General features: G+C 69.3%; 56 protein-coding genes and 1 pseudogene. 23 read left to right on the top strand and 34 right to left on the bottom strand.

The window, feature by feature from the left end:
• Nucleotides 1-111 precede the first annotated feature (111 nt).
• The 4 genes from AC3AP7_RS20815 (at nt 112) to AC3AP7_RS20800 (ending at nt 4,458) form a co-directional block, all read left to right on the top strand.
• The gene (locus AC3AP7_RS20815) at nt 112-1,332 is read left to right on the top strand and encodes an amino acid aminotransferase (protein ID WP_487364451.1); all 1,221 of its coding nucleotides are present in this window, start codon (nt 112-114) and stop codon (nt 1,330-1,332) included.
• A gap of 13 nt (nt 1,333-1,345) precedes the next feature.
• Nucleotides 1,346-1,738: a RidA family protein gene (locus AC3AP7_RS20810; protein WP_487364450.1), complete on the top strand. Its 393-nt coding sequence runs from the start codon at nt 1,346-1,348 to the stop codon at nt 1,736-1,738.
• Nucleotides 1,739-1,870: 132 nt separating this feature from the next.
• Nucleotides 1,871-2,953, top strand: coding sequence for a porin (locus AC3AP7_RS20805; protein WP_487364957.1), 1,083 nt, complete (start codon nt 1,871-1,873; stop codon nt 2,951-2,953).
• Between the two features lie 50 nt (nt 2,954-3,003).
• Nucleotides 3,004-4,458, top strand: coding sequence for an amino acid permease (locus tag AC3AP7_RS20800; protein WP_487364449.1), 1,455 nt, complete (start codon nt 3,004-3,006; stop codon nt 4,456-4,458).
• 171 nt (nt 4,459-4,629) lie between these two features.
• On the opposite strand, the gene AC3AP7_RS20795 is transcribed toward AC3AP7_RS20800, so the two are convergent.
• A complete protein-coding gene (locus tag AC3AP7_RS20795; protein ID WP_487364448.1) occupies nt 4,630-4,902 on the bottom strand; it encodes a hypothetical protein in 273 nt (90 codons plus the stop codon).
• A 390-nt stretch (nt 4,903-5,292) separates the two neighbouring features.
• Nucleotides 5,293-6,333, bottom strand: a complete 1,041-nt coding sequence (locus tag AC3AP7_RS20790) for a zinc-dependent alcohol dehydrogenase family protein (RefSeq protein ID WP_487364447.1) — start codon at nt 6,331-6,333, stop codon at nt 5,293-5,295.
• A 222-nt stretch (nt 6,334-6,555) separates the two neighbouring features.
• Here AC3AP7_RS20790 and AC3AP7_RS20785 point away from each other — a divergent pair, with 222 nt between their 5' ends.
• Nucleotides 6,556-8,124 carry a tetratricopeptide repeat protein gene (locus AC3AP7_RS20785; RefSeq protein ID WP_487364446.1) on the top strand — a complete coding sequence of 523 codons (1,569 nt, stop codon included), beginning with the start codon at nt 6,556-6,558 and terminating at the stop codon, nt 8,122-8,124.
• A 158-nt stretch (nt 8,125-8,282) separates the two neighbouring features.
• On the opposite strand, the gene AC3AP7_RS20780 is transcribed toward AC3AP7_RS20785, so the two are convergent.
• On the bottom strand, nt 8,283-10,178 hold the full coding sequence (locus AC3AP7_RS20780; protein WP_487364445.1) for a methyl-accepting chemotaxis protein: 1,896 nt from the start codon (nt 10,176-10,178) through the stop codon (nt 8,283-8,285).
• Between the two features lie 605 nt (nt 10,179-10,783).
• Between AC3AP7_RS20780 and AC3AP7_RS20775 the strand changes: the two genes are divergently transcribed.
• Nucleotides 10,784-11,530 (top strand): glucose 1-dehydrogenase, encoded by a 747-nt coding sequence (locus tag AC3AP7_RS20775; protein ID WP_487364444.1) that lies wholly within the window; start codon nt 10,784-10,786, stop codon nt 11,528-11,530.
• Nucleotides 11,531-11,573: 43 nt separating this feature from the next.
• Here AC3AP7_RS20775 and pstS read toward each other — a convergent pair whose 3' ends face one another.
• Together pstS and AC3AP7_RS20765 are read right to left on the bottom strand one after the other, a co-directional pair.
• Nucleotides 11,574-12,638 carry a phosphate ABC transporter substrate-binding protein PstS gene (gene pstS / locus AC3AP7_RS20770; protein ID WP_487364443.1) on the bottom strand — a complete coding sequence of 355 codons (1,065 nt, stop codon included), beginning with the start codon at nt 12,636-12,638 and terminating at the stop codon, nt 11,574-11,576.
• A 65-nt stretch (nt 12,639-12,703) separates the two neighbouring features.
• Nucleotides 12,704-14,191 (bottom strand): MFS transporter, encoded by a 1,488-nt coding sequence (locus AC3AP7_RS20765; RefSeq protein ID WP_487364442.1) that lies wholly within the window; start codon nt 14,189-14,191, stop codon nt 12,704-12,706.
• 428 nt (nt 14,192-14,619) lie between these two features.
• Here AC3AP7_RS20765 and AC3AP7_RS20760 point away from each other — a divergent pair, with 428 nt between their 5' ends.
• The 7 genes and pseudogenes from AC3AP7_RS20760 (at nt 14,620) to AC3AP7_RS20730 (ending at nt 18,603) form a co-directional block, all read left to right on the top strand.
• The gene (locus AC3AP7_RS20760) at nt 14,620-15,096 is read left to right on the top strand and encodes an Hcp family type VI secretion system effector (RefSeq protein ID WP_487364441.1); all 477 of its coding nucleotides are present in this window, start codon (nt 14,620-14,622) and stop codon (nt 15,094-15,096) included.
• An 8-nt stretch (nt 15,097-15,104) separates the two neighbouring features.
• Nucleotides 15,105-15,539, top strand: coding sequence for an STM2901 family protein (locus AC3AP7_RS20755; protein ID WP_487364440.1), 435 nt, complete (start codon nt 15,105-15,107; stop codon nt 15,537-15,539).
• Entirely contained in the window at nt 15,529-15,975 is a 447-nt protein-coding gene (locus AC3AP7_RS20750; RefSeq protein WP_487364439.1) for a DUF1493 family protein, read from the top strand. The genes AC3AP7_RS20755 and AC3AP7_RS20750 overlap by 11 nt, the downstream gene beginning before the upstream one ends.
• 103 nt (nt 15,976-16,078) lie before the next feature.
• On the top strand, nt 16,079-16,936 hold the full coding sequence (locus tag AC3AP7_RS20745; protein WP_487364438.1) for an oxidoreductase: 858 nt from the start codon (nt 16,079-16,081) through the stop codon (nt 16,934-16,936).
• A 67-nt stretch (nt 16,937-17,003) separates the two neighbouring features.
• Nucleotides 17,004-17,147 (top strand): annotated as a pseudogene (locus AC3AP7_RS20740) (AMP-binding enzyme); the annotation flags it as partial.
• The gene (locus tag AC3AP7_RS20735) at nt 17,144-18,040 is read left to right on the top strand and encodes an alpha/beta fold hydrolase (protein ID WP_487364437.1); all 897 of its coding nucleotides are present in this window, start codon (nt 17,144-17,146) and stop codon (nt 18,038-18,040) included. The pseudogene AC3AP7_RS20740 and the gene AC3AP7_RS20735, both read left to right, overlap by 4 nt.
• Nucleotides 18,037-18,603 (top strand): hypothetical protein, encoded by a 567-nt coding sequence (locus tag AC3AP7_RS20730; protein ID WP_487364436.1) that lies wholly within the window; start codon nt 18,037-18,039, stop codon nt 18,601-18,603. Before AC3AP7_RS20735 ends, AC3AP7_RS20730 begins: the two co-directional genes overlap by 4 nt.
• A gap of 16 nt (nt 18,604-18,619) precedes the next feature.
• On the opposite strand, the gene AC3AP7_RS20725 is transcribed toward AC3AP7_RS20730, so the two are convergent.
• On the bottom strand, nt 18,620-19,576 hold the full coding sequence (locus tag AC3AP7_RS20725) for a helix-turn-helix domain-containing protein (RefSeq protein WP_487364435.1): 957 nt from the start codon (nt 19,574-19,576) through the stop codon (nt 18,620-18,622).
• A gap of 121 nt (nt 19,577-19,697) precedes the next feature.
• On the opposite strand from AC3AP7_RS20725, the gene AC3AP7_RS20720 reads away from it, so the two are divergent.
• The gene (locus tag AC3AP7_RS20720; protein ID WP_487364434.1) at nt 19,698-20,216 is read left to right on the top strand and encodes an isochorismatase family protein; all 519 of its coding nucleotides are present in this window, start codon (nt 19,698-19,700) and stop codon (nt 20,214-20,216) included.
• Between the two features lie 667 nt (nt 20,217-20,883).
• Here AC3AP7_RS20720 and AC3AP7_RS20715 read toward each other — a convergent pair.
• Nucleotides 20,884-21,207 (bottom strand): DUF1488 family protein, encoded by a 324-nt coding sequence (locus AC3AP7_RS20715; RefSeq protein ID WP_487364956.1) that lies wholly within the window; start codon nt 21,205-21,207, stop codon nt 20,884-20,886.
• A 236-nt stretch (nt 21,208-21,443) separates the two neighbouring features.
• Between AC3AP7_RS20715 and AC3AP7_RS20710 the strand changes: the two genes are divergently transcribed.
• From AC3AP7_RS20710 to AC3AP7_RS20700, 3 genes are all read left to right on the top strand, one after another.
• Nucleotides 21,444-21,884 (top strand): hypothetical protein, encoded by a 441-nt coding sequence (locus AC3AP7_RS20710; protein WP_487364433.1) that lies wholly within the window; start codon nt 21,444-21,446, stop codon nt 21,882-21,884.
• 221 nt (nt 21,885-22,105) lie between these two features.
• Nucleotides 22,106-22,468 carry a hypothetical protein gene (locus AC3AP7_RS20705; RefSeq protein WP_487364432.1) on the top strand — a complete coding sequence of 121 codons (363 nt, stop codon included), beginning with the start codon at nt 22,106-22,108 and terminating at the stop codon, nt 22,466-22,468.
• Between the two features lie 157 nt (nt 22,469-22,625).
• Nucleotides 22,626-23,135, top strand: coding sequence for a universal stress protein (locus AC3AP7_RS20700; RefSeq protein ID WP_487364431.1), 510 nt, complete (start codon nt 22,626-22,628; stop codon nt 23,133-23,135).
• 216 nt (nt 23,136-23,351) lie between these two features.
• Here AC3AP7_RS20700 and AC3AP7_RS20695 read toward each other — a convergent pair whose 3' ends face one another.
• The 4 genes from AC3AP7_RS20695 to AC3AP7_RS20680 form a co-directional block, all read right to left on the bottom strand.
• Nucleotides 23,352-23,723 carry a DUF3564 family protein gene (locus AC3AP7_RS20695; protein WP_487364430.1) on the bottom strand — a complete coding sequence of 124 codons (372 nt, stop codon included), beginning with the start codon at nt 23,721-23,723 and terminating at the stop codon, nt 23,352-23,354.
• A gap of 19 nt (nt 23,724-23,742) precedes the next feature.
• Nucleotides 23,743-24,348 (bottom strand): flavodoxin family protein, encoded by a 606-nt coding sequence (locus AC3AP7_RS20690; RefSeq protein WP_487364429.1) that lies wholly within the window; start codon nt 24,346-24,348, stop codon nt 23,743-23,745.
• Between the two features lie 135 nt (nt 24,349-24,483).
• A complete protein-coding gene (locus AC3AP7_RS20685) occupies nt 24,484-25,194 on the bottom strand; it encodes a phosphoribosyltransferase (protein WP_487364428.1) in 711 nt (236 codons plus the stop codon).
• Between the two features lie 62 nt (nt 25,195-25,256).
• Nucleotides 25,257-26,255, bottom strand: coding sequence for an acetyltransferase (locus AC3AP7_RS20680; protein WP_487364427.1), 999 nt, complete (start codon nt 26,253-26,255; stop codon nt 25,257-25,259).
• Between the two features lie 370 nt (nt 26,256-26,625).
• On the opposite strand from AC3AP7_RS20680, the gene AC3AP7_RS20675 reads away from it, so the two are divergent.
• Nucleotides 26,626-27,366, top strand: a complete 741-nt coding sequence (locus AC3AP7_RS20675; RefSeq protein WP_487364426.1) for a polysaccharide deacetylase family protein — start codon at nt 26,626-26,628, stop codon at nt 27,364-27,366.
• Nucleotides 27,367-27,566: 200 nt separating this feature from the next.
• Here the strand turns inward: AC3AP7_RS20675 and AC3AP7_RS20670 are convergent, their stop codons facing one another.
• From AC3AP7_RS20670 to AC3AP7_RS20625, 10 genes are all read right to left on the bottom strand, one after another.
• Nucleotides 27,567-28,463, bottom strand: a complete 897-nt coding sequence (locus AC3AP7_RS20670) for a F0F1 ATP synthase subunit gamma (RefSeq protein WP_487364425.1) — start codon at nt 28,461-28,463, stop codon at nt 27,567-27,569.
• Nucleotides 28,460-30,169 (bottom strand): F0F1 ATP synthase subunit alpha, encoded by a 1,710-nt coding sequence (locus AC3AP7_RS20665; protein WP_487364424.1) that lies wholly within the window; start codon nt 30,167-30,169, stop codon nt 28,460-28,462. The genes AC3AP7_RS20670 and AC3AP7_RS20665 overlap by 4 nt, the downstream gene beginning before the upstream one ends.
• Complete coding sequence (locus AC3AP7_RS20660) at nt 30,153-30,911, bottom strand: F0F1 ATP synthase subunit B (protein ID WP_487364423.1); 759 nt, start codon at nt 30,909-30,911, stop codon at nt 30,153-30,155. The genes AC3AP7_RS20665 and AC3AP7_RS20660 overlap by 17 nt, the downstream gene beginning before the upstream one ends.
• Before the next feature lie 8 nt (nt 30,912-30,919).
• Nucleotides 30,920-31,165: a F0F1 ATP synthase subunit C gene (locus AC3AP7_RS20655; protein WP_487364422.1), complete on the bottom strand. Its 246-nt coding sequence runs from the start codon at nt 31,163-31,165 to the stop codon at nt 30,920-30,922.
• A complete protein-coding gene (locus tag AC3AP7_RS20650; protein WP_487364421.1) occupies nt 31,162-31,863 on the bottom strand; it encodes a F0F1 ATP synthase subunit A in 702 nt (233 codons plus the stop codon). Before AC3AP7_RS20650 ends, AC3AP7_RS20655 begins: the two co-directional genes overlap by 4 nt.
• The gene (locus AC3AP7_RS20645; protein WP_487364420.1) at nt 31,860-32,156 is read right to left on the bottom strand and encodes an N-ATPase subunit AtpR; all 297 of its coding nucleotides are present in this window, start codon (nt 32,154-32,156) and stop codon (nt 31,860-31,862) included. Before AC3AP7_RS20645 ends, AC3AP7_RS20650 begins: the two co-directional genes overlap by 4 nt.
• Entirely contained in the window at nt 32,149-32,604 is a 456-nt protein-coding gene (locus AC3AP7_RS20640) for an AtpZ/AtpI family protein (protein WP_487364419.1), read from the bottom strand. The genes AC3AP7_RS20645 and AC3AP7_RS20640 overlap by 8 nt, the downstream gene beginning before the upstream one ends.
• Nucleotides 32,601-33,062 (bottom strand): F0F1 ATP synthase subunit epsilon, encoded by a 462-nt coding sequence (locus tag AC3AP7_RS20635; RefSeq protein ID WP_487364418.1) that lies wholly within the window; start codon nt 33,060-33,062, stop codon nt 32,601-32,603. Before AC3AP7_RS20635 ends, AC3AP7_RS20640 begins: the two co-directional genes overlap by 4 nt.
• Nucleotides 33,063-33,077: 15 nt before the next feature.
• Entirely contained in the window at nt 33,078-34,538 is a 1,461-nt protein-coding gene (gene atpD, locus AC3AP7_RS20630) for a F0F1 ATP synthase subunit beta (protein ID WP_487364417.1), read from the bottom strand.
• A 142-nt stretch (nt 34,539-34,680) separates the two neighbouring features.
• Complete coding sequence (locus tag AC3AP7_RS20625; RefSeq protein WP_487364416.1) at nt 34,681-35,139, bottom strand: hypothetical protein; 459 nt, start codon at nt 35,137-35,139, stop codon at nt 34,681-34,683.
• Nucleotides 35,140-35,403: 264 nt separating this feature from the next.
• Here AC3AP7_RS20625 and AC3AP7_RS20620 point away from each other — a divergent pair, with 264 nt between their 5' ends.
• Nucleotides 35,404-36,522, top strand: coding sequence for a PAS domain-containing sensor histidine kinase (locus AC3AP7_RS20620; protein ID WP_487364415.1), 1,119 nt, complete (start codon nt 35,404-35,406; stop codon nt 36,520-36,522).
• Between the two features lie 13 nt (nt 36,523-36,535).
• Here the strand turns inward: AC3AP7_RS20620 and AC3AP7_RS20615 are convergent, their stop codons facing one another.
• From AC3AP7_RS20615 to AC3AP7_RS20570, 10 genes are all read right to left on the bottom strand, one after another.
• The gene (locus AC3AP7_RS20615) at nt 36,536-38,371 is read right to left on the bottom strand and encodes a PHA/PHB synthase family protein (RefSeq protein ID WP_487364414.1); all 1,836 of its coding nucleotides are present in this window, start codon (nt 38,369-38,371) and stop codon (nt 36,536-36,538) included.
• Between the two features lie 58 nt (nt 38,372-38,429).
• Entirely contained in the window at nt 38,430-38,897 is a 468-nt protein-coding gene (locus AC3AP7_RS20610) for a universal stress protein (protein WP_487364413.1), read from the bottom strand.
• Between the two features lie 100 nt (nt 38,898-38,997).
• Entirely contained in the window at nt 38,998-40,659 is a 1,662-nt protein-coding gene (locus tag AC3AP7_RS20605) for a glycosyltransferase family 9 protein (RefSeq protein ID WP_487364412.1), read from the bottom strand.
• A gap of 90 nt (nt 40,660-40,749) precedes the next feature.
• Nucleotides 40,750-40,998: a hypothetical protein gene (locus AC3AP7_RS20600; RefSeq protein WP_487364411.1), complete on the bottom strand. Its 249-nt coding sequence runs from the start codon at nt 40,996-40,998 to the stop codon at nt 40,750-40,752.
• Nucleotides 40,999-41,176: 178 nt separating this feature from the next.
• A complete protein-coding gene (locus tag AC3AP7_RS20595) occupies nt 41,177-43,531 on the bottom strand; it encodes a putative bifunctional diguanylate cyclase/phosphodiesterase (RefSeq protein WP_487364410.1) in 2,355 nt (784 codons plus the stop codon).
• A 271-nt stretch (nt 43,532-43,802) separates the two neighbouring features.
• Nucleotides 43,803-44,729 carry a zinc-binding dehydrogenase gene (locus tag AC3AP7_RS20590; protein ID WP_488324861.1) on the bottom strand — a complete coding sequence of 309 codons (927 nt, stop codon included), beginning with the start codon at nt 44,727-44,729 and terminating at the stop codon, nt 43,803-43,805.
• Between the two features lie 93 nt (nt 44,730-44,822).
• A complete protein-coding gene (locus tag AC3AP7_RS20585; protein WP_487364408.1) occupies nt 44,823-45,509 on the bottom strand; it encodes a type 1 glutamine amidotransferase domain-containing protein in 687 nt (228 codons plus the stop codon).
• Nucleotides 45,510-45,572: 63 nt separating this feature from the next.
• Complete coding sequence (locus AC3AP7_RS20580) at nt 45,573-46,163, bottom strand: TetR/AcrR family transcriptional regulator (protein ID WP_487364407.1); 591 nt, start codon at nt 46,161-46,163, stop codon at nt 45,573-45,575.
• 287 nt (nt 46,164-46,450) lie between these two features.
• A complete protein-coding gene (locus tag AC3AP7_RS20575) occupies nt 46,451-46,711 on the bottom strand; it encodes a DUF6723 family protein (RefSeq protein ID WP_487364406.1) in 261 nt (86 codons plus the stop codon).
• 93 nt (nt 46,712-46,804) lie between these two features.
• On the bottom strand, nt 46,805-47,515 hold the full coding sequence (locus AC3AP7_RS20570) for a lysophospholipid acyltransferase family protein (RefSeq protein WP_487364405.1): 711 nt from the start codon (nt 47,513-47,515) through the stop codon (nt 46,805-46,807).
• Between the two features lie 553 nt (nt 47,516-48,068).
• Between AC3AP7_RS20570 and AC3AP7_RS20565 the strand changes: the two genes are divergently transcribed.
• Together AC3AP7_RS20565 and AC3AP7_RS20560 are read left to right on the top strand one after the other, a co-directional pair.
• Nucleotides 48,069-48,335 carry a DUF4148 domain-containing protein gene (locus tag AC3AP7_RS20565; RefSeq protein WP_487364404.1) on the top strand — a complete coding sequence of 89 codons (267 nt, stop codon included), beginning with the start codon at nt 48,069-48,071 and terminating at the stop codon, nt 48,333-48,335.
• Nucleotides 48,336-48,417: 82 nt separating this feature from the next.
• Nucleotides 48,418-48,585, top strand: a complete 168-nt coding sequence (locus AC3AP7_RS20560) for a hypothetical protein (protein ID WP_487364403.1) — start codon at nt 48,418-48,420, stop codon at nt 48,583-48,585.
• Between the two features lie 40 nt (nt 48,586-48,625).
• Here the strand turns inward: AC3AP7_RS20560 and AC3AP7_RS20555 are convergent, their stop codons facing one another.
• From AC3AP7_RS20555 to AC3AP7_RS20545, 3 genes are all read right to left on the bottom strand, one after another.
• The gene (locus AC3AP7_RS20555; protein ID WP_487364402.1) at nt 48,626-49,309 is read right to left on the bottom strand and encodes a response regulator transcription factor; all 684 of its coding nucleotides are present in this window, start codon (nt 49,307-49,309) and stop codon (nt 48,626-48,628) included.
• 15 nt (nt 49,310-49,324) lie between these two features.
• Nucleotides 49,325-50,722 carry a sensor histidine kinase gene (locus AC3AP7_RS20550; RefSeq protein ID WP_487364955.1) on the bottom strand — a complete coding sequence of 466 codons (1,398 nt, stop codon included), beginning with the start codon at nt 50,720-50,722 and terminating at the stop codon, nt 49,325-49,327.
• A gap of 576 nt (nt 50,723-51,298) precedes the next feature.
• On the bottom strand, nt 51,299-51,613 hold the full coding sequence (locus tag AC3AP7_RS20545) for a hypothetical protein (protein WP_487364401.1): 315 nt from the start codon (nt 51,611-51,613) through the stop codon (nt 51,299-51,301).
• 238 nt (nt 51,614-51,851) lie between these two features.
• On the opposite strand from AC3AP7_RS20545, the gene AC3AP7_RS20540 reads away from it, so the two are divergent.
• Together AC3AP7_RS20540 and AC3AP7_RS20535 are read left to right on the top strand one after the other, a co-directional pair.
• The gene (locus AC3AP7_RS20540; protein WP_487364400.1) at nt 51,852-53,861 is read left to right on the top strand and encodes a bifunctional DedA family/phosphatase PAP2 family protein; all 2,010 of its coding nucleotides are present in this window, start codon (nt 51,852-51,854) and stop codon (nt 53,859-53,861) included.
• Nucleotides 53,862-53,909: 48 nt separating this feature from the next.
• Nucleotides 53,910-54,938, top strand: a complete 1,029-nt coding sequence (locus AC3AP7_RS20535; protein WP_487364399.1) for a VTT domain-containing protein — start codon at nt 53,910-53,912, stop codon at nt 54,936-54,938.
• Nucleotides 54,939-55,083 lie beyond the last annotated feature (145 nt).

Here is a 55,083-nt window from a genome sequence, read left to right as displayed (position 1 = left end):
CAGAATAGAATTTCGCAGACTCTACCAGAGATCATCCATAGTGCACACGAAAACGAAGCAAATTCGACGCCATTGCCGATAACATGCAAACCCATGTTTACCGGAGGCATCATGTTCCAGCACGTCGCGCCCTATCCGGGCGACCCGATCCTGTCGCTCTTTCAGGATTTCCAGCGCGACCCGCGCGCCGGCAAGGTCAACCTGAGCATCGGCCTGTACTACGACGGGCACGGCGCGATTCCCGTGCCCGCCAGCGTGCGCGCCGCGGCCGCGCGCGTCGCGCAACAGGGCGGCCCGTACACCTACCTGCCGATGGAAGGCACCGCGGCGCTGCGCGACGCAACCCAGCGGCTGGTGTTCGGCGACGACTGCGCCGCGCGGCGCGCGCAGCGCATCGCGACGCTCCAGACGCTCGGCGGCTCGGGCGCGCTGCGCCTCGGCGCGGAGTTCATCCGGCGCTATTTCCCGGACAGCGCGATCTGGCTTGGCGACCCGACGTGGGACAACCACCGGGTGCTGTTCAGCGGCGCGGGACTCGACGTGCACATGTACCCGTACTACGACCCCGCCACCCACGGGCTGCGCTTCGACGCAATGCTCGCCACGCTCGACGCGCTGCCGCCGCGCAGCGTCGTGCTGCTGCAGCCGAGCTGCCACAACCCCACCGGCATCGATCCGAGCCGCGCGCAATGGCAGGCGCTGATCGCCGTGCTCGCGCAGCGCGAACTGATTCCGTTCGTCGATATCGCGTACCAGGGTTTCGGCGACGGCGTCGCCAAGGACGCGTGGCCGATCCGCGCGATGTGCGAAGCGGGGTTGCCGCTGCTCGTCAGCAACTCGTACTCGAAGAATTTCGCGCTGTATGGCGAACGCTGCGGCGCGCTGTCGTTCGTCTGCCAGCATGCGGACGAAGCCGCGCGCGTGCTGAGCCAGTTGCAGGCGGGCGTGCGGCGGACCTATTCGAGCCCGCCGCTGCACGGCGCCCGGCTGGTCTCGACGATCCTCGGCGATCCGGCGCTCGCCGCGCAGTGGCACGACGACGTCGCCGCGATGCGCGAGCGCATCCGGCGGATGCGCGCGGGCCTGCGCGAGCGGCTTGCCGCCGCGCTGCCGGCGCACCGCTTCGACGCGCTCGTCGCGCAACGCGGGATGTTCAGCTACACCGGCCTCCAGCCCGACGAAGTCGATGCGCTGCGCACCCGCCACGGCGTCTATCTGCTGCGCTCCGGCCGCCTGTGCGTCGCGGGGCTCAACGAGACGAACCTCGACCCGGTCGCCGACGCGATCGCGCGCGTGCTGGCCGCCCGCCGCGCCGCGCCGGCGCACGCCTGAAGGAGCGCGCACGATGCCCGATCCGATCCCGACCGGTCTGCCCGAACCGGCGCAGCCGTTTTCCTGGGCCACCCGCGCAGGCGGCCTGATGTTCACCGCGCACGGCCCCGTCGACGAAACCGGCGCGATCGCCGGCGACGACATCGCCGGGCAGGCGCGCCTCACCTTCGCGAACCTCGCGACCGCCGTCGCTGCCGCCGGCGCCCGGCTCGACGACGTCGCCCAGGTGCTGCTGTACATGGCGGATGCCGCCGACATGCCGGCCATCGACGCCGAGTACCGCAAGGTGTTCCGCGCGCCCTATCCGAACCGCACGAGCGTCGCGGTGGCCGGCTTCGCACATCCGCGCATGCGCATCGAGCTCGCGGCCTACGTCGCGCTGCCGGCGCCCGCGGCGCGCGCCTGAGCGGCGCGCCCGGCGCCGCCCTCCGCTCATCCGAAAAAGAGGCCACGGGCCGCCGCGAAACGCATCGCGCTGCGCGGCGGGACCGGGCCCGCCTCCGCATGCGTGCGCCGGCAGGCGCCGCATGCCCCACCTCTGGAGACACCCTTGAAGCAATCCGTCCGTTTCACCCTGCCGGCCGCCGTCGGGCTCGCACTCGCTGCCGGCGCACATGCACAAAGCTCGGTCACGCTGTATGGCATCGTCGATCAGAGCATTCGCTACACGACGCACGCGGATGCCGCGGGCGACGGCAGCGTGCAACTCGCGAACGGCGCCATCACGAACAGCCGCTGGGGGCTGCGCGGCACCGAGGATCTCGGCGGCGGCCTCAGCGCGATCTTCCGGCTCGAAAACGGCTTCGAGCCGCAGAACGGCGCGATGGATCAGGGGCTGCTGTTCGGCCGCTATGCCTACGTCGGCCTGCGCGGCGGCTTCGGCACGCTGAAGCTCGGCCGCCAGTCGACCGAGGGCTTCAACCTGTTCGGCGATCTCGACCCGCTGACGGTCGGCAACTACACCGCCAACATGTGGCCGTATTTCCTCACCCAGGCGCGCGCGAACAACGTCGTCAGCTATGAGGGCAGCGCGTCGGGCTTCACGCTCGGCGCAAGCTACGGCTTCGGCGGACAGCCCGGCGACCTGAGCGCCGATTCGTACTGGGGCGTGCGGACCTCGTACGCGCGCGGCCCGCTCGAAGTGGGCGGCGTCTATCAGAACACGCGCGACAGCAACGGCCGCGCGCAGCAGATGTGGGGCGCGGCCGGCCGCTACGCGATCGGCCCGGCCACGCTGTTCGCCGGCTATCTCGGCGGCAGCGACGCCACCGGCATCGTCGACGAGGACTTCCTGAACGACATCAGCCGCAGCGTCACCTATGGCTCGTTCGCCGCGCATCCGCGCAAGGACGCGATCGGTTTCACCGGTGCAACGTGGCAGGTCGACCCCGCCGTCAGCGTGACCGGCGCGCTCTACTACGACAGCATCCGCAACGTGAACGGCGTCGGCGGCAACAGCGGCAAACGCTACACGGGTGTCGTCGAGGCGGAGTATGCGCTGTCGAAGGCCACGCAGCTGTACGGCACCGTCGATTACAACGCGGTGTCCGGCGGCGCGATCACCGAGTTGCCGGGCAGCAACCAGACCGGTGTCGCCGTGGGCCTGCGCCACATTTTCTAGTCCGCCGCGCGCGGGTCGCAGGGCGCGTAGAACAATCAGGAGAACATGAGATGAGACACAACGATCCCTTTGAAAAAATCGTCCACCGCGAACAGGGGCTGCGCCGCAGCCTGAGCGCCGCGCAAATGTCGATGATCGCCATCGGCGGCGCGATCGGCACCGGCCTCTTTCTCGGCAGCGCGTTCGCGATCGGCTTTGCCGGCCCGAGCGTGCTGATCAGCTACGCGATCGGCGCGCTGATTTCGCTGCTGCTGATGGGCTGCCTCGCGGAGATGACCGTCGCGCACCCGACCGCGGGATCGTTCGGCGCGTACGCCGAGCATTATGTGAGCCCGTGGGCCGGCTTTCTGGTCCGCTATGCGTACTGGGCGTGCATCGTCCTCGCGGTCGGCACCGAGGTGACGGCGATCGCGCTCTACATGAAGTACTGGTTCCCGGCCGTGCCGGGCTGGCTGTGGATCGTCGGCTTCTCGGCCGCGCTCGTGCTGGTCAATGCGCGCAGCGTGCATGTCTTCGGCTCGGTCGAATATGTGTTCTCGGTGATCAAGATCGCGGCCATCGTCGCGTTCATCGCGCTCGGCGCCTACGTCGTGTTCGTCGATCCGACGCTCGTCGGCAGCGCGCGTCCCGGCGCGGCGGCGACGCCCGCCGGCTTCCATCACTACGTCGCCGACGGCGGCTTCTTCCCGAAAGGATGGTGGGGCACGTGGGTGGCCGTGATCGTCGCGATCTTCAGCTATCTGAGCATCGAGATGATCGCGGTGGCCGCGGGCGAAGCGCAGGACCCGGAGCAGGCGATCGGCCGCGCATTCCGCTCGACGGTCGTGCGCCTCGTGCTGTTCTATCTGGTCACGCTCGCGCTGATGCTCGCGATCGTCCCGTGGCGCGAAGCGGGCCGCAACGGCAGCCCGTTCGTCGAAGTGATGAAGGCGCTGCACATTCCGGGGGCCGCCGGCGTGATCAACTTCGTGGTGCTCGTCGCCGCGCTGTCCGCGATGAACAGCCAGCTCTACATCACGACGCGCATGATGTTCAGCCTGTCGCGCGCCGGCCATGCGCCGCGCTGGCTCGGCAGCGTGGACCGGCGCGGCGTGCCGCTCGGCGCGCTGCTGCTGTCGACCAGCGGCGTCGCGCTCGCGACCGCGTTGAGCGTGCTGTGCCCGGACACGTCGTTCACGATCATGATGGCCATTTCGATGTTCGGCGCGCTCTTCACGTGGACGATGATCTTCGTCACCCACTACTTTTTCCGCCGCCGCTGGGACGCGAGCGGCAGGCCCGCGCCGCGCTTCAGGATGCGCGGCTTTCCGCTGCTCACGCTGCTCGGCGCGAGCCTCACGTTCGCCGTGACGGTGACGACGCTGTTCACGCCCGCGTTCCGTATGACGCTGATCTTCGGGCTGCCGTTCCTCGGCATCCTGAGCTCGGTCTACTTCGTGGCTTACCGGGGACGCCAGCCGGACGGGGTGGCGGCGCAGGCGGCGGAAGCCACGCCGGGCGGCTAGACGCGCGGGCGGCGCGCCAGCCCGTCCGTGGCGGCGCGCGGCGGCTGGGGGCGAAGGGCGGGATGACGGCGCGGGACGACGGCGCGGGACGACGGATCAGGGCAACTGCGCCGGACGAGCGCATACGATGCGCCGTGCAGGACGACTGCGCAGGATGCGCCGTGCAGGCGCCTAGCGATCGATGCCGCGCCCCGCCCGCCAAAGACCTTGCATGACCACGACGATTGCCAGCGCGAGCACGAGGCTGCCGGCGAACAGCACGCCGGCGACCACGTCGTCATAGCCCTCGACGCCGAATGCGCCGAGCATCACGAACAACGGGCGCAGCAGCGTATAGCCGTTTTCGCTGTATAGCCACTCAGGAATCGCGGCGATCTGCCTCAGCGACAGGAACACCGGGACCGTCAGCACAAGGGTGGCCAGCCCCGTCCACCCCAGCCTCATTGCTCGTCCGCCGTTGCGTCGTGCCGGAGCGACGTACCGGGTATTGCCGTTGCATGGTGCGGCAGAGAAACACTGATCCCAAAGCGGTGAGGTAGCGGCATCGAGCGAGGACCCATCCGGGCAAACGTTGTATCGCTGTTGACCGGGTGAGACGCACGTGCGATCAGCAGCTGTCCGTACAGCCGCGAGAGAATAGCGCGCCGCCCATCTCATAACAACATTCGACGGCATGCGGTGCGTTCGTGGTCGCTCAGGTGAATTCGACAGGACTGCCAGGATCCATGATCAGCGCTCATTGCGCTCCCCGACGCCCGCGCGGGGAGACCGCGCGCGCGCCATACTGCGCGGCCAGCCGTGCGCGCGGGGTGCGGCGCGCTGCCGGACGCGCGCCTACGCCACCTCGATGATCACCTTCAGCGCATGCGTGTCGGCGGCATGGCCGAACGTGTCATACGCATCCGCGATGTCGTCGAGACGGAACCGGTGCGTGATCAGCTTCGCGGGATCGAGGCGGCCCGCGCCCACGGTTTTCAGCAGCATCGGCGTGCTGACGGTGTCGACAAGCCGCGTCGTGATCGCGATGTTGCGGTCCCACAGCTTCTCCAGATGCAGGTCTGCTTTCACGCCGTGCACGCCGATGTTGGCGATCACGCCGCCGGGCGCGACAAGCTGCTCGCACAACTCGAACGATGCCGGCACCCCCACCGCCTCGATCGCGCAGTCGACGCCGGTGTTCGCGGTCAGCTGCATGACCGCCGCGACGGGATCGGTCTGCGCAAAGTTGATGCAGGTGGTGGCCCCGAAGCGCCGGGCGACTTCGAGGCGATGCGCGTCGCGATCGATCATCACGATCTGCGCGGGCGCGTAAAACTGCGCGGTGAGCAGCGACGCGAGCCCGATCGGCCCCGACCCGACGATCGCCACGGTGCTGCCGGGCTCGACCTTGCCGTTCAGCACCCCGCACTCGAATCCGGTCGGCAGGATATCGGACAGCATCACGAGCGCCTCCTCGTCGGCGCCCGCCGGAACGGGATACAGGCTCGTCCCGGCGTGCGGAATGCGCACATACTCGGCCTGCACGCCGTCGATCCGGTTACCGAGTATCCAGCCCCCGGTCGTGCAATGCGAGTACATGCCGCGCCGGCAATAACTGCACTTGCCGCACGACGATATGCACGAAATCAGCACGTGATCGCCCGGTTTGAACGACGCCACCGCCGCCCCCACCTGCTCGACGACGCCGACGCCCTCGTGGCCGAGAATGCGCCCCGGCTCGCAGGTGGGAACGTCGCCTTTCAGAATATGCAGATCGGTGCCGCAAATGGTCGTGCGGGTGACGCGGACAATGGCGTCGGTCGGTTCGACGAGTTGCGGAACCGGACGTTCTTCAAGCGACTTCTTGCCGGGGCCGTGATAGACAAGCGCTTTCATCGGAGTGCCTCCCATGCGGGGACGGGTGTCCCCTCTACCGGGTCACTCTAGACGCGGCGCGCGCGGGGGCGTTTGACCTGGGTCAAGCGACCCGGCGCGGCGAAACGAGCGGCGCACGGATGTGCATTACGCGGCGTGCCGGCGAGCGGCGCGGCGCGATCCCGTACAATGACGCGCTTGTCATCTGTCGGCCGCGTGCGTTTCAGCACGCTCTTTTTCGCCATGAATCACGATGTTCAACACGCTTTCGCAGCGGCCCAGCAGCACTTCAAGGCCGGGCAATTCGACGAAGCGTCGCGCCTGCTGTGCGACATTCTGGCGAGCGTGCCCGATCACGGCGAAGCGCTCGAAGGCCTCGGCTACATTGCCGCGCGGCAGGGCGATCACGCGCGCGCGGCCGAATACCTGATACGGGCATCGGCGCATCTGTCGATGTCCGCCGGGCAGTTGCACTTCGCCGCGCAGGTCTGTCAGTCGGCGCAGCGCCACGCAGACGCGGTCGTGCTGTTCGAGCAAGGCCTCGCCCGCTCGCCCGGCCATGCCGCCTCGATGCACGGTATGGCCATGTCGCTGGCGCAGCTTGGCGAACGGGAGCGCGCGCTGGAGATGCTGGTTCGTCTATGCAGGATCCAGCCGCAATCCGCCGAAGCGCAATACAACCTGGGGACGCTGCTCGGCACGATGGGGCGTCATCACGAGGAATTGGAGGCTTACCGGCGGGCAATCGCCATCCATCCGCGTTTCGTGCGCGCCCACGTCAACCTCGGTGTCGCATTGCGCGATCTGCGGCGCTTCGACGAGGCGCTGGCTCAGTTCAGGAAAGCGCTGGCGCTCGATCCGAACGACGCCGGCGCCCGCACCAATCGCGCGCAGACCAATCTGCTGCTCGCACAGTTCGAGCACGGCTGGCGCGAATACGAATGGCGCTGGCGCGATGGCGCACAAAGCCACGGCTTTCCGCCGGAGCGTCAATGGACGGGCGCCGAGCCGGTCGCCGGCAAGACCGTCTTCGTTCACCACGAGCAAGGGTTCGGCGACACGCTGCAGTTCCTGCGTTTCGTCGACCGGCTCAGTGCGGCTGGCGCGCGTGTCGTCGTGCGGGTTCAGGATGCGCTGCTGCCGCTGCTCGACGCGTATCCCGGCGCGGCTGAAGTCGTGGGCGAAACCGCGGAGGTACCGCGTTTCGACTACCACATTCCGCTGCTCAGCCTGCCCTTTGCGCTCAAGCTGCAGGCCGACGCGCTCGCGGCGCCCGGGCACTATCTGCGCGCGGACCCGGCGCGTGTCCGCCAGTGGGACGATCTGTTCGCACACGCGAGCCGGCAGTGGAAGATCGGGATCGTGTGGTCGGGCAGCCGCACGCATCCGAACGATCGCGAGCGTTCCATGTCGCTCGCGCACCTGATGCCGCTGCTCGACGCCGACGCCGATTTCTTCTCGCTGCAACCGGACGTGCGCGAACACGATCGCGCGGCCCTCGCCGGGCTCGATCAGCGCGGCGTGCTGCGCGACGTGTCGGCGCGCCTCACGACGTTCGCCGAGACCGCCGCGCTGATCGCGCGCGTCGACCTCGTCATCAGCGTCGATACCGCGGTGGCGCATCTGGCCGGCGCGCTCGGAAAGGCCGTATGGATCGCGCTGCCCTTCATGCCGGACTGGCGATGGCAGCTCGATCGCAGCGACAGTCCGTGGTATCCGCAGGCGCGGCTCTTTCGGCAACCCGCGCAGGGCGACTGGCGCGCGGTCGTCGCCGCGCTTCGCGCCGCGATCGACGCGCTGCCGGGCGTCTGAACCGCGCCCCGCGCGCCTCGGATGCTGTGGCGGACGGTGGGCGGTGGGCGGTGGGCGGTGGGCGGTGGGCGGTGGGCGATAGGCGATAGGCAGTAGGCAGTAGGCAGTAGGCAGCGTAGAGCGGCAGCAAGCAACAGCGGAACCCTGCGCCGGCGCGGCTATAGCCTGAACTCGGACATCGTGCTGCTCAGCAGCGCCGCCTGCTCGTCGAGCGATTGCGCGGACGCGACAGCCTGCTCGACCAGCGCCGCGTTGTGTTGCGTGACCTCGTCCATCTGCGCGACCGCGCGATTGACCTGCTCGATGCCGCGACTCTGTTCGTCGGACGCCACCGCGATCTCGCCGATGATCTGCGACACCTTGCTGATCGCCTGCTGAACCTGGCCGATCGTCTCGCGCACCTGCGCACCCTGCTGCTCGCCGGTCTGGATTACCGCCGCCGACGAATCGACCAGCGCCTTGATCTCCTTGGCCGCCGACGCCGAGCGCTGCGCCAGCGTGCGCACCTCGCTCGCCACCACGGCGAAGCCGCGCCCCTGATCGCCGGCACGGGCCGCCTCGACCGCGGCGTTCAGCGCGAGGATGTTGGTCTGGAACGCGATGCCTTCAATGAGGCCCGTGATCTCCGAGATGCGCGTCGAACTCGCGCTGATGAGGCCGATCGTCTCGACCATCTCGCCCATTGCCGTATTGCCCCGGCTCGCGATGCCGGTCGCCTCGCCGGCGAGCGTATCCGCGCGACGCGTATGCTCGGCGTTCTGTTTGACCGCCTCCGTCAGTTGCGTCATGCTCGCGGCGGTTTCCTGCAACGACGCGGCCTGCTCCTCGGTGCGCGACGACAGGTCGAGATTGCCGCTCGCAATTTCACTGGACGCGCTCGCCACCGAGCGGGTGCTCGCCATCACCTTCGGCACGACGTCCTGCAGCCGCGCGACGAAGCGGTTGAAGCTCGCCGCGACCGCGGCGAATTCCGTGCCCCCCGTCTCCGGCAAACGGCGCGTCAGGTCCGCCTCGCCGGAAGAAAGCGCATCGATGCGCTCGCGCAGTGCGTCGAGGCGGCGCATCAGCGCGCGCATGCCCCACACCATGAACGCAAACAGCGCGGCGATCATCGGAATCTGCACGCTCGCCAGGTGCGTCAGAATGCGATGCGTGTTGGCCGACAGGCTCGCGGTCGGCACGCTCGCCGCGATCAGCCACGGGCTGCCGGGAATCGGCTTCAGGAACAAGGTCTGAGACTCGCCGCCCGCCTCGAACTCGCCGGTGATCTCATGACCGTTCAGCGCCGCCAGCCGGCGCCCGATTTCCGCGGCCATCGGTACCGTGGACGCGAGATCGGACACGTTCTTCAGCAGGATGTTCGAACGGATGCGACTGCTGTTGCTGACGATCTTGCCGTCGGCCTCCACAATCAGGATCTGGCCGTGGATCTGCTGCTCCATTTCGGCGACCAGCTCGCTGAAGAAGCCCAGCGTCACGTTCACGGTCACCGCGCCGTACAGCTGACCGTCCCGGTAAATGCCCATGTCGCAGTTGGTGCGCGGGATCGGGCTTGCCGCGTTGTTATAGGCCTTCGCCCAGATGCAATGGCCCCTGGGCGCGTTCTCCGCGTTCTTGTACCACGGCTGCTCCCAGTAGTCCGGCGCGGCGCTGCTGTTCCAGAACGTATCCGCCGCGAGCTTGCCGTCGGAGCCGCGCACCACGAAGGTACTGAACTTGTCGCGGCCGGCCTCGCGCTTGCCGGGCAGCGGCCAGATGCCGCCGCCGATGACGCTCGGGTCGCCATACTGGTCGACCAGCGGACCCAGCAGCGCGTCGACCTGGACCGGGTCGCCGGCGGCGGCAGCCTGCGTGATGCTGCGCGCCTGCGCCTCCACCTGCAGCAGTTGCTCGCTGATGCGCACGCCGATCTGGTCGACTTCGTTGGCGACCACCTTGCTTTCGAGCGCGGTCAGATCCGGCGCGACGAACCAGTGGATCACGCCGAACGTGGCGAGCACCAGTGCGGCGAATACCGCACAACCAATCAGGATGAAACGGGTCTGGGTTGACATCTTCTTTTCCATTGTCGATCTCGATGGCGAACCGGTGTCGGGACGCGTCGGGGTCCTGTCGGGCTATCCGGGCAGCAGATTGCCGGCGGCTCTTACGGCCATTGATTCAACCGCCCGGGGGCCGGTGGAATGCCGGAGCCGGGCGGAACGCCTCGCCTCGGTCTCACCCGCTTATCGGCACAAAATACGGAACCTTTAGTCGACTATTTTTTATTTAATTCATTATTCACTGGAAGATATACGAAATACGGAACTTTTTGTCTCTTATTTTTATGGACCACAATCCGAAGGCGATGACCTCCGCATCCTGACCCGTGCCGCCGCACGCGGAGAACGCATCGCGAGACCCCGGTCTGCCGTTTCGGCCCGCACGAGCGGTCCGGCACGCCGCGAGCGGCGTGTGCGGCGTCTCCGCCCACTATCTGCCTGCTATCCGCCTGGTATCCGCTCCGATTGTTCGGCTGATCCCGCCAGTCAATTCGTATCGGGCCGCTTTATCCCGGCCGCGCAAGACCCTACATTCACGCTCAGTACCGGCAGATCGCTTCGCGCGATGCATGACGCCGGTTCCGGTCGAGGGTGCAACTTACGCTGAGGGATACATCATGGGCAGGCTGGCAGGGAAGGTAGCGGTGGTCACGGGCGCGTCGAAAGGGATCGGCGCGGGTATCGCGAAGGCACTCGCGGCCGAAGGGGCCGCGGTGGTCGTCAACTATGCGAGCAGCAAGGCCGGCGCCGACGCGGTCGTGTCGGCCATCACGGCCGCCGGCGGCAAGGCGGTGACCGCGGACGGCGACGTCTCGAAGGCGGCCGACGCAAAACGTATCGTCGATACGGCCGTCGAAACGTATGGCCGCCTCGACATTCTCGTGAACAACTCGGGCGTCTACGAGTTCGCGCCCATCGAAGCGATCACGGAAGCGCAATATCGCAGGCAGTTCGACATTAACGTGCTCGGCGTGCTGCTCACGACGCAGGCCGCCGTCGCCCATCTCGGCGAGGGCGCGAGCATCATCAACGTGAGTTCGGTCGTCACGACCGTCACGCCTGCGGCGACCGCCGTCTATAGCGGCACGAAGGGCGCGGTGGACGCGATCACCGGCGTGCTTGCCCGCGAACTCGGACCGCGGAAGATCCGCGTGAACGCGATCAATCCCGGTGTGGTCGCAACCGAGGGCGCGCACAGCGCGGGGGTGATCGGCTCCGATTTCGAAGCGGTCGCGGTCAGCCAGACGCCGCTCGGCCGCGTGGGCCAGCCGGACGACATCGCGTCGGCCGTGGTGTTCCTCGCGTCGGACGACGCGAAGTGGCTGACGGGCGAGCATATCGTCGCGAGCGGCGGGATGCGCTAGTCAGGCGCGCCGGGCGGTGCAGCGTCCGTGCGGCGCGCACCGCTCATCGGATGGAGTCGATCTGGTTGGTGCTCAGTTCCCACGTGTGCGGCGGAAGCGGAATGAAGTGCACGGCCGCCAGATACGCGGCATTTTCATCCGACGGCAGGATCGTCCATTTGAGGAATGTGCGGATCTGCGCGGCAAGCGCCGGGTTCGGCTGGCGCGTCGACACGATCGCGTATTCGTAGTTCACGAGCGGATAGGTGCCGGAGGCGGGCGCGAACACGAGACTCAGACGTTCGTCCGGCGGCGTGCGCGCACCGAGCGACGCGGCGCCGGCGGTGATCGTCGCGCGGGTCGGCAGCACGAACTCGCCCGCGCCGTTCTTCAGCGCGGCGGTGCCGAGTTGCGCCGCGGCAATGTCCTTCGCATAGCTCACGCCGACATAGCCGAGCGCGTAGGGCGTCGCTTTCAGCACATTCACCATGCCCGCATTGCCGGTCGCCGCGAGCGCACCGGGCACGGCAGGCCACGCAACCGTGGTGCCGTAGCCGAGCGTGTCTTCCCACGACTGCGTGGAGAACGACAGGAACTGCGTGAACACGAACGTATCGCCCGAGCCCTCGCTGCGGCGCACCGGCACGATGACATGATGCGGCAGCGGCACACCCGGGTTCAGTGCGGCGATCTGCGGCGCGTTCCATGCGCGGATCGCGCCGGTGTAAATGCCGGCGAGGGTCGGTCCGTCGAGCTTGAGATGAAGGTCGTTCAGCCCCGGCACGTTGTAGTTGATCGTCTGCGCGGCGATGGCGAGCGGCACGCTGAGGATCCACGGATGCCTGATTGCTTCGGCATCCGAAAGAAATGCATCAGAAGCACCGATGTTCACGTGGCCTGCGATCGCCTGATCGATCCCGGCCTGCGAACCGGTCGCACCGACCGCGATGCGCACGTCGGGATGCGCCTTCGCATACGCATCGCGCCATGTCCTGAACAGCGGGGCGAGCAGGGTCGAGCCGGTTTCGGTCAGCGTCACCTGCTGCGCGTAGGCGTGCGCGCCGGACAGCGCCGCGAGCGCCACGAGCGCGCGCGCGATGAATGATTGTCGTCGTGTGGCGGTCATCATGTCCCTTGTTGCGTGTCGGGCGGCGCCCGATGTGGCCGGTGTAAAGCGGGCTTGCCCGAACTGCCTTACTTGCCGATCTGGTCGAGGCGCACGCCGGTCGTCTCGATCCGGAACAGCCAGGTGACGACGGACCCGAGCACGGACGTGACGACGAGCGCATACAGCAGCATGCTCGTGCCCAGCGTGACGAGCAGGATCGGAAACAGGAATGCGGTCATGATCGCGCCGATCTTGCCGACCGCCGCCGCGAAGCCGGCGCCCGCGCCGCGGATCGCCGTCGGGAACACCTCGCCCGCGAGCAGATAGGTCTGCGCATTCGGGCCGACGTTCGTCATGAAATTGAAGAGCATGAAGCCCGCGAAGATCAGCGTCGTCTTCGCGCTGCCGTCGACGCTGCCCGACAGCGCTGCGACGAACAGGCCCACTGCGCAGCCGAGGAAGCCGATCACCTGCAGCTTCACGCGCCCGGCGCGGTCCGCGAGCAGTACCGCGAACAGAATCCCGACGATCAGCAGCGACGTGGTCAGCGCGGCGCCCTTGGCCGCGAGAATGTCGTTCAGGATCAGGTCGCTCACGCTGCGCACGTGATCGGGCTTGCTGCCGAGCGCGACCGCGAGAATCGTCGGCGTGAAGATGCCGATGCCGTAGGTGCCGAGATCCTGCAGGAACCAGGGCACCGACGCGAAAATCGTCGCGCGCAGATTCTTCCGGCCGAACAGCTGGAGAAACAGCTTCGCGCCGCCGTGGCGCTCGCCGGCCCCGGCCGCGTGCTGGAGGGCGATGTCGGCGGGATAGCGCGGGCTGCGATGAAGCAGCCGGCGCGTGGCTTCCTGCGCCTTGTCGACCTTGCCGCGCACGTGCAGCCAGCTCGGGCTTTCGGTGATGAAGAAGCGCCCCACCGTGACGAGCACCGCCGGGATGATCGCGATCGCGTACATCCAGCGCCACGCTTCGAGCTGCGGCATGAACGACAGCACCAGATAGCCGATCCCGGTGCCGCCGAGCGCGCCGAGCGCCTGGAAGCCGAAGGCCGCGAGCACCAGCTTGCCGCGGCTCGCGCTCGGAATGCTTTCGGAGATGATCATGTGCGCGGTCGGGTAGTCGCAGCCGAGCGCGACGCCGAGCCCGAACAGGCTGACCACGAGCGAGGTGTAGTTGCCGCAGACGGTGAGCAGCACGAGAAAGCAGCAGAACAACACCATCTCGACGATGAACATCCGCTTGCGGCCGAAGTAGTCGGACATGCCGCCGAGGCCGAGCGCGCCGACCAGGATGCCGATCAGGCTCGCAGCCGACACGAGGCCGTTCTGCGCGGCGCCGATGCCGAACTCGCGCGAGATCAGCGGCAACGCGACGCCGGTCATGAACACGACGAAGCCCTCGAAGAACTTGCCGGCCGCGGCGAGCGCCCAGATGCGCCATTGCATTGCCGTCATGGGCGTGGACATCAGGCGGGTGCCGTCGGGCCAGACCGGGCATTCGTCGATATATTCCTGCACCGATTTCGCGCCGGCCTGCGACGCGGCGAGAAGGGTCGCCGTCTGATCCGCCATGTCAGGGATTCCTCTGTGATCGGAACGCGCGTTGCGGGTCTGCTTCGCGATCCGGCCGGGGGGCACGGAATCGCGCTGGAACCGGCGCCACCGGGGCGCATGCCGGCGGCATCGGGGAAAACCCGATGCCGCACCGCGACCGGCAGCGACGCGCGCAGGGGGCTTGTGGAGAGATTCTAGAAATTGATCGATGTCAAGTCTGTGACAGGGTCGGAGGGCGCGACAGCAGATGAACCGTGAGTGAAGCATTCTTTCATTGTGAGTCACCCGCACTAATCATGCATCAGGCATGGCCGAGCAGATCCAGTAAATATCGCTTTTATGAGATAAATCGTTTCCTTGCTCATCACACTACTTAGGCAGTAGTATTTTTCAGATTGAATTTTTCCATTTCTATTTCACGATCTTTAACAAACCCGGAATGCGCAATGGCACTGGATATATTTATCAAGATTCAGGGAATCGCCGGTGAATCGCAAGATGCGACGCATCTTGACGAAATTGACGTAATTGACTGGACCTGGAAGATTACACAGCAATCCGGCATGATGTCCGGATCCGGCGGCGGCGCCGCTAAAGCATCAGTTGGCGATCTCGAATTTACACATCAGTTGGACCGCGCGAGCCCAAATCTTTCGCGGTATTGCTTCATGGGAAAGCATATTCCTGAAGTGAAACTAACCATGCGAAAGGCTGGTGGCATCCCTCATGAATTCATGCGCATTACACTTTTTAATGCGATCGTCACGCACGTCGAACCGTTTTCAGATATGAATGGCTGCATCGAAGCAGTCCGGCTTTCATTTTCGAGAATGAAGAAGGAATATATTCTTCAAAATGTGGCGGGAGGTAATGCTGGAACCGTGACCGCACTTATTGATGTCAAAGCAAACGTCTCACGATAGGCGCGCGAATGACTGCTAACGTTTACCAGTTCAATGAACATCGCGACCTTCCCCCCGTTGAATTGTTTTTCTGGATTGCACTCGATCAGACGAAAAAGCAGCTAGGCTTCGCGGACCTTGCCGCCGTCGCAACATGGCTTCTTAGTGTGAACGACGTCCCGTTGTCGGGAAAAATGAAGACCGCGACAGAAGGAACATCGGTAATGTCTCTCTTCTTTCGAGCAGTGGTGAAGAAACGAGCGCCGATGAGACTTCCCACCGTGACTCTTATGACGCTGAGAAGCGGGAAGTTCCTTTATACAAAGAGCCTTGGCGCGTTCATTGGCCGGTCGGTGCCGGTCGTAGACGTTGTGTTCATGGGCTACGACGCGACGTGCATCATGTACCGTACCGTGAAGCGGTATAACGCTATGGTCAAACCGGAGGACAGGCTTGGAGCATGATCCGCAGTGGGAGGCCCTTGTTGCATTGACCCGCGAAGAAATCCCGTGGGCCGGAAAGCGGGAACCGCTCACCGCGGCAACGCGTATTCTTCATGACCTTCGCATCGACGGAGACGACGCGGTTGAATTCATGGAGAAGTTCTTCGCAACGTTTCACGTCGCTAACGTGGAAGACTTCCCTGTCCATCGGTACTTCGGTCCTGAGGGCAGCGCCGCTGTTCCACTGCTCATCGTACCGGTGCTGATTGCTGCATGGTTTCGCTTCGTGCTCGGGCGCCCACGCGTACGGGATGACAGCCCCCCCCCGCTGACCTTGGGCATGTTGCTCGAAGCGATACGCGCGGGTCGTTGGGATACCGCGCTGATCGAAGGTTCAGGCGGCGAAGCCGAAACACTTAGTTCATCGCGACATCGCCAGACGCGCAATGGACGGTGAACCGAAAGCGGCGCGGGCGTACCGTTGACGACCGGGTAACATGCAACGGAACAGCGTCCGGCACATCGCCCACCTCGTCACAATCACACACAGGAGAAACGTCATGGCCAGCGTCCCACAAGGTGGCATCAAGCGCGTATGGTTCATCACCGGCGCGTCGCGCGGCATCGGCGCGTTGATCGCCGAGGCGGCGCTCGCGGACGGCAACGCGGTCGTGGCCGCCGGACGGCATGTCGCGGCGATCGTCGAGCGTCTCGGTACCGCGACTGCGTTGCTGCCGGTCGCGCTGGACGTAACCGATGAAGCGCAGGCAAAAGCAGCCGTGCAGTCGGCAGTGGAAAAATTCGGCCGCATCGACGTGCTGGTCAACAACGCCGGCTTCGGTCTGCTGGGCGCGGTGGAAGAGTCGGCCGACAAGGACGTGCGCCGCATGTACGACACGAACGTATTTGGCTTGCTGAACGTTACGCGCGCGGTGTTGCCGACAATGCGTGCGAACCGCTCGGGCCACGTGATCAATATTTCATCCATCGGCGGCTATCGGGCCGCCGCGGGGTTCGGCGCGTACTCGTCAACGAAGTTCGCCGTCGAAGGCATTACGGAAGCATTGCATGCCGAGCTGAAACCGCTCGGCGTTCATGCGACCGTTGTCGAACCGGGCTATTTCCGCACGGACTTTCTGGACGCGTCCTCGCTCGTCGTTGCACCGGACGTGATCGACGACTACGACGAAACCTCCGGTGCGGTTCGCCGCAGGGCCGTGCAGATGAATCACAACCAGCCCGGCGACCCGACGAAGCTCGCGGCCGCGATGATCGCGCTGGTCGACGCGCCGAACCCGCCGTTGCGCCTTCCGCTTGGCGCGGACACCCTGGCTGCGATCGCCGCGAAAAACGCCTACGTGACGCAGGAAATGCAAACGTGGAAGGACCTGTCGGCATCGACCGACTTCGCCGCCTGAGTGACGCGAAGCGGTCAGGATTTCGATGAATTCACACGCATTCATGTTCGCTTGCTCCCCGCACCGCGACGACGCGGAGGCGTTCGTGAAGGCCCGCCTCGCACCGCACAAGTATCCGCGCGAGATCCACTTCGTCGACGACCTGCCGAAAACCGCGACCGGCAAGATCCAGCGGTTCCGGCTGCGCGAACAGGCCCGCTCCCCCGCATGAACACGCCCGCCACGCCGTCCGCGCCCGCGGCACCCGCCGCGTCCGAGGCCCCGGGCAGCTGCTTCGTCGAGATTGCGCCCGGCGCCGGCGCGCCGCTGCGCATCGAATACCGCTGGATCGATCCCGGCCGACGCGAGGCCCCGCTTGCGGTATTCCTGCACGAAGGGCTCGGCTCGGTGGCGATGTGGAAAGACTGGCCGCGGACACTCTGCGCGCGGCTCGGCCTGCGCGGGCTCGTCTATTCGCGCGCCGGTTACGGCCGCTCGACGCCGCGCCCGCACGCGCTCAGATGGCCGGCCGACTTCATGACGCGCGAAGCATGCGACGTGCTGCCCGCGCTGCTCGACGCGCTGCGGATCGACGCGGCCGCGCGGGCGCGCATGTGGCTCGTCGGCCACAGCGACGGCGGCTCGATCGCGCTGCTCTACGCCAGCGCGTTTCCCGACGCGTTGCAGGGGGCGATCGCGATCGCGCCGCACGTGTTCGTCGAAGCGCTCTCCGTCGCGAGCATCGCCGAAGCGAAAAACGCCTACGAATCGCAGGGTCTGCGCGCACGCCTCGCCCGCTATCACGACGACGTCGATTCGGCGTTTTACGGCTGGAACGACATCTGGCTCGCCCCGGCGTTTCGCGACTGGACGATCACCCAGGCCCTCGCGCGCATCCGGTGCCGCCTGCTCGCGATCCAGGCCGAAGACGACCACTACGGCACGATGGCGCAGATCGACGCGATCGCACAGGCCGTCCCGCATGCGCTCACCCTGCGTCTTGCGCACGGCGGACATTCGCCGCACCGCGATAATCCCGCGGCGCTCGACGATGCGATCGAGGCCTTCGTGACAGGCCCACACGCGCGCACGCGCGACGATGCGCCGCGGCCCGGGCTTCGTTGACCCAGGTCAACGCCGACGGCGTTCGCGCGTGCATGCTTGCGCGGGAGCGTCGCGCTCTGTGGATGCGGGCGACCCCGGTTGCAGCAGGCCAGGAAGGCGTGGCCAGGGACAGCGCCGGCAGGCAGACGATCGCGCGGCTGCGGCGCAACGCGCAGGTTGCGCGCGCAACCATGTGGCACGCCGGCTTGCCGGGCCGCCCGACGACGCGCACACGGGGATGCGCGCAGCCGGGGACGGGACGCCGGCTGCCCGGTCCCGGAACGCGACGCTCCCCCCGCTTGCCCGCGCGATCTTCGATCCGGCGCGACGATGAACCGCTCACGAGGGACATGCTCATGCCACGCTGCGAAGCCTGCCAACACCTGATCGGCCAGCCGGCCGCCGTACCGCCGCACGGCGACCTGCAGGAAGCGGGCGCCGGCGTGGCCGGCACGGCCCTGCATCCGGTGCGGCGCTATGAGCGGTATCGCTGCACGGTCTGCGGTTGCCGCTTGCACCGCAATACCGCGCAGGGCGATCCCGCCGGCATCTGGTCGTGCGAAGACGCGGCGTCCGGCGCCTGACGGCACGCGCGCCGCGTCATGACGCGGTACCCCTGAACGATCGGCGCCACGCGCCCGGCGACACGCCAAACGCGCGGCGAAAATGCAGCCGCAACGATTCGGGCGAGCCGAAGCCGGCCAGCGCCGCCACGGTATCGATCGCGTGCTCGCTGCTTTCGAGCAACCGCTGCGCGCGTGCAAGACGCGCGTTCAGCAGCCACGCGCCGGGAGTCATGCCGGTCAGTTGCCGGAACTGCCGCGTGAAGGTCCGCCGGCTCATCAGCGCCTCGGCCGCGAGGCTGTCGAGCGTATGCGCCTCGTCGAGGCGGCCGGGCAGCGTCCCGATCAGCCCGGATAGCCGCGACTCGCTCGCGGTGCCCGGCACCGGGTGCTCGATGTATTGCGTCTGGCCGCCGTGCCGGTGCGGCGGCACGACGAGACGCCGCGCGATGCGATTGGCGGACTCGGCCCCATGGCGCTGCCGGATCATGTGCAGGCAGCAGTCGATGCCCGCCGCCGTTCCCGCCGAGGTCAGCACGTTGCCGTCTTCGATGTAGAGCGCGTCGGCATCCACGCCGACCAGCGGATAGCGGGCTGCGAAGTCTTGCGCATACGCCCAGTGCGTGGTCGCGCGACGGCCGTCGAGCAGTCCCGCCTCGGCAAGCACATACGCGCCGAGACACAGCCCGACGATGCGCGCGCCGCGCCGCTGCGCCGCCGCCAGCGCGTTGAGCAGCGCCGCCGGGGGACGTTCGTGCGGATCGCGCCACGTGGGCACGATGATGGTGTCCGCCGTCCTGAGCGCGGACAGCCCGTGAGCGACTTCAAGCGAAAAGCCGGCGGTGGTCCTGAGCGGCCCCTTTTCGCCCGCGCACACCTTGAACGTGAAGCGCGGCACCCCGGGATGCGGGTTGCCGAACACCACGCACGGCACGGACAGGTGAAACGGGCTGATGCGATCGAACGCCACAACGGCGATAACGGGTCGGGACATGGCGCAGACGGGTGCAAACCGAAGATGACCCGATCTTACCGGACATTGTCGCCACGGCCACTTTTCGCCCGTGCGGCACGCGCGAACAATGACGCTTTCCTCATCGCATCCGGAGCGCGCCATGCCGAACCAGGCCCTGATCGTCATCGATCTGCAGAATGATTATTTTCCCGGCGGCCAATTTCCGCTGTGGCACACCGAGGCGACGCTCGCGAACGTCGAAGCGGCCATCCTGAAGGCCCGCGCGAAGCAGGTCCCCGTGGTGCACGTGCAGCACGTCGCCGACGCGTCGAAGGGCATCGCGCCGTTTTTCAACGCGGGCACGCCGGGTGTCATGATCCATCCGCGCATCGTTGCCGCCGCGCCCGATGCGCCGGTCGTCACCAAGGCGTTTGCCGACAGCTTTCATCAGACCTTGCTGGAACCGACGCTCGCGCCGTGGGGCATTGAAGAACTGCTGCTATGCGGGATGATGACGCAGAACTGCGTCACGCACACGGCGCTCTCGAAGCACGCTGAACGTTACTCGGTCAAGGTGCTCGGCGATTGTTGCACCACGGTCGACGAGATGATCCACCGGATCGCGCTCAACGCGCTGGCCCCGCGTGTGCCCATCGTCGAAGCGAACGCCGTGCTGTGATGCCGTGGCGGGGGCGCGGGGCAAGCGCGCGGAAACGGTGAAAGTGGACGGCGCATTGTCGAGCAATGACGGCGGCACGGTGCTGCAGTGGGCGCTCGACGGGCGCGGCATCGTCATGCGTTCGCAGTGGGAGATCGGCAAGCCCTGTCGAACGCGGCAAGCTCGTGCCGCTGCTCGCCGAATGGGCGCTGCCGAACGCCGATATTCACGCGATCTGTCCGGAGCGCAACAGGCTATCCGCGATAGCTGCGCACGTTCGTCGACTTTCCCGGCGACTACCTGCGCACGACGGTCGATCGCCACCGGCGCAGCCCCGCGAGAGCAGCCGGCAACACACCGGCCGCGCGTCACGGCGGCCCCGCGTGACGCGCAACGTGCGCACGCTGCGCATCGGCTGGGCCGGCCAGTCGGGTCGATTCAGCGAGGGGGCATCGCGTTCGCTCATCGTGCATTGGCCGTTCGCCGCACCGGACGCAGCGAAAAAAAATGGAGCGCCTCTGCGCTCCGCATGCCGTGTGATGGCCGCTTCGCTCATGAGGAACGCTCCGTCAAGCGGTCCGGCACCGGGTCGCGCGATCCCTGCGGCGCGATGGCGCCGCGGCAGTCCGCCCGTCCTGCTGCAAGGCAATGCCCCCATGCGTTGCCCCGCCCCCGGTTCGCCTCGCCGTCAGCCCCCCGGCTGACCGTCATCCGCCCGCCGGGCGGAGTGCACATCGTTGCCCATGAACCGGAACACGCCGCTGTGCAGCACGATCGGATGCCCGTCGACCTGTGCGAGCATTTCGCGCGCGGCACGCTCGATTGCGCCGCGGTGCGCGCCGAATGCACGCAGCAGGTCTTCCGCGCGCGACGACGCCGCGCCGAAGTGATCCTCCAGCGCCTCGGCCGTGATCGCGCATTGCACCGGCGCGCCATTGACCCGCGCGGTAAACGACAACGCGAGATCGCGGCCGCAGTAACGCGGCTCATCAGACGAAAACATGATCTGCATGACGACACCTGCATGCGGCCTAACCGCCGGTTCGTCACACAGTAGACGCCCCCGCCGTTGCGCCCGTTGACGCAGGTCAAGCGGCGCGCACGCGCGCGGCCGCGCGTACCGCCGCCCGTCCCGCGCACGGCGGGCAGCGCGGGCGCGCTTGACCTCGATCAACGCCCGTCGCGCCGGTTCCCGAACAATCACCGCATTGCGCCATTTCCTTGATCGCGCAACCGCCGGAGAACGATATGCCGTTGACAGCGAACCTCGAACCGGTGAGCGAAACCTACCGGCTCTGTTATGTGCGGGCACCGTGGGCATGGTTCACGTGTCTGCCGCTCTCGCATCAGTGGGGCGACGGCTGGGAACGCGCGCCGTACCAGCGCGAAGCCGGACCGCCCTATGACGACGCACCCGGCACGCTCGTGCGGCTTGCGTTCGACGGCCCGTTCGTCGCGCCCCAGGACGATCCGCACGCGCCGCCGCTGAGCGTGAACGACATCAACCGCGGCAAGGCCCCGTGGCTGCGCTCCGAACAGTACGAGCACAGCGCGCCGCTCGCGATCATGGGGGGGACGACGCTGGAGCGTTTCGTCGAGATCGTCCAGTGCGGCGGCGGCGGCGTGTTCGCGCCGCTCGGCTGGCGGCTCCCGCAACCGGTCGACGCGCCCTCGTTCGATGCGCTGTGACGGCGCGCCGCGCCCCGTCACAGCGCCATTTGATCCTCGTCAACACAGTGCGCGACCGCGCCGCCATACTGGGCGCATCGCCACTTCCGGGGAATCGTCATGGGCCGCAGGACCGACACGGCACGCGCCCCCAGCCGGCGCGCACCGCGACGCGCGTAGCCGCGACAGCACCCGCGCACGCCTGCCGGACATCGGCTTCACGTGACATCCCGCCGCCGGCCATGGGTCCGTTTCGCGTTCGCGAGATCGAGTTCGCCCACATCGCGACGATGGTCGGGATGCTCGAAAAGATTTCGCCTGTCGAGGCTGCATCGAACGGCAACGTCGTCATGCATCCGCTGTACTGGCTCGAACGGCTCGACGCGCTGATCGCACTGGGGCCGCTGCCGCCCACCGAAGCCCAGCTCGCCCATGCGCTGCGCAAGCGGCTCGAACGCCTCGCGCAGCGCTGCGCCGCCGATCGCGCTGCCCCGCCGGCGTCCCCCCCGGCGCCCGCGCTGCCGGTGCCGGTGCCGGTGCCGCGCAGGCGACGCAGACGGGCGGACGCCAAGCCGCGCCGCGCGACGCCGGACGCCCTCGACTGACCCGACGCGTTCGCCGCCCGCGCATCACCGGCGCAGGCGCAAGCGGCGCCGCTTGATCTGGATCAGCGCGCGCAGGAAGGGGGCGGACGAAGATAGGATCATCGCGGACCATCGCGCCCGCGCGCCATCGCCCGTCATCACTCCCGGGGGACTCATCATGTTCGACCGCATCCTGGTCGCGCTCGACGGCAGCGACACGTCGTCGTATGCGCTCGATAGCGCGCTGCGGATGGCGCGCGAGACGCACGCCCTTCTCCAGCCCCTCTACGTGATCGACACGCCGTCGCTCGCATTCGACGCGCCCGGCTTCGACCCGTCGCTGCTGCGCGATGCCTACGTGACCGAAAGCGAGCAGGTGATCGCCGACGCGCTTGAACGGATGAAACGCGCGGGCGTGGCGGGCACCGCGCGCGTGATCGAAGCCACGCTCGACGGCGGCGTGGACGTCGCGCACTGCATCCGCCAGGCTGCGCTGGACTCCGGTGCCACACTGATCGTGATGGGCACGCACGGACGCCGCGGCGTGCGCCGGATGATGCTCGGCAGCGTCGCCGAGCAGACGTTGCGTTGCGCGCCGTGTCCGGTATTGCTCGTGCCGCTGCGCGCGACGCAGCGGACACCCGCTTCGACCGCCCCGGCCGGCGAGGTTCACGCCGCGTCGAACTAGACGGCGCCGCGGCGGCATGCCGCATGCGGCACGTGCCGTGCGCCGTATTGCCGTGCGCCGTATTGCCGCGCGCAAGCGCCAGGCGGATGCCACGAATGCCTCCGTCTCGCGGGCCCGTCGAAATCGACGACGCCCACCACGCCCGCTGCCGGCGTGGCCCGCCCGCGCCGGCTCGCAGCGAGCGACTCGCAACGGCTCACGCCGGCACACATCGCCTCACGCTGCCGGCGGCGTCGCGCACTCGCTCGCCGCCTGGGCATCGTCGAGTTCGGCGTGCTGGATATGCCAGTGACCGGTGCCCGGCGACAGTCCGCCGCTGCCGCACCATTGCGCAATCCCGGTGCGATGGTCCGGCGGCGGTGCGCTCCATGCGCGCGCCAGCGCTTCGAGTACGCAGTACGTGAGCGGTTCGCCGGCGCCGCACACGAGCACGTCGTCACCCTCGCACTGCAGCGTGCCGCATTCCGGCAGATCGAGCCCGACGTACCCTTCGCGCTGCCAGGTGAGCGTGCCCGGATCGAGCCAGAGGACCGCATAGGGACACGGAATCGTGCGGTTGAACGTGTCCAGATGAAGCGTGATTCTCACGGACGTCTCCTCGATGACCTCAATCCGCGCGCGCCGCGCGTGCATCGGGCAATGCGCTGTCGCGCACCGTCGCGCCCGCCGGCGTGGCGAGCACCCCGCCGATCCGCTTCGCGAACAGGCCGAGCAGTTCGCGGTGCGCGTCGTGCCGGATCGCGCGCGCGGACACCGCGCACGTGACGAGCGGCGCCTTGCCGCTCGCCGCCTGCATCGTCGCGAACGCGGATTCGCTGCCGCGTCCGCCCATGCTGCAAAAGAACGCGACCGGCGGCAGCTGTCCGGCGTGGAGGCGAAGCCAGCTCCCCACCGGCGCCGCCGCGCGGCCCGCCCAGACCGGCGTGCCGATCGCCACCAGATCGTAGGCAAGAAGATCGTGACCGTCCGGCAGGATGCGCACGGAACGGTTCAGCAGTGCGTCGGCCAGCGAGCGCAGATAGCCCCACAGCCCGCGCCGCATCGCGACGCCGCCGCGCTCGGCGATCGGCTCGCAACGCGCGTGCAGCGCCGCGGCAAGCGTCCGGGCCATCCGTTCGGTATGGCCCGTGCGGGAGTAATAGACGACGAGAATCTTCGGGCCCGATGTCACGGCGACCTCGACGACAAGAATGTGTTCGATACCCGACAGCATAGGACGTGCCGCGCCGCCTGCGATGACGCAAATCAAGCGGCGCACGACCGCGCTACACGTGCAGCAATCCGCGTGCCGCGCGGGCGAGGCGCACGCGCCGCACGCCTCACGCCTCACGCCTCACGCCTCACGCCGTTACGCGGACGGGTCGCCGTCATCCGGCGCCGCAGCGGCAGCGGCAGCGGATGCCCCGCGTGCGCATTCGTCGCGGCGCGCATCGAGACAGGCCCGCACCGTGTCGTCGCTCGTCTGGGTGAAGTCGGCGTAGAACTGGCCGATTCCCATGAATCCGCGCGGCTCGATCACGCTGACGAGCGCGTCGGCCTCGCGCGCGAATCCGGCGCGCGCGTCGTGCGCGCAGACCGGCGCCGCGACGATCACCCGTGCCGGCCCGTGCGCGCGCAACGCCGCAAGCGCCGCGTGCATCGACGCGCCGGTGGCGATGCCGTCGTCGACGACGATCACGCTCCGGCCTTCCACCGGCAACGGCGCACGCGCGCCGCGATACGCCGCCTCGCGCCGCGCGAGTTCCGCGCGTTCGCGCGCGATGGTCGCGGCGAGCGCCGCCTCGCTCACCGCCAGCGCGCGGACGATGTCGTCGTCCACATGAAGCACACCGCCGCTCGCGACGGCGCCCATGGCAAATTCCGGTTCGTGCGGCGCACCGAGCTTGCGCACCACCAGCACGTCGAGCGGCGCATGCAGCGCCTTCGCCACCTCATAGGCAACCGGCACGCCGCCGCGCGGCAGCGCGAGCACGAGCAGATCCGGCTCGCGCGCATACGCATGCAGCGCGGCGCCCAGCTGGCGGCCGGCATCGGCGCGATCGCGAAACAGCGTGTCCATCGGTTGTCCTCCTCCTGCACGCGCGGCGCGCGTCATCACGCGTCATCACGCGTCATCACGCGTCACGGCGCGGCGAACGCGCGCGCGAGCGCCGCGATAAACGCGTCGGTCTGCGCGGCCGGCAACGCGTCGATGCCGGCCGCGCCGGCCCGGCCGTTGCCGCCAAAACCGCGGCACAGCGCATCCGCGCCGCGCGGCGCGGCGAGCGGCGCACGCACGCTTGCGACATAGCAGCCCCCGCCGCACGGCGTCAGCACCGCATGCGTGCGCTGCGGGTGCGACTCGGCCAGCGCGTTGCCGAACACCCCGCGCACGCGGCGCGACCACGCGGCATCGGGCAGCAGGTACACGCTGCCGCCCGCCCATTCATACCAGGGACGCTGCTGCATCGCCCGCGCGAGATCGTCGTTGCGCGCCGCGTCGAGTTCGCACAGCCACGGCGTCGCCGCGATGAATTCGAACGGATCCGCGTATGGGCGCAACGCCGCCACCATCGCTTCGGGCGCCACAATCAGGTCCGCTACCGAATCGCCGTACGCGTTGTAATTGACCGCCTCGCCCAGCGCGCGCAGTTGCCGCTGCGCATCGTCGCCGAGCGCGGCTTCGCGCGCGAGCTCGCCTGCGCGGCGGCCGAGGCCGTCGCCGAACGCCGCGGCGATCGCCCAGCGCCGGTACGCACCGCCGAGATGGCGGTCGACCAGCAGGCTCGTGCAGACGTCCGGCGCCGCATCGAGATGCGCGGCAAGCCACGGGCTCGTCGGCACGCGGCCCGCGAAATGGTGATCGAAATAGTCGACGAACACGCCGCGCGATAAAAGCCGATCCAGCGCATCGCGATTCGAATCGAGCGAGATGTCGAGCACCGTGACGCGATCGTTCGCCTGCGCGGGGACCCGCGCGAGCAGCGCAATGTCGCGCTTGGTGCCGGTGACGAGCGTGCCGTCGAGTGGCATCGCGAGGCGCAGTTGATGCAGCGCGAAAATGCCGTCCGCGTCGCCGTTGAACACGTCGAACTGCCGGGGGTGCGTGGGACTGGCGCGATATTCGTAGGCTTCGTTCATGCTGGAGGGTCTCGCATTCCGGCCGCACGATGGCTGCGCACCGGGCAGGACCGAAACGACAAAAATGACGCGTCGAAATCAGGCGTGCGCGCATCCTCGCCGCACGTGAACCTGCATATTAGCAATAGCGGACGCGAGCCTGAACCCGTGACGGCGCGGCAAACCGGCACGCCGCCGCACATCCGCGCCCCCGTTGATCGAAATCAACCGTCTGCACGCGCCGCGCGCGTCGAATAGCAGCAACGTCGCGATACGGCGAGCTTGTCCATCCTTCACCTCACGCCACACCATGACAACGAGAATTGCAGCCGCGCCCCGCGCCGCTGCCGCGCAAGCCGACCGCGCCGCAGAAGGCGCGCGGCCGCGCGGCATGCGGCACAAACGGACGCTCGCCTACAACGCGTCGATTTTCGTCTATCCGCGCTTCGGCACCGGTGACGACGAGCCGGACGCCGTGCGTGCCGCCACTTTCGTTGCGCACGTGCACGCGCTGCGCGCGCTCGGCTATGCGATCGTGCCGTTGCGCGAACTGGTCGATGCGCTGCGCGACCCGCTCACCGCGCTGCCGGCCCGCGCGATCGCATTGACCGTCGACGGCGGCAGCCGCAGCATCCTCGACCTGCTGGCGCCGATCGCCGCGCGCGAGCACACGCCGGTAACGCTGTTCGTGCATCCGCAGACGGTTGCGCACACACGCGATACGCTCGGCTGGGCGCACCTGCGGATGCTGCGCGCGAGCGGATGGTTCGACGTGCAGGCGCAAACGTACTGGCATCCCGACTGGATCGCCGCGCACCGCCACGCCTCGCCGAGCGCGTTTCACGCTTGCGCGCGCGCCCAGTTCGCGGATGCCCGCGTGCGCATCGAACAGGAAACCGGCGCGCCGGTCGACCTGATCGCGTGGCCGTTCGGATCCGGCGAACGCGTATTCGACGCAGCCGCCATCGATGCCGGCTACCGCGCCGGCCTTACCTACGAGCCGGGCAAACTCGAACGCGATGCGCAGTGCTTTGCGCTGCCGCGCTTCACGATCGTCGACGCGTGCACCCCGCGCGTGCTCGCGCGTCTGCTCGGCGAACACGCGCGTTCTGGCGCCCGACGGAACGGATAGCCACGACGGGGGCTGCGTGGGGTATGCAGCGTGCTGCTTGCTGCTTGCTGCTTGCCTCGTGCTGCATGCCGCGTGCTGCGTGCTACACACCGCGCGCACGCCACACACTTGCACACTTGCACGCGCAACGCGCGCCGCGGCGCGCGCCGAACGCGCTGCCGTGTGTGCCCGTCACGTCATCACGTCGTCCGCCTCACGCCTCACGCCGCGCCCCCGTCCGCATGCGCGCGGTTCTCCCGCTCGGCCGGCGGCGGCGCGGCGGCCAGCTCGACGATCTCCGCGGTGATCTCGTCCTGCCGCACCCGACGATAGTGCTGCACCAGTTCGGCGAGCTTGTCCTTCATGTGCTCGCCGGCCACCATCATCGCCTGCATGCGCGCCTCGTTTTCCGCCGCGAACGACAGCATCGCCGCCTCGCAAAGCTCGACCGACACATAGGTTTCCGCGAGCCCCGCAAGCAGCCGCGACGGCGCCAGCGTGACGAGCGGCGGCAACGCGCGCGGCGCGACGGCGAAACGCGCGAAATCGAACGGCACCAGCGTGCGCTCGACGATCTGCGTGTGCCCGTCCGGCGCCGCGCCTGCATGCACGAGCGTGACGCGCGTCACCGACGCGCGCTCGATCCGCTCGTAAAGCGCCTGCGTCACGTCGGCCGCGAGCGCGACGATGTGATCCGTATGCGATGCCATCGGCGCGCTCCAGACCGGTTGCAGCCCACGCTCCTGCGCGGCGCCGAGCGCCCGCGAGCCGATCACGATGTACTCGCGCGGCGCGGCATCGGCCGCGCGGCTCGCGTGATCGAGCAGACGCTCGTTGAACGCGCCGACGAAGCCCTGTTCGGAGCCGAACACGATCTTCAGATGCGCGCGATGCGCCGGCTGCGCGCGCGCCGGCGCATCGCGCGGCTGGGGCGGCGCGGCCGGCAGCACCGCGCCGATCGCGCGGCCCACCGTCGCCGCCGACGCGCGTATGCCCGCAAGCCGGCCACGCGCTTCGTGTGCGCGCGACGCTGCGATGCCGCGCATCGCGCCAATGACCGCGCCGAGCTGATGTGCGCTCGCGAGATGCGCCTCGATTTCGCCCAGCTTGCCGCTCATGCCGGATCTCCGCCGCACGCGTGCGAGCCGGCTGCGGATGCCTGCCGATGCGCAACGAACGCGCGCAATGCGGCGACGCGCCGCGCAAGATCATCTGCCTCGAACTCGCGGTCCGGGGGCTGCGCATCGTGCGCATCGTGCGCACCTTGCCCGGGTTGCGCACCTTGCCCGGGTTGCGCATCTTGCCCGGGTTGCGCATCTTGCCCACGTTGCGCACCTTGCCCACGTTGCGCACCTTGCCCGCGTTGCGCACCTTGCCCACGTTGCCCGCCGCCCCCGGCAGGCACGCCGCCGCGCGCCCGCGCCTGCTGTGCGACGTGCGCCTGCACCTGAGCGAGCAGCGCGGGCGGCAGCCCATCGAATACGCCTTCGCCCAGTGCACGGAGCAGCGCAATCTGGTCGGCCGTCGCGAGCGCACTGAAGCGCGGCTGCGCAAGCAGCGCGCGAATCCGCCGGCCGCGCTCGATCTGCGCGTTGACCCGCGCATCGGTCATGCCGCCGAAGCGCGTAAACACTTCCAGTTCGAGAAACTGCGCGTAGTCGAGCCGCATCCGGCCCGCGACCTCGCGCAGCGCCGCGCGCTGCGCCTTGCCGCCGACCCGGCTCACGCTCAGCCCCACGTTGACCGCCGGACGCTGGTTCGCCGCGAACAGTTGCGCATCGAGCACGAGCTGGCCGTCGGTGATCGAGATCAGGTTCGTCGGGATATAGGCAGACAGATTGCCCGCATCGGTTCCGGCGATCGGCAGCGCGGTCAGCGATCCGCCGCCGCGCGCCGCGCACAGTTTCGCCGCGCGTTCGAGCAGCCGCGCATGCACGTAGAAGATGTCGCCGGGGTACGCTTCGCGCCCCGGCGGCTCGCGCGTGAGCAAGGCAAGCTCGCGATGGGTCGCGGCATGCTGCGTCAGGTCGTCGATCACGATCAGCGCGTGCTGGCCGCGATCGCGGAAATACTCGGCAATCGAAAAGCCGGCGAACGGCGCGATCCATTGCAGCCCCGGCGCGGCCGCCGCGGTGGCCACCACGAATACGCAGCGCGCCGCCGCGCCGTGCTCGCGCACCGCATCGACGACGCGTTGCACCGCGGTCGCGCGCTGACCGATCGCGACGTACACGCACAGCACATCGCTGTCCTTCTGGTTGACGATGGCATCGACGGCAAGCGAGGTCTTGCCGGTCGCGCGATCGCCGATGATCAGCTCGCGCTGTCCGCGGCCGATCGCGAACAGCGCGTCGACGATCAGCATGCCGGTTTCGAGCGGCTCGCTGACCGGATCGCGCTCGACGATCTCCGGCGCGGGCCGCTCCACCGGCAGATAGCCGGCGGCCGCCACCGGTTCGTCGCGATCGAGCGGGCGCCCGAGCGGATCGACGATGCGGCCGAGCAGCCCGTCGCCCACCGGCACCTGCACGACCGCGCCGCTGCGCGCCACGCGCTCGCCGGCCTGCACGCGCGCGTCGTCGTCGAGCAACACGACGCTGGCGACATCCGCGTCGAGTGCATGGATGAAACCCGTCGCGCCGCTCGCGAAGTGCACGCGTTCGTCGAGCGCGACATCGGGCAGGCCGGAGACGAACGCGATGCCGTCGCCGACACGCTCGACGCGCCCGAGCGTCGCCGCGCGCGCGCCGAGCGCAAGCGCGCCCAGCACCTGCTCTTCGCGCGCGAACCAGGCGTGCGCGCCGGCGTCAGACGGCGTGCGCATGCGTGTCGGCCGCATCGGCCAGTGCGGCGGCGATCTCGTCGAGATCGCCGCGCAAATGATTGCGGACCACGCCCTGCGCGCTCGCCAGTTCGATGCCCGCGATCAGCGCCGGATCGACGGCGAACACGAACTGCGCGGGCCGCTGCAGCAGCGCATCGAGCGCGCGCTGGCAATGCGCGCGCTCGTCCGCGCTGGCCGCGCGCGGCGTGCTCACGCGCAGCGGATCGGCCGGCGTGCCGGCCTCGCTGCGCACGCGCTCCGGCAAGCCCGCGAACGCCGCGACCGCGTCGTCGATGAAACCGTCGACGCGCGCCTGCGGCGGCAGCCGCGCGAGCAGCCGTGCGGCGATCTCGACCGCGAGCCGCGCGGCCTGCGCCTCGGCCTCGTGCACGAGCGCCGCGCGCGCGGCATCGGCCTGCTCGACGGCCCGCGCGCGAAGCTGCCCGGCCTGCGCCTGCGCGGCGGCGATCAGTTCGGCGCGGTGCGCGTCGGCCTCGCGCTCGACCCGCTCGAACGCGGCGGCCCGCTCGCCGTCGAGCCGTGCGGTTTCGCGCTGCGCGGCGTCGCGCTCGGCCTCGGCGGCGCGCTTCGCCGCGCCCGCGTCGGCGAGCAGCGCCGCCGCCGCGCTCTGGCGCTGCGCGACGATCTGCGCCACCGGCCGGAACAGGAAGCGCGCGAGCAGCCAGAGCAGCACCCCTGCGTTGACGGTCTGCAGCAGCAGCGTCGACCAGTCGATGTGCATGGCGCGCCTCACCTGACGAACGGGTTCGCGAACAGCAGCAACAGCGCGACGACGAGGCAATAGATCGCCATCGTCTCGATCATCGCGAGGCCGACGAACAGCGTGCGCGAGACCGTGCCGGCCGCGTCCGGCTGCCGCGCGATCGCATCCATCGCGGCGGCTACCGCGCGCCCTTCCGCGAGCGCCGGCCCGATTGCGCCGAACGATACGGCCAGCGCAGCGGCCGCGAGACTGACGAGTTCGATTGCGTTCATGAGTGTTTTCCGTGTCGAGGGATAGCCGGCGCGCGCGCGTCGCCGACGGCGGCGCCGACGAACACCATCGCGAGCACCGCGAAGATATAGGCCTGCACCGTGCCGGTGAGCAGATCGAGCGCCATCAGCGGGATCGGCACCAGCAGACCGGCGAGCGACAGCACGATGCCGACCACGAAGACGCCGCTCATCACGTTGCCGAACAGCCGCACGACCAGCGAAAACGTGCGCGTCAGCTGCTCGACGACGTTCAGCGGGATCATCAGCCACGTCGGTTCGGCGAACGTCGCGAGGTAGCCCGCGACGCCGCGCGTGCGCACGCCGTAGTAGACGGTTGCGGCGAGCACGATCAGCGCGAGCGCGGCATCGGTTTCGAGGTGCGCGGTCGGCGGCTCGATGCCGGGCACGAGCGACGACCCGTTCGCGCACAGCACGAACACGAACAGCGTGCCGATCAAAGGCCGGTACGGCGCCGGGTCCGCGCACGACATCGTGTCGCGGATCTGCTGGTCGAGCGTCGTGACGAGCAGTTCGAGCGCCGTCTGCGTTTTCGACGGCGCGAGCGACAGCCGCCGCGTGAGCAGCGCGGACAGCGCGACGAGCAGCACCATCAGCCCCCACGTGACGACCACCGGCGACGTGATCGCGAGCGGGCCGACGTGCAGCAGCGGCGCGGTGGCGAGCGGCGAGCGCATCATCGTGCGAGCGGCGGTTGCGTCACCGCGTGCGCGGCGCGCCGCAGCGCGACCGTGCGCGCCAGCAGGAACGCCGCGAGCGCGGCCACGAGCGCGGCCGCGCCGTGATGCGCGAGCGCGTAGAACAGCGCGCCCGCCGCCGCGAGCCGCAGCGCCTGCAGCGCGCCAGCCGCGGCCACGCGGCCCTCGGCGAAGAGCCGCGCGTTCGCGCGCAGCGTCGCGAACCACGCCGCGCCCGCGCCGAGACCCAGCGCAAAGCCCGCGCCTGCCCGCAGCCAGAAGAGAGGGTCAGTCATCGTGTCGCCGCTCCTGTCGATGCATCCATTTCCATGCGCCCCACAATCCCGCCGCTGCGCCGAGCATCAGCAGCGGCGCGGAGAAGAACACCCGCGTGCCGAACAGCCGGTCGAGTCCCCGCCCGATCACGAGGCCGAGCAGCGTCGGCAGCACGATGGTCCAGCCGAGCACCCCGATCTGCCCGAGCCGAGCCGCGAGCGACGGTTCCGGCTGCGCGCGGCCGAGCGCGTCGCGCTGCGCCGCGCGGCGCGCCGCCTCGGCCAGCGGATTCGGCGCCATGCCGGGCGCGGGCCGCGTGCCTGGTGCGCCCGCTTGCGGCGGCTGCGGCTGCGATGCGGGTGCTGCCTGTGCCGCTGCCGCTGCCTGTGCCGCTGCCGGCATCCGCGCCGCCCCATCGGCCGGCGCGGCTGCGGACGGCGGCGATTCGCGCGGCGCGGGCACGGTCATGGCGCGGCGCCCCCCGGCGGCGCCGCGCCGGGGCCGTCCGCGCGCGACGACGCGCGCAGATAGCGAATCATTTCGCGCACGGCATGCGCATGCAGCCGCACCTGGTCGACCCGCGCGCGACGCCGCGCGTCCTGTTGCAGCGCGCGCACCCGCTCGACCTCGGCTTCGAGCGCGGCCAGCGACGCGCCGACAATCGCTTCGCCGCATGCGAGCGATACCGTCGTGCCGTGGGTGACCATCAGCACGCCGCCGTCGACTGCGCAGTAGCCCGGCGTGGCATCGGCGCGCACCCAGCGCACCACGGACGGCGCGAGCAGCGTCACGAAGTCCGCATGACCGGCGCGGATCCCGAACCCGCCGCTTTCGTCCTCCGCGCGCAACGACGCAATCGCGCGCTCGTCCACGCACACCTGCAGCGGCGTGGCGATCGTCAGCGCGAGCGCGGGGCGGTTCGTCATCGCGCGCGCCTCCGGTCACGCACGCGCGGGCACCGCGCGCGTCGCGGCGTCGCGCGTCGCGGCTTCTTTTGCGCGTGCTTCGTCCAGCGTGCCTACCATGTAGAGCGCGCTTTCCTGCCACGTATCGCACTCGCCCGCGAGAATCGCGCGGCAGCCGGCGAGCGTGTCGTCGATGCTCACCGAGCGTCCCGGCTGGCCGGAAAACGCCTCGGTCACCGCGAACGGCTGCGTGAGAAAGCGCTCGAGACGGCGCGCGCGCAGCACCTGCGTGCGATCCTCGGCGCCGAGCTCCTCGATGCCGAGCAGCGCGATCACGTCCTGCAGCGCGCGGCGATGCGCGATCAGCCGCCGCACTTCGTTCGCAATCGCCGCATGCGCGTCGCCGACGATCGCCGCGTCGAGCAGCACCGACGTCGACGCGATCGGATCGATCGCCGGATACATGCCTTCGGCGGCCATCGCGCGCGACAGCACGACCATGCTGTCGACGTGCGCGGCAATCGTCGTGACCGCGGGATCGGTGAAATCGTCGGCCGGCACGTAGACCGCTTCGATCGCAGTCACCGACACGTCGCCGAGCGACGCGATGCGCTCCTGCAATGCGGCCACCTCGCTCGCGAGCGTCGGCTGATAGCCGACGCGCGACGGCATGCGGCCGAGCGAGCCCGATACTTCGGCGCCCGCCTGCACGAAGCGAAAGATGTTGTCCATCAGCAGCAGCACGTTCTGGCCGCGTTCGTCGCGAAAGTGCTCGGCCACCGTGAGCGCGGTGAGCGGCACGCGCCAGCGCGCCCCCGGCGGCTCGTTCATCTGCCCGTACACCAGCACGGTCTTCGCGAGCACGCCGGAATCGCGCATATCGACGAGCATCTCGTGCCCTTCGCGCGAACGCTCGCCGACACCGGCGAAAACCGCGATCCCGCGATAGCGCTCGACCATCGCATGAATCAGCTCCATCACGAGCACCGTCTTGCCGACGCCCGCGCCGCCGAACATCGCCGCTTTGCCGCCCTGCGCCAGCGGCGCGAGCAGATCGATCGCCTTGATGCCGGTCGAGAACAGCCGCGTCGCGCCGGCCTGGCTCGCGAGCGGCGGCGCCGCGCGATGGATCGGCCGGCGCGGCGTGCCGGCCGGCAACGGCGCGCCGCCGTCGCGCATCGCGCCCAGCACGTCGAGCAGACGGCCGAGCACCGCATCGCCCACCGGCACCGCGACCGGTGCACCGCTCGCCCGCACCGGTTCGCCGCGCGCGAGGCCGGCGGTCGATTGCAGCGCGATGCCGCGCACGCGCGTCGCGTCGAGGTGTGCCTGCACCTCGACGACGATCGGCGCCTCCGCGTCCGGGCGCACCAGCAACGCCTCGTTGAGCGCCGGCAGCGGCGGCGCGGCGAACGCGACGTCGACCACCGCGCCGCGCACCGCGCACACGCGCCCGCCACCCGCATCCGCGGGTGCGGCGGCAACGGCACGCGACATTCCGGAAGAGGCGCAAACGGGATTCATTCCGCCGAGGATAGCGGCGCGCGCCCGCGATCCGCTGATCCTGATCAAACGCATCGCCGATCGCGACCGCGCCCGCGCGGATTGCTCACCGGGCCAGCATGGATTGCTCGCCGCGCTAGCCCGGATCGCGCACTGCGTCGCGAAACGCGCGCTCCGCGCGGCGGATCTGCGCCGCGCAGGCCGTATAGATCCAGCCTGCCTCGCCGTCCGTGTCGTACATGCCGCGGCACATCCCTTTCAGGCGGATCGTCGTCACGCCGTCCGGCGTGGTGCTGCGCTCCGCCCAGAACCACGCGACGCCGTAGCGATGCGGCATGCCGGTCTCGATGCTGTGCGCGTTCATGCGGCGGATCGCGGTCGGCGAATGCAGCTCGACATAAAGCCGCGCACGGTTCCAGACCAGCGCGCAGGTGTCCGCATCGACGCAGTGCACGGCCGCCTGTTCGCGCGCCGCTTCCAGCTGCGTCTCGCTGCGCCGGAACTCGGCCGGCCCCGGTTCGAGCATGCAGCCGGCGAGTCCAAGAGCGGCCAGCGCGCTCAGGATTCGCGTGCCGGCACGCGCTTTCGCGTTCATCGTGGGGTTCCTCGCGACGCAGGATAAAGACGGCGACGGCCGCGTCATCACACGCACCGCACGCGACGCCGATTCGCTGCCCGACACCGTCATGCCCCATTGTCGGGGGCTGCCGCGCATGTCCGTTGATCTGTCTCAACGTGCTGCGCACGGACACAGCGGCGCGACGCGCGGGCAGAGGCGTATCATCGGCGTTGAGGCGTGCGCGGGGTGTGCGCGCCGGCCACGCGACACTGCGCGGTGCCGCCCCCTCGAGATTCCATCGTGAGTCAGGACAACGACGACGACGGCCTGCATGGCCCGATCGCGGCATTCGCGCCGCAAGCGCGCTATCGGCTGCTGCTCGACGCGATCGAGGCGATCCGCGACTACGCGATCTTCATGCTCGAACCGGACGAACGCGTCGCGACGTGGAACGCCGGTGCGCAGCGCATCAAGGGCTACGCGGCGGACGACATCATCGGCCGGCACTTCTCGGTGTTCTACACGCCTGCGGATCGGGCCACCGGCAAGCCGGCGCGCGCGCTCGCGCGCGCCGCCGCGCAGGGCCGCTTCGAGGACGAAGGCTGGCGCCTGCGCAGCGACGGCACGCGATTCTGGGCAAACGTGACGATCACCGCGGTACGCGACGTCGCGGGCACCCTGCGCGGCTACCTGAAGGTCACGCGCGACATGACCGAGCGCGAGCGCCTGAACGAACTGCAGCACGCCGACGAGGTGGCGCTGCGTATCCAGCACGCGCGCGAGAGCGAGCAAAAGCGCATTGCGCGCGAGCTTCACGACGATCTGGGGCAGCAGCTGAGCGCGATGAAGATGGAGGTGTCGCGACTCGCCACCGGCCTTGCCGACCCCGCCGGCGACCCGGCGCAGGGGCTTGCCCACACGCGCAGCCTGCAGCAGCAGATCGACAGCATGATGGACGCGCTGCGGCGCATCGCCGCCGACCTGCGGCCGCCGATGCTCGACGACCTCGGCCTCGAAGCCGCGCTCGAAGGGCTGGCCGACGCGTATCGCAGCCGCTATGGACTCGACATCCGTGCGCATTTCGACACGCACGGGCTGATATTCGAGCCCGGTGCGGCCACCGCGATCTTCCGGATGGTGCAGGAAGCGCTGACCAACGTCGTGCGCCATGCGCAAGCGACCCGGGTGAGCCTGCGCATGACGCTCGACGGCGCCGCCTGCCGCATCCATATCGACGACAACGGGCGGGGCGCGGCATCGCAGGCTCAGCGCGCGAGCGGCACGCTCGGGCTCGTCGGCATGCGCGAGCGCGCGCGGCAGCTGAACGGCATGCTGCGGGTCGACAGCCTGCCCGGGCACGGCTTTCACATCGAGATCGAGCTGCCGCTCGCGCACCTCGTCGGCGACAGCGCGCGATAGCGCACGGCGCGGCTCACGGCTCCAGCACGTAGTCGCCCGGCGCATCGGCGAGCGCCTCGCCGGGCACGCGCGCGGCCTGCTGCGCCGACGAATGCGCGTGCAACCATGTGCTCCAGCAGGGCCACCACGATCCGTCGGTGACGGCCGCGCGCCCGGAAAATTCATCAGGACTACGATAGGATTCGTCCTGTTCCCGCGTCGCACAGCGATAATGGCGTCCCGCGTGACCGGGCTCCGAGACGATCCCGGCATTATGGCCGCCCGACGTCAGCACGAACGTCAGCGGATTGTGCGTGAACAGATGCAGCTTGTAGACGGAGCGCCACGGCGACACGTGATCGCGCTCGGTGCCCACCACGAACGCCGGCATAGCGATGTCGCCGAGCGCGACAGGCCGGCCGTCGACGCAGTAGCGCCCCTCGGCGAGGTCGTTGTGCAGGAACAGCCGCGTCAGGTACTCGCTGTGCATCCGGTACGGCATGCGTGTCGTGTCGGCGTTCCAGGCCATCAGGTCGCTCGGCTTCGAGCGCCGTCCGAGCAGGTATTCGCTCATCATCCGCGACCAGATCAGGTCGCGCGCGTTCAGCAACTGGAACGCGGCGGCCATCTGCGCGCCGTCGAGATAGCCCTGGCGCCACATCAGCGCGTCGAGCGCGGAGAGCTCGCTCGCGTCGATGAACAGCCCGAGCTCGCCGGGCTCGCTGAAGTCGGTCTGCGCCGCCAGCAGGCTCAGCGTGCGCAGCCCGGACGCGCGGCCATCGCGCGCGAGCGCCGCGGCGCCGATGGCGAGCAGCGTCCCGCCGAGGCAATAGCCGACCGCATGCACCGGCGCGTCGCAGCGCGCGCGCACCTGGGCGAGCGGCTCGAAAAAGCCCTGCCGCAGATAATCGTCGAGCCCCAGGTCGCGTTCGTCCGCGCCCGGATTGTGCCACGAGATCGCAAACACCGTGAAGCCGGCGTCGACCAGATAGCGGATCAGCGAGTCGTGCGGCTGCAGATCGAGAATGTAGTACTTCATGATCCACGACGGCACGATCAGCACCGGTTCGCGCGCGACCTGCGGGGTGGCGGGCGCGTATTGCAGCAGCTCGCACAAGGCGTTGCGCCAGACCACCTTGCCGGGCGTGATCGCGACGTCGCGCCCCGGGCGCCATCGCGTCCCGCGCGGCGGGCGCCCGCCGCGCAGACGCGCACCGGCGTCGAGCAGGTCGTCGGCCCAGTGCTGCAGGCCCGCGACGAAGTTCAGGCCGCCGCTGCGCCAGGCCGCTTCGATGACGAGCGGATTGGTCGCGATGAAATTGCCCGGCGAGCACGCGTCGATCCATTGCCGTGCGACGAAGCCGGCGAGCGCCTCATGGTGGGGATCGACGCCGGGCACCCCGGTGGTCGCGTCGCGCCACCAGGCTTCGCTGCGCAAGAACGCATCACGGTAGAGCCGGTACGGCCACTGGGCCCACTGCGGCGCGCTGAAGCGCGGATCGTCGGCGAGCGCCTGCGCAGGCGGCACGCCGGCAGCCGGCAGCGCACCGCCTGCGGCGCCAAGCCATGCTTGCCGCGCGAGATCGAGGCACTTGCCGGGCGCGACCGCGAGATGCGCGCACCAGTCGAGGCCGGCGAGCGTCATCGACGCAGGCGACAGGCCGCCCGTCAGCGCCGCCCATGCCGCATGGGCGGCGCGGTCGAGCGCATTGCCCTGCGCCGCCCCGGCCGGCCCGCAGTTGTCCGGTGCGGCGGAGGCAGTGGCGGAGCGCGCGGCGGATCGCGGACGGGGCGCCGTCGGCGGCGGGTTCGCGGCCCGCGAAGACGCGGCTGCGCTGTCGCGCAGCGCGGAAGAAGACGTCGGGCGCATGGTCGGGGGTTCGGGTGATCGGTGGAAGAATGGCGGCGCGCACAGCCCCGGAATGCGTTCAGGCCGGCGCGCCCGGTTCGTCCGGCGCGTAGCGCACCAGCAGCACCGGCCGGTCGGCGACGCGCAGCACCGATTCCGCGACGCTGCCGAGCAGCGCGCGACGCAGGCCGCGCCGCCCGTGGGTGCCCATCACGATCACCTCCGCCTCGGTCTCGACGGCCGCGCGCATCAGCACCTCGCCGACGCTCTCGCCATAGGCGTCGAGCGCGCGCACGCTGCCCGCCACATGGCGGTCGCGGAACAGCTGCTGTGCCTCCTCGAGCGCCGCGTTGGCCGCTTCGGCAGCGGCGGTCGGCCGCACGTCCTCGCCGAACACGGTGCCGACGTCCACGTGCTGCGCCGGCCCTTCGATCACGCAAACGGCCACCACGCTGCCGCCCGACGCCTGCGCAAGCTTCATCGCTTCGTCGAGCGCGAGCCGCGCGCAGCGGCTGCCGTCGACGGCAGCCAGAATTCTCTGGTACATGACGCCTCTCCTCGCGGCCGTGGCCGGTCGTGCCGCGCCCCGATGAAGGCGCGTGCGCCGTTACTGTGACGCGCGCGCGGCCGCGCACGCTTGACGGAGATCAAACGCGCGTCTGGGCGCGGCGGTGCGCGAGCGCGCGCAGGTCGTGCGCGAGCGCGGCCATCACCGGATCCCACTCGGCGAAGCGGGTCTGCCGGTACAGCGTCACGTCGGGATACCAGCGGCTATCGGTCGAACCGAGGTGCCAGGGCCAGTGCGGATTCACGTCGAGCAGCACCCATGTGCGCTGCCCGAGCGCGCCGCTCAGATGCGCGGCGGACGTGCACACGCTGATGACCAGATCGAGCGCGCCGATCAGCGCAGCCGTGTCGTCGAACGTGTGCAGTTCGCGCGTCAGATCCACCATCTCGAAGCCGCCCGCGCGCGCAGCGGCGACGTCGTCCCCCGCGCCCGGCTGCAGCGAGTGGAACACGACACCGGGAATATCGCGCAACGCGGCTGCATAGCGCGCGAGCCCGACGCTGCGAAACGGGTTGCGCTGATGGGAGGCGCTCCCCGTCCACACGAGCCCGACCCGCAGCGGGCGCGCGTTGCCGTCGTGCGCGGCGAGGCGCGCGCGCCATGCTTCGCGCGCCGCGGTGTCGGCGTGCAGGTACGGGACGGTCTCGGACAGCGTCGCGTCGCCGCTGCCGAGCTGCAATGGAATGCTCATCAACGGAAGCGCGTAATCCGCCGCGGGCAGTGTTTCGACACCGCCGCCCACGCTGTATTCGTCCACATGCATCCCGAGACTGCGCGACAGCAGCGCCCCCATTTGCGGAAAGCTGTTCCAGACGAGACGCCCGCCTTCGCGATGCACGCGCCCAGCCAGCGCCGGCACGTAGCGGCAAAACTGCAGCAGATCGCCCATCCCCTGCTCGCCCCACAGCAGCAGCGTCTTGCCCGCGAGCGGCTCGCCCTGCCAGCGCGGGCACGGCAGCGCGGGCCACGCGTCGCGCAACTCGGTCGAGCCGCCCCAGCGCGCTTCGTAGCCCGGCCAGCCGGCCGCGAGATCGCCACCGAGCAGATCGAGCAGCGCGGCATTGAAGCGGTACGAGGGCGCCTCGGGAGCGAGCGCGCACGCGCGCGCGAGACATTGGCGCGCATCGTCCCAGCGCTGCGCTTCCTTGAACGCCGATGCCGCATTGTTCAGCGCCAGCAGATTGTCGGGCGCGAGCGACAGCGCGTGCGCGGCGGCCCGCAGCGCACCGTCGAGATGCTTGCGGCGCAGATGCGACACGACCAGGTTGATCCACGGCTGGACGTCGTCCGGATCGTCGAGCGATGCGGCTTCGAACAGCGCGTGCTCCTCGTCCGGATCGCCGCCCGCGAGCCGCAACGCGACGGCGAGGTTGTTCTTCAGCGACGGCCACGAGGGCGCGCACGCCAGCATGCGCCGGTACGGTCCGATGGCCTCGGCGTGACGGCCGGCCATCTGCAGCGCGTAGCCGCTGCAAAAGAGCAGCCGCAGCGAATCCGGCCATAGCGCGTGGGCGAGCCCGGCGAGCGCGAGCGCATCGTTCGCGCGCCCCTGCGCGACGAGCGCGAAGATCAGGTCGCCCAGCGACGTTTCGTCCACGCGCTGCAGAAGCGCGGCCGCTTCGAGCCAGAGTTGCCGGACTTCGTCGCGGCCGGCGTGCTGCGCATCGAGCGCGCGCTGCAACATCGCGACAAAGGCGGGAAAAGGGAAATCCGGCAAACCGGACGAAGTGGGAGCGGACATGAACGACGCGGCGGCAGCGAGCCTTCACCGGGAATCAACAGGTCTCCATACTACCGCAGCACCCGTGCGCGTCTTCGGACTTCGTATGGATCAGCCGCCGGGCCACAGCGACCGCTCGCTTTCGAGCAGTGCGCGAAGCTCGCGCGCGTCGGGACGCGTGCCCCAGTTGCGCGCGCCGGCCACGCTCGCAATCGCGATCCACGAGTTGGGCGGAAACCACTCGCGAACCGTGTTTTCGCCGTGCAGAATACGCAGCCGGCCGGTCTGCGGGCAATAGTCGGCGCTGATCGCCGTCCCCTCCAGGCGGGCGGTGACGACCGGATGTCGCGTGTGCTGCATCGTACTCTCCTGCAATCCGTAAGCCCGACGCGCGGCGCAACGCAGGCTGCATTGCACCGCCGGTGGCCGGAGTCTACGGAGCGCATCCGGTGACAGGTGAAACGGAACTGCGAGATCGGTAACACGACGTTAGCGTCCGGCGCCTGCCTACAGGACGCTTACCGGGCCCCCGGCGCGCTCAGACGCCCGCATACCCCGGCACGCGCTCGCCGAGCGCATGCTGCAGCATCGCCGGCGGCTGCGGCCGGCACAGGAAGAAGCCCTGCACGAAGTCGCATTTCACGCCGCGCAGGATATCGAGCTCGCGCGCCTCCTCGACGCCTTCCGCCACCACTTCGATGCCGAGCCGCCGCGCGAGGTCGATGACCCCTTCGACGATCGTCTGCGTCGCCTTGTCGCTGGTCAGCTTCGCGGTGAACGAACGGTCGATCTTCAGCGTGTCCGGCGCGAAATCCGCGAGGTACTTCAGCGTGGAATGACCGGTGCCGAAGTCGTCGATTGCGATGCGCACGCCGAGCGCCTTCAGCGCCGCAATCACCTTTTGCGCGTGCGACGGATTCTCCATCAACGCGGTCTCGGTCAGCTCGATTTCGAGCCGGGCCGCCGGCACGCCGAATGCGGCAAGCGCACGCTCGACCTCGCGCACGATCGAGTCGCCGCGCAACTGGCGCGCCGACACGTTGACCGAGATGCCCAGTTGCAACGCACCGCCGCGGCGCCATTCGGCAAGCTGCGCGAGCGCGCTGTTCAGCACCCACGCCCCGACTTCGGCAATGAAGCCGGTCTCTTCGAGGATCGGCACGAACGCGCCCGGCGCGATCAGGCCGCGCCGCGGATGGTTCCAGCGCACCAGCGCCTCCGCGCGATGGACCGACAGCGTGCGCGGCTCGTGGATCGTCTGGTAATGCAGCAGGAACTGCCCGGTCGCGAGCGCCCGCGGCACATCGCGCTCCAGCTCGAAGTCGCCGATCGTCGCCGCCGCCTCCTTGCCGGCGAACATGTAGCCGTTGCGGCCGGCTTTCTTCGCCGCGTACATCGCGACGTCCGCACTGGTGAGCAGCGCCTCGTGGTTCGTGCCATGCTCCGGCGACAGCGAGATGCCGATCGACGCGGTGACGAAGGCCCCCACCCGTTCCGCGCGGCCGCAGCGCGCGAGCTGCGCGAGCAGCCGCTGCGCGAAGAGTTCGAGCCGCTGGCGCAGCGCGTCGCCGTCGATCAGCGCCGCGAACTCGTCGCCGCCCAGCCGCGCGATATACGCATCGGACGGCAGCGCGCCACGGATCACGTCGGCCACGTCGCGCAGCAGGTGGTCGGCGGCGACGTGCCCGAGCGTATCGTTGAGCACCTTGAAGCGGTCGAGATCGACGAACATCAGGCCGAACGGCGCACGCGCCGCGCAGCGCGCCTCGATCTCGCGAAACAGCGCGGCGCGGTTCGCGAGGCCGGTCAGCGAGTCGGTGAACGCAAGCCGGTCGAGTGTCGCGAGGCGCTCCTGCTCGGCCGTAACATCCTCAGTTGTCCCGATGATCCGGATCACCCGGCCCGCGTCGTCGCGCACCGGGTAGCCGGTGCTGCGCAGCCAGCGGATCGAGCCGTCACGCTTTCTGATCCGGTATTGCGCCCGCCCTTCGGTCGATTCGCGCACGATCCGCGCCATCTCGTCGCGCAGTGCGCCGACGTCCTCGTCGAGCACCAGTTCGAGCCATGCGTCCGGGTTGTCTTTCAGTTCCCGCACGTCGAAGCCGAATACCTTCGAAAAGCTCGCGCTTACGTAATGGAAGAATTCGAAGTTCGCGCTGTATGCATAAAACACGAGCGGCATGTGCGCTTCCATCTCCGACATCAGCTCGCTCTTCTTCTGCAGCTGTGCGAGCAGGTCCGCGTGCTGCGTGACGTCGCGCGACGCGCCCAGCACCGCAATGACGCGCCCCGTTGCGTCGGTCAGCGGCGCAAGCCGCGTGTCCCACCATTTCGGGCAACCGCGCATGGACGGTGCGACGCCGCGAAACGCGCCGCGCGCGCCCGCAAGCGCGGCGGCGAACGCGCGCTGCGCGGCCTGCGCGTGCTCGCCCTGCCAGAAGCCGAGCCAGTCCGCGTCGGCGAGCTCGGCGGGCGTGCGCGCCTCCATCAGATGCGCGCCGTACTCCGAGACATGCAGCATCCGTCCGTTGATGCCGATCAGCTTCATGCACTCGCGATTCGTGTCGAGCAGCGCGCTGGCAAGCGCGGTCGCCGCCGCGCAACCCGCCCGGGCGGCAAGCGCGCGGCGATAGACCAGTGCGGCGCACAGGGCGCCGGCCACGGCGGCTGCGCCCAGCCCGGCGACGCTACGCGGAGCGCCGGCGAGCGCGCGCACCGCCAGCGCGCACAGCGACGCCGCGCCGAGGCCGGCGAGCAGCGCCACCAGTGCGCAGACGGGCGAGAGGCGCTGATGGCCGCGATACCACGCGACAAAATCGGCGAGAAACGCCTGGTTGCGCGGAGTGCCGCGTTCACGAGGCGGACGGGGTACGCGTGACGTTTTCAATGGCATGCCGGGTTGATCAGGCGTGTTGGCGACGCATCCGCGCAAAGCGAAGCAGCGATCGCGGCAACAGGCCGCGATCCACTTCCGTACCCGCGTTTACGGCATGAACCCGGTGAAATTGAGGCTCGATGCACCGCACGCGCGCGAGGCACGGCGGCGCTCATCGGCACAACAGCGACGGCGATTCGTCAGACATGACGTGGGGCGAGGCCGCCGCACGCGCGCGAGGCGCGCACACGCACACACCCCCACGCGCGCACATGCAGCGGCAGCGGTCTCAGAAGCGCAGCAGGATCTTGCCCTGACGACCGGGCTTGTCGCTCGCGGCAACGGCCTGCGCGACCTCGCTCACGTCGAATACCGCGTCGACCGGCAGCCGCAGCGCGCCCGACGTGACGAGCCGCAGCAATTCGCCGGTCATGCGCGCGCGCTCGGCCGCGGACATCTGCGCCGCCACCCGGTTGGCCCAGAAGCCCTTGACGGTGGCGTGCCGGAAGATCGCATCGCCCGAGCTCAGCCGCATCGGTTCGCCGGACATCGCGCCGAACGACACGAGCACGCCGTCGTCGCCAAGCAGACCGAACAGATCGCCGCTCGCATCGCCGCCGATCGAGTCGACCGCCGCGACCAGCGGCGCCTCGCCATGCAGCGCGCGCACGCGGTCCTTCCAGCCGCGCGCCGCACTCGACACGGCGTTCGCCATGCCCAGCGCGGCCAGTTCCGCGACGCCTTCGTCGCGCCGCACCACGTTGATCGCGTGCAGGCCGCGCGCTTGCGCCAACGTCGCGACCATCTTGCCGACCGCGCCGTTCGCGGCGTTCTGGATGAACCACTGCCCCGGCTTCAGGTTGAGGAAATCGAGCAGCATGATCGCGCTCAACGGCATCGCGAGCAGCTGGCAGCCGGTTTCGTCGCTGATCGCATCGGGCAGCGGCACCACCGATGCCGCCGGCGCAAGCGCATACGCCGCCCATGCGCCGCGCACGCCGACCACGGCCACGCGCTGGCCGGGCTGCAGATTCGCGACGCCTTCGCCGAGCGCATCGATCACGCCCGCAAGCTCGCTGCCCGCGATCGCGGGCAACGTCGGCTTGTAGCCGTACTGGCCGCGTATCGTCGACAGATCGTGGTTGTGAATCGGCGCGAGCACGGTTCTGATGCGCACCTGCCCGGGACCGGGAACCGGCAGCGGTGTCTCGGCCATCGTCATGACCTCGGCGGGCGGGCCGAATGTGGTATGGATCGCACTACGCAAGCGTCACCTCCGGAAACGGATGAACGGAATGAAGGCGCGCGCCTAGTGCCGCGCGCCCAGCAGGTGCAGCAGCGCGCGCGCCGCTTCGTCCGACGACGCCGGATTCTGCCCCGTGACCAGCAGGCCGTCGGTCACGACGTGCGCCTGCCAGTCCGCGCCCTTGCTGTAATGCGCGCCGAGCCGCGCGAATTCGTCTTCGATCAGGAACGGCACCACCTCGGTCAGTTGCACCGCGGCTTCCTCGCTGTTCGAGAATCCCGTGACCTGGCGGCCCTGCACGAACGGGCGGCCGTCCCCGGCCTTCACGTTGCGCAGCACGCCGGGCGCATGGCAGACGAAGCCGGTCGGCTTGTCCGCGCGGCTGAATGCGCCGATCAGCGCGATCGATTCCGGGCTGTTCGCGAGATCCCAGAGCGGACCGTGGCCGCCCGGGTAGAACACGGCATCGAAATCGTCGGCACGCACCGCGGCAAGCGCCGTGGTATGCGCCAGCGCGGCCTGCGCCTGCGCGTCGCGCCGAAAGCGCTCCGTTGCGGGCGTTTGCGCATCCGGCGCGTCGCTCTTCGGGTCGAGCGGCGGCTGACCGCCCGCGGGCGACGCGAGCACGACCGTTGCGCCCGCATCGACAAACGTGTAATAGGGCGCGGCGAATTCCTCGAGCCAGAAACCGGTCTTCTTGCCGGTATCGCCGAGGCGATCGTGCGAAGTCAACACCATCAGGATCTTCATGTGCATCCTCCTTCGGACAAAGCAGTTATGCGGCAGTGCGCGGACGCGGCGGCGGCACGCCCCTCAGGGCGTGCGCAGCATCTGCCGGGTCACGTCCATCGCGTGGGCGAACGGGCTCGGGTCGCGGCGCAGCTTCGCGACGAGCGCCGCGCCGAGCCACAGCTGATACAGCGTCTGCGCAAGCCCGCGGGCGTCGGGCACGGGCAGCAGCGAACCGTCATGGACCCCTGCTTCGAGCATCGCCGCAATGCGCGCGACGAGCCGCTCGACGCCGTCGCGCAGCACGACGCGCATCTCGTCGGACAGGTCGGCCACCTCGGCGCCGAGCTTGACGACGAGGCACCCCTGGCCGTTCTCGTCGTCGAGCTGCTCCGTCTGCCATGCATGCCAGTAGCGCAGCAGACGCTCGCGGGCGCAAGTGCCGTCGTCGCGGAACAGCGCATCGAGGCGCGCGCCGTAGTCGGACACGTAGCGTTCGAGCAGCGCGCGTCCGTACTGCTCCTTCGAGCCGAAGTAGTGATAGAACGAGCCCTTGGGCACCTGCGCGGCCTTCAGGATCTCGCTGAGGCCGACGGCGACGAAGCCGCGCCGCACGACCAGCGCGTGCCCGGCGTCGAGGATGTGGCGGCGAATCTGCGGATGGCTGGCTCTCATGACGGGGCCCATTCTGCTTGAAAGTAGACCGGTCGTCTAGTAAACGGGGACGACGTTATTGCGCGGGGTCGCCGGGGTCGCCGGGGTCGCCGGGGTCGCCGGGGTCGCCGGGGTCGCCGGGGTCGCCGGGGTCGCCGGGGTCGCCGGGGTCGCCGGGGTCGCCGGGGTCGCCGGGGTCGCCGGGGTCGCCGGGGTCGCCGGGGTCGCCGGGGTCGCCGGGGTCGCCGGGGTCGCCGGGGTTGCCGGGGTCGCCGGCAGTCCAGCGCGCCTGCGCCGCGGTTGTCGCGCTACAGCTCGGGACGCGCGAGATCGGCTGCGACGATGTGCTCGCCGAACACCTGTGCCGCCGCCAGCGCTTCGTTGCGGGTCGGATGCGGGCCCAGTGCGGGCGCGCCGTCGAACGGGAACAGTTGCCGGCCATCCGTCTTGCGGATCACGCGCAACACGCCGAAAAAGCGCCGGTAACCCGCGAGACGCGCGTCGGCAAACACGTCGAAATCGGCTTCGGACCGGGCGGGGACACGGGGAATAAAGGCAGACTGGCTCATACGTCGATGCGGTTGCGGGCGCGCGCTCCATGCGCCGCCGCGCGGCAGTGTACCGCGAACGCGCCGCGCGGACAGGCGCGGCGCACCCGGCCGTCACAATTGCTCAAGCGCGTGCTCCATCCACGCGTGCACGTCATGGCTCAGCGCCTGCGGCGAGCGGTCCTGCGGCGAAAATACGGGCCCCGCGACGACGCGGATATGCCCCGGCCGGTCGGGCCAGCCCTTCGCCGGCCACACCGCGCCGGCGTTGTGTACGACCGGCACGATGGGCGCGCCGGTCGCGCAGGCGAGGCGGATGCCGCCCGAGGTCAGCCGCAGCGGCGCATTGCGCGCGACGCGTGTGCCCTCGGGGAAGATCACGACCACGTCGCCCTTCGCGAGCCGCTCCGCGCATTCCTGCGTGACGGCCTGATGCGCCTGGCGCAGCGAGCCCCGGTTCAGGCTCACCATGTCGAGACCGCGCAGCACCCAGCCGAAGAACGGCACGCGCAACAGATCCTCCTTGAACACGAAGCTGATGCGACGGGGAAAGAGTGCGAGAAACGCCAGCGTTTCCCATGTCGACTCGTGACGGCACAGCACGATCGACGGCCCCGGCGGCAACTGCGCGAAGCCTTCGAGCGAGCAGGACACGCCGGGCAGCCAGCGCATCCACGCGACCATCGCGCGACACCATTGCGCCGCGAGCCAGTAGCGGCCCGCGCGCCCGACGAATGGAAAGAGCAACAGGATGAGTGCCGAATAAATCATGCCGCTGCCAAGCAGGCAGACAATGAACAACCACTTCGTGAACTTGAAACGCATGCTGTGTCGGATCTACGGGGAACAGGAGCGGCGTGCGCAATGCACACCGCGCGTGACGCGGGCGCCGGTGCGGGCGCCGCGAGCGGATTGCCCGGCCGGGCGTTCGGCATCCGGCTAGTCTGACACAAATCGGGGGGCACGGGCGGCGACAGGACCGCAGCGAGGCCGCACGTCAGGCGTGCCGGTCGCGGGGATACACCGCCGGGGTCCGGATCGCCGGCGCGCCGCGCGCAAAGCGCAGCCAGCGAAACACAGCAAAACGAAACGGACGCACACGTGCATGCCAGTGCGTACGAATGCACGAACGCATGCACGTACGAATGCATGCGCACGCAAACGCCGATGAAACACGCTTCACGATATGTTCGCGACGCGGCGGCAACCCGCATCCGCACGCGATCGCGCGCATCGCAACGATTAAAAATCTCTTCACGCCGATGCTCGCGGCGCGATAGCCCCGCCTCTCTATTCTGCTCCTCACCGGGAATGCACTGTGTCACGCGGTACGGCCCGGAACCGTCCATCTTTGAAAAGCCAGAAGGAGCAGTCAGTCATGAAACCCCTCCCGATCGTCGCCTTGCTCGGTCTGCTCGCCACCGGTTCGGCATTCGCGCAGAGCGCCGCGCCGGCGGCCGGCGCGACGGCGCCGTGCCCGAGCGCTGTCGCCACGGCGGACGCCGCGCAGACAGGCGCATGGGTGCCGCCGTACGGTCAGCCCGTGGCGCAGAAAACCCGCGCGCAGGTCTACAACGAACTCGTGCAGGCCGAGCAGGATGGCCAGCTCGCGTATCTGAACAGCACGGTCTACGCTCACCCGTAACCGCGACGTGCGATGGACCGCGCCGCGCCGCCCCGGCCCGCGGTGCCGCCCCCGCACCGACCTCACCGGATGCCCGCCTCTCATGGACAAGAAGCCCTGTCGCCCTTCGTGGCTGCGGCTCGCCTTCGCCGCCTGCGCCGCGCTTGCGTGCGCCACGCTGTGCAGTTGCGCATCGCTGCAAGCCGGCCCCAACGGGCCGAACGGCTGTGTCGGCCCGCCCGACTACTGCACACCGTTCTTCGGCGCCTGACGCCGCCGCACGGGCCGCCCGCACGGGCGGCGCGAGACGGTCAGCCGGTGCTCAGCTGATACCCATAGCGGCTGATCGTCTCCACCTTCGCATCGAAGCCATGCGTGTCGAGCTTGCGGCGCAGGCGCGACACCACCAGATTGACGCTCGCCGGATCGACATCCTCCTTGTCCGGCCACGCGTAGCGGATCAACTGCTCGCGCGCGACCGGCGCGTTCGCCTGACGTAGCAGGCACTCGATCAGCAGGAACTCGCGCTTGGTCATCAGCACGCGCCGCTCGCCCTCGACGAGATCGCGCGTGAGCGGATCCAGCCGGATCGGCACCGCGCCGCCGGACGGCGCCGGCGTCGAGCGCGCGGACGCCGCGCGCTGCAGCGCAAGCATGCGCTCCTGCATTTCCAGAAACGAATAGGGCTGCACGAAGCACGCGTCGGCGCCGGCGCGCAGCACCTGGGCGCGGTCCAGCGCGGTACCGGTTGCGAGCGCAACGATCAGCGCCGGCGCGTGCGGCAGCGCCGCCAGCTCCGGAAGCGTTTCGAGCAGCTCGCTGCGCTGCACGAGGCCGACCGTGGCGATCACCACCGCATCGAACGGCTCGTGCGACGCGAGATACAGCGCGTACCGCAGGTTATCCGCTGTCTGCACGCTGTGGGCGCTTTCCCGGAAAGCCTTGTGCAGGTAGACGGTCTCCGCCTCGGAAGGCGAAACCAGCAGGATTCTCATCGGAAGTTCTTTGTCCTACTGAAGGTTGTGTGGCCAGCAATCGATCGTGATGACAGCGCCGCGCCCCTCGCCGCCGATGCGCATCGAGAAGTCATGCAGACGTACGATCGCCGACACGATGCCGAGTCCGAGCCCGGTTCCCGGCACATGGCGCGTCTGCTCGACGCGGTAGAAGCGGTTGAGCACCGCATTGCGCTCGCCGACCGGAATGCCCGGACCGTTGTCGGTCACGACGAATTGCGGGCCGAGGCGCGTCGCATACAGTCCGACGCTCACCTTGCCGCCTTCGGGCGCGAACTTGATCGCGTTGTCGAGCAGGTTGCTGAACGCTTCGAACAGCAGTGCGCGATCGGCATGAATCGCCTCGACCGGGTCCGTGTGCACGTCCAGACTGATCGACTTCTCTTCGGCGAGCGGCTGGTACAGATCGCACAGCTCGTCGACGAGCGTACGCACCGATACGCTGGCGAACCCGCCGCGCCGCTGCAGCGCGCCGATCTCCGAGATGCGCAGCATCGCGCTGAAACGTTCGAGGATCGCGTCCGCCTCGCTGCGCGCGCCGGCCAGCAGGCGCGCGGCCGTCTCGTCGTCATGCTGCTGGATGCGCTCGGCGAGACTCGACAACTGCAGGCGCAGGCGCACCAGCGGCGTGCGCAGATCGTGTGCGATGCCGTCGCATGCGCCCTTGACCTCGGTCATCAGACGCTCCACTTCGTCGAGCATGTGATTGACGAGGTGGCACAGCATGTCGAGCTCGTCGTGGCCGCCGACTGGCAGACGCTGCCCGAGATCGCCATTGGCGATACGCGTCGTCACGCGCCGCATGTCCGCGACGCGCCGCACCTGGCGCAGGCTCAGCAGCAGGCCGGCGGCCAGGCTCGCGACGATGCACAGCACGCCGCCGCCCACCAGCGCGCGGGTCAGTTCCGCGCGCACGTGCCGCACGTCTTCGAGGCTGCGGCCGATGATCAGCAGATTGCCGTCGTCGCGCGTCTCGCCCATCAGCCGCACGGTGGGCTGCAGCGGGTTGTGGTCGAGCAGCAGCGTGCGGCCCACCGTCGAGCGATGCGGTTCGCCGGCATGCTCGAACGTGAGACCGTGCGGAATCGCGTCGATGTCGCCGACGAGCTTGCGGCCGTCGGGCGTGAACAGGCCGTAGTAGCTGGTGTGCCGGTTCTCGCGCTCGAGCCGGCGGCCGATCACAGGGGCAAGCTGGTCGTCCGGCTTCGAGTCGAAATAGCGCAGTTGCCAGCGGATGCCGCTGTCCGCCTCGCGCTCCATCGCGCGGCCGACCGAGTATTCGAGAAAACCGAGCAGCACCGCGAAGCACAGCGAGAAAATCGCCGCATAGGCGGACAGCCAGCGGAATGTCGTGGTCTGCCATTGCTGGACCGGACGTCGCGTGAAAGACATCTCCGGGGTCTGCGGGGAACGCATGCGTGCACGGGCCTTGCCGAATTCGAGAGCGGACACGGTCATCGGCTCCTCGTCTGTCGATGGGTTGAGGGTCGGAATCGGGCACAGGCCCACGGCCTGTCGGTCAACCCACTGCCGGGGTCGCGATGCGGCAGCCATTCAGCAAGCCATGGCTGCACGATTTCAAGCGCACATAAAATGATCTGATGCATTACAATCGGCATGCCGGAGCTTACATAAGACATCCACATTCAAATCTCCGGAATGCTGCGTGCGACATTTCAAATCAAATTCGATCCACCAGCAATCCAATATATGAACTGCGGCATATTGCGCATCAGTGCAATGGCCATTGAGCACCGCATATCATTAAATAAGGCTTCTCCAGCCTGCTCACAGTTTCGGCATCTTATCGCCGCGTGAATGAACACGACGCCGCATCAAGATGAAGAACCCGTCACGTTTTTGTTATCAAGGTAAAACGAATTACCTTTTTTATTGGCACGGGGTGAGTGCCGGCGGGCGCATCGCGCATCGCCCCCGCCGGGAACCGGCATTGTCCGGCGCGGGCCGTCAGTGGCCGCGATAATCGCCGCACGGCGCCGCCGGCATGCACGGTGCGCCGGCCTCGCCGTGCGTGTCTTCGGTGCCGCCATACGACGCGTTCGCCATCGCGTGCGACGCGTGCGACGCGCGCTGCGCGCCTGGCGCCGCGACCGGGCCGTAGTACATGTCGGTCGCGTCCTGTGCGGACTCGTCGGCGTTCCACTCCATCGCCGCGCGGCCGGCCGGTTGCATGTCCATGCCGATACCCTGCGCGCACGCCGCGCCGGCCGACAGCAACAGGCCCGATACCGCGAGCATCGGCCATACGTTCATCCATTTCATCGTGAGACTCCTTGCATCGGATTGCCTGCGCGCGCGTCGCGTGCGCGCCGCACCTTCGTTATAGGTCACGCGGCGCGCAGATCAACGACGCGCAACGGCTGGCCGCCCTGAAGGGCCGGCTCGGGCCGGCTCGGGTATAGTGCGTCGAGGCGCGCCGCCGGCTGCCGCCGCGCCCGCGCCGTGCGCGCCAGCCGCATCGTCCGCGGGCCAGCCCCCTGTTCGCCGGGTCGGAAAACGGATGGAGCACGCGTACGTTCACCTGCTGCACCTGCTCGGCGCCCATGCGCAATGGACGCTCGCAGTGGTCTTTGCCGCGGCGTTCCTCGAATCGGTCGCGGTGATCGGCACCGTCGTGCCCGGCAGCACGGCGATGTTCCTCGCCGGCGCGCTGGTCGGCACCGGCTCGCTGAATCTCGGCTGGCTCCTTGCATGCGCGCTCGCCGGCGCGGTCGGCGGAGACGGCCTGAGTTACTGGCTCGGCCATCGCTACCGCTTCGCCATGGCGAACCGCTGGCCGTTGCGCCGGCATCCGCAGATCCTCGCGGCCGGGCAGCAGTTCTTTGCGCGCCACGGCGCGCGCAGCGTCGTGTTCGCGCGCTTCATCGCGCCGGTGCGCGCCATCGTCCCGGTGGTCGCCGGCATGGTGGGCATGCGCCCGGCGCGCTTCTATGTAATGAACGTGCTGTCGGCGCTGTTGTGGGCGCCCGCGCACATCCTGCCGGGCATCGTGTTCGGCGCGTCGCTGCAGCTTGCCGGTGCGGTGTCGTTCCGGCTCGTCGCGGTGATCGCGATACTCGCCGCGCTAGGCTGGCTGAGCTACCGGCTGATGCATGCGCTGCTCGCGCGCGCCCACGCGTGGGCCGTCGTGTCGCACCGGCGGTTGCTGTCGTGGGCCCGGCGTCATCGCGGGCGCCCCGCGACGCTCGTCGCCCACGCGCTCGATCCCGCGCATCCGGCAGCCGGCGCCATCGTCCTCATCTCGGTGCTCGTGCTGCTGTCCGCGTGGCTCTTCTTCAGCGTCTTCGAAGGCGTGGCGAACGGCGAGCCGGTCGTGCAGATCGACCTGTCGGTCTACCGGTTCCTGCAGTCGGTCCGCTCGCCGTGGGCCGACGCCCTCTTCGCGAGCCTCGCGGCGCTCGGCAGCGGCCCGACGCTCGCCGCGCTGATCGCCACGGTCGTGCTGTGGATGACCTACGAGCGCCGCTGGCAGACCGTCGCGTACTGGCTCGCCGCCGTGGTGTTCTCGCAGTTCCTGATCCTCGCGATCCAGCTGACGGTGCGTCACGCGCCGCCGGTGTCGGCCGGCGCGGCGGTCTTCGCGTTTCCGAGCAACGACGTGGCCGCGAGCGCGATCGTCTACGGCTTTCTCGCGTTCCTGCTGGTGCGCCGCGTCGGCACGCTGCAAGGCATTGCGGTGGCGACGTTCGGCACCGCGATCGTCGCGGCGGTGGCGCTCGCCGGACTGTACTTCGGGCGCTTCGCGTTCTCCGATGCGCTCGGTGGCGTGGCGTTTGCGGCCATCTGGATCGCCGTCGTCGCGCTCGTCGCGGTGTGGCGCCATCCGCAGCCGCCGCCGCGGCGCGCGTTCATGCCGGCGATCGTGCTGGGCGTGCTCGGCGCCAGCGCGTCCGCGCAATGGATGTTCGCGCCCACCCCGACAGCCGGGCCGCCCGGCCGCCCGCCGACGCTCATCAGCAAGGCGCAATGGACCGATACGGTCTGGCGCACCTTCGCCTGCTACCGCTCGGACATGGCCGGCGAGCGCCGCGAGCCGATCACGGTGCAGTGGTCGGCAAGCCGCGCCCAGATCGAGGCGCAGTTGCGCGCGCGCGGCTGGATCGAGGGGCCGCTGCTATCGGTGCGCTCGCTGCTGTCGCTGGTTGCGCCGAATCCGGCCGCGACCGCGCTGCCGGTGCTGCCGCGGCTCGACAACGGCACCCCGTCGGTGCTGGTGTTCATGCGGGAGCGCACGGCGCGCGGCGAGCGCGACGTGCTGCGCTTCTGGCCCACGCAGTACGCGCTGCGGCGTCCGCACGGCGCGCCCGGCGCGCCGGTCTGGCTCGGCTCGCTGGTGCACGAGCGCATCGTGCGGCCATCGTGGCCGTTCAACGTGCTGCGCCCGGATCGCCGGATCGATCCGCTGATCGCCGCGCCGGGACAAGCCGACGCATGGCGCGCGCTCGACGTGTCGCGCCGCAGCGGATGCCAGGGCGTGCCCGTCATGCTGATCGATTCGAACGTAGAATGACCGCGCGGGCCGCCGGGCCGCGGCCCGCCGCACTCAGGAGTGCCGCCGTTGATCGCGCTATCGCAATCGCAGATGCTGGCTTGGGGAAGCACCCTCGTGTTCGTGAATGTGCTGCTCACGCGCCTCGGCGTACCGGTTCCGGCCGCCCCGGTCCTGCTGTTCGCGGGCTCGGCGATCGCCCGCGGCGCGCTGTCGCTGGGCAGCGTGCTGCCCGCCGCGATAGCGGGCGCGCTGCTTGGCGACAGCGTCTGGTTCGCGGCCGGGCGCATCGTCGGCCCGCGGCTGATCGCCGCGTTGGCGCGCCGCTCAGCGTCGCTCGGCACGCACGTGCGTCGCGCGCGCACGCTGTTCGAACGACATGGCATCCCGCTCGTGTCGGTATCCAAATTCATTCCGGGACTCGCGATCGCCACGCCGCCGCTGATGGGCTGCACCGGCGTCGATCCGCGCATCTTCGTCGCGTGGGACACCGCCGGCGCGGCCATCTGGGCAGGCTTCTGGCTGCTCGGCGGCGCGCTGTTCGAGCCGCAGCTCGCGCTGGCGGCGGCCATCGTGCGCGCACACGGTGCAACGATGATCGATCTGGTGCTCGGCGGCTCGCTCCTGTTCGTCGTGGTGCGCGGCGTGCAACGCTGGCACTTTCGCCGCTGGCTCGCGCGCGTGCAGTTGACGCCGGAGCAGCTCGACGCGGCTATGCGCAGTGCATTGCCGCCTGTGATCCTGGACGCGCGTCCGCCCGCCGCCGCTCGCGCGGACGCGCCGCGCCACGCCGGCGCCGTGCCGGTCGACGCAAACGCGCCGGCCCGCTTCGTCGCCGCTCTGCCGGCGCAGGGCCGCGTCGTCTATTGCGTGTGCCAGGACGAGGCTTGCGCGAGGCATCTGGCACACTTGCTGCGTCGTCAGGGATTCCGGCGCATCCGGGCGCTGAAGGGCGGCCTCGATGCATGGACGAGCCGCGGCTACCCGCTCGACGCCGTGCCCGCCGCGCCCGCCCGAGGGCCGGCGGCGGCCGGCGGCGGCGACGCGGTCACGCTGCGCGCAATCGCCCCCGGACAGCGCGTGCGCGGGCGTCCGTGAGCCGCCTCGGCAGGTTCGCCGCGGCGGCCCCGTGCAATACGCGATTGTGGTTTGCCACAAGACTGTGGTAAAACGCGTCGTCGCGCTTGAGCGCATGCAATGCGCCGCGCGGCTTCATAGATAACGTCTTTTGGGAAGGTTCAGG

The sequence above is a fragment of the Paraburkholderia sp. PAMB 6770 genome (assembly GCF_057748135.1).
The sequence above is the reverse complement of the archived record's forward strand: the minus strand, read 5'-3'. Positions and strand labels throughout refer to the sequence as shown.

Bases quoted from the DNA above. Each gene is read 5' to 3' on its own strand.
- AC3AP7_RS20595 (WP_487364410.1), bottom strand. From the start codon at position 43,531: ATGCCATTGAAAACGTCACGCGTACCCCGTCCGCCTCGTGAACGCGGC.
- AC3AP7_RS20775 (WP_487364444.1), top strand. From the start codon at position 10,784: ATGGGCAGGCTGGCAGGGAAGGTAGCGGTGGTCACGGGCGCGTCGAAA.
- AC3AP7_RS20655 (WP_487364422.1), bottom strand. From the start codon at position 31,165: ATGAACGCAATCGAACTCGTCAGTCTCGCGGCCGCTGCGCTGGCCGTA.
- AC3AP7_RS20635 (WP_487364418.1), bottom strand. From the start codon at position 33,062: ATGACGAACCGCCCCGCGCTCGCGCTGACGATCGCCACGCCGCTGCAG.
- AC3AP7_RS20590 (WP_488324861.1), bottom strand. From the start codon at position 44,729: ATGGCCGAGACACCGCTGCCGGTTCCCGGTCCCGGGCAGGTGCGCATC.
- AC3AP7_RS20705 (WP_487364432.1), top strand. From the start codon at position 22,106: ATGGGTCCGTTTCGCGTTCGCGAGATCGAGTTCGCCCACATCGCGACG.
- AC3AP7_RS20755 (WP_487364440.1), top strand. From the start codon at position 15,105: ATGACTGCTAACGTTTACCAGTTCAATGAACATCGCGACCTTCCCCCC.
- AC3AP7_RS20700 (WP_487364431.1), top strand. From the start codon at position 22,626: ATGTTCGACCGCATCCTGGTCGCGCTCGACGGCAGCGACACGTCGTCG.
- AC3AP7_RS20690 (WP_487364429.1), bottom strand. From the start codon at position 24,348: ATGCTGTCGGGTATCGAACACATTCTTGTCGTCGAGGTCGCCGTGACA.
- AC3AP7_RS20710 (WP_487364433.1), top strand. From the start codon at position 21,444: ATGCCGTTGACAGCGAACCTCGAACCGGTGAGCGAAACCTACCGGCTC.
- AC3AP7_RS20610 (WP_487364413.1), bottom strand. From the start codon at position 38,897: ATGTACCAGAGAATTCTGGCTGCCGTCGACGGCAGCCGCTGCGCGCGG.
- AC3AP7_RS20760 (WP_487364441.1), top strand. From the start codon at position 14,620: ATGGCACTGGATATATTTATCAAGATTCAGGGAATCGCCGGTGAATCG.
- AC3AP7_RS20545 (WP_487364401.1), bottom strand. From the start codon at position 51,613: ATGAAATGGATGAACGTATGGCCGATGCTCGCGGTATCGGGCCTGTTG.
- AC3AP7_RS20615 (WP_487364414.1), bottom strand. From the start codon at position 38,371: ATGCGCCCGACGTCTTCTTCCGCGCTGCGCGACAGCGCAGCCGCGTCT.
- atpD (WP_487364417.1), bottom strand. From the start codon at position 34,538: ATGTCGCGTGCCGTTGCCGCCGCACCCGCGGATGCGGGTGGCGGGCGC.
- AC3AP7_RS20815 (WP_487364451.1), top strand. From the start codon at position 112: ATGTTCCAGCACGTCGCGCCCTATCCGGGCGACCCGATCCTGTCGCTC.
- AC3AP7_RS20685 (WP_487364428.1), bottom strand. From the start codon at position 25,194: ATGGACACGCTGTTTCGCGATCGCGCCGATGCCGGCCGCCAGCTGGGC.
- AC3AP7_RS20550 (WP_487364955.1), bottom strand. From the start codon at position 50,722: ATGTCTTTCACGCGACGTCCGGTCCAGCAATGGCAGACCACGACATTC.
- AC3AP7_RS20625 (WP_487364416.1), bottom strand. From the start codon at position 35,139: ATGAACGCGAAAGCGCGTGCCGGCACGCGAATCCTGAGCGCGCTGGCC.
- AC3AP7_RS20605 (WP_487364412.1), bottom strand. From the start codon at position 40,659: ATGTCCGCTCCCACTTCGTCCGGTTTGCCGGATTTCCCTTTTCCCGCC.
- AC3AP7_RS20765 (WP_487364442.1), bottom strand. From the start codon at position 14,191: ATGGCGGATCAGACGGCGACCCTTCTCGCCGCGTCGCAGGCCGGCGCG.
- AC3AP7_RS20660 (WP_487364423.1), bottom strand. From the start codon at position 30,911: ATGCACATCGACTGGTCGACGCTGCTGCTGCAGACCGTCAACGCAGGG.
- AC3AP7_RS20720 (WP_487364434.1), top strand. From the start codon at position 19,698: ATGCCGAACCAGGCCCTGATCGTCATCGATCTGCAGAATGATTATTTT.
- AC3AP7_RS20795 (WP_487364448.1), bottom strand. From the start codon at position 4,902: ATGAGGCTGGGGTGGACGGGGCTGGCCACCCTTGTGCTGACGGTCCCG.
- AC3AP7_RS20565 (WP_487364404.1), top strand. From the start codon at position 48,069: ATGAAACCCCTCCCGATCGTCGCCTTGCTCGGTCTGCTCGCCACCGGT.
- AC3AP7_RS20540 (WP_487364400.1), top strand. From the start codon at position 51,852: ATGGAGCACGCGTACGTTCACCTGCTGCACCTGCTCGGCGCCCATGCG.
- AC3AP7_RS20735 (WP_487364437.1), top strand. From the start codon at position 17,144: ATGAACACGCCCGCCACGCCGTCCGCGCCCGCGGCACCCGCCGCGTCC.
- AC3AP7_RS20810 (WP_487364450.1), top strand. From the start codon at position 1,346: ATGCCCGATCCGATCCCGACCGGTCTGCCCGAACCGGCGCAGCCGTTT.
- AC3AP7_RS20575 (WP_487364406.1), bottom strand. From the start codon at position 46,711: ATGAGCCAGTCTGCCTTTATTCCCCGTGTCCCCGCCCGGTCCGAAGCC.
- AC3AP7_RS20570 (WP_487364405.1), bottom strand. From the start codon at position 47,515: ATGCGTTTCAAGTTCACGAAGTGGTTGTTCATTGTCTGCCTGCTTGGC.
- AC3AP7_RS20725 (WP_487364435.1), bottom strand. From the start codon at position 19,576: ATGTCCCGACCCGTTATCGCCGTTGTGGCGTTCGATCGCATCAGCCCG.
- AC3AP7_RS20600 (WP_487364411.1), bottom strand. From the start codon at position 40,998: ATGCAGCACACGCGACATCCGGTCGTCACCGCCCGCCTGGAGGGGACG.
- AC3AP7_RS20555 (WP_487364402.1), bottom strand. From the start codon at position 49,309: ATGAGAATCCTGCTGGTTTCGCCTTCCGAGGCGGAGACCGTCTACCTG.
- AC3AP7_RS20585 (WP_487364408.1), bottom strand. From the start codon at position 45,509: ATGAAGATCCTGATGGTGTTGACTTCGCACGATCGCCTCGGCGATACC.
- AC3AP7_RS20665 (WP_487364424.1), bottom strand. From the start codon at position 30,169: ATGCGCACGCCGTCTGACGCCGGCGCGCACGCCTGGTTCGCGCGCGAA.
- AC3AP7_RS20650 (WP_487364421.1), bottom strand. From the start codon at position 31,863: ATGATGCGCTCGCCGCTCGCCACCGCGCCGCTGCTGCACGTCGGCCCG.
- pstS (WP_487364443.1), bottom strand. From the start codon at position 12,638: ATGATGACCGCCACACGACGACAATCATTCATCGCGCGCGCGCTCGTG.
- AC3AP7_RS20785 (WP_487364446.1), top strand. From the start codon at position 6,556: ATGAATCACGATGTTCAACACGCTTTCGCAGCGGCCCAGCAGCACTTC.
- AC3AP7_RS20560 (WP_487364403.1), top strand. From the start codon at position 48,418: ATGGACAAGAAGCCCTGTCGCCCTTCGTGGCTGCGGCTCGCCTTCGCC.
- AC3AP7_RS20800 (WP_487364449.1), top strand. From the start codon at position 3,004: ATGAGACACAACGATCCCTTTGAAAAAATCGTCCACCGCGAACAGGGG.
- AC3AP7_RS20790 (WP_487364447.1), bottom strand. From the start codon at position 6,333: ATGAAAGCGCTTGTCTATCACGGCCCCGGCAAGAAGTCGCTTGAAGAA.
- AC3AP7_RS20715 (WP_487364956.1), bottom strand. From the start codon at position 21,207: ATGCAGATCATGTTTTCGTCTGATGAGCCGCGTTACTGCGGCCGCGAT.
- AC3AP7_RS20680 (WP_487364427.1), bottom strand. From the start codon at position 26,255: ATGAACGAAGCCTACGAATATCGCGCCAGTCCCACGCACCCCCGGCAG.
- AC3AP7_RS20670 (WP_487364425.1), bottom strand. From the start codon at position 28,463: ATGAGCGGCAAGCTGGGCGAAATCGAGGCGCATCTCGCGAGCGCACAT.
- AC3AP7_RS20640 (WP_487364419.1), bottom strand. From the start codon at position 32,604: ATGACCGTGCCCGCGCCGCGCGAATCGCCGCCGTCCGCAGCCGCGCCG.
- AC3AP7_RS20645 (WP_487364420.1), bottom strand. From the start codon at position 32,156: ATGACTGACCCTCTCTTCTGGCTGCGGGCAGGCGCGGGCTTTGCGCTG.
- AC3AP7_RS20675 (WP_487364426.1), top strand. From the start codon at position 26,626: ATGCGGCACAAACGGACGCTCGCCTACAACGCGTCGATTTTCGTCTAT.
- AC3AP7_RS20780 (WP_487364445.1), bottom strand. From the start codon at position 10,178: ATGTCAACCCAGACCCGTTTCATCCTGATTGGTTGTGCGGTATTCGCC.
- AC3AP7_RS20745 (WP_487364438.1), top strand. From the start codon at position 16,079: ATGGCCAGCGTCCCACAAGGTGGCATCAAGCGCGTATGGTTCATCACC.
- AC3AP7_RS20580 (WP_487364407.1), bottom strand. From the start codon at position 46,163: ATGAGAGCCAGCCATCCGCAGATTCGCCGCCACATCCTCGACGCCGGG.